The organism is Exiguobacterium sp. s193 (assembly GCF_018618755.1).
GTDB lineage: Bacteria > Bacillota > Bacilli > Exiguobacteriales > Exiguobacteriaceae > Exiguobacterium_A.
In genome coordinates this window covers 115,344-168,432 of sequence record NZ_JACSMR010000005.1, presented here as the reverse complement: position 1 = coordinate 168,432, position 53,089 = coordinate 115,344, and the positions used below count along the sequence as shown (strand labels likewise).

Annotated in this window: 59 protein-coding genes (1 of these 59 running past the window's edge); all 59 read left to right on the top strand. The window is 46.8% G+C overall.

The window, feature by feature from the left end; translation table 11 throughout:
- Positions 1–329, top strand: a 329-nt coding sequence (locus KNQ04_RS08995) for an IS30 family transposase (protein ID WP_214849744.1), incomplete at its 5' end; no start/stop codon positions are given.
- A 58-nt stretch (positions 330–387) separates the two neighbouring features.
- Entirely contained in the window at positions 388–897 is a 510-nt protein-coding gene (gene rimM / locus KNQ04_RS08990; RefSeq protein WP_214849741.1) for a ribosome maturation factor RimM, read from the top strand.
- Positions 894–1,622: a tRNA (guanosine(37)-N1)-methyltransferase TrmD gene (gene trmD, locus KNQ04_RS08985; protein ID WP_214849738.1), complete on the top strand. Its 729-nt coding sequence runs from the start codon at positions 894–896 to the stop codon at positions 1,620–1,622. Before rimM ends, trmD begins: the two co-directional genes overlap by 4 nt.
- Before the next feature lie 112 nt (positions 1,623–1,734).
- Entirely contained in the window at positions 1,735–2,088 is a 354-nt protein-coding gene (gene rplS / locus KNQ04_RS08980; RefSeq protein WP_029330849.1) for a 50S ribosomal protein L19, read from the top strand.
- A gap of 100 nt (positions 2,089–2,188) precedes the next feature.
- Positions 2,189–2,728 (top strand): signal peptidase I, encoded by a 540-nt coding sequence (gene lepB, locus KNQ04_RS08975; protein ID WP_214849736.1) that lies wholly within the window; start codon positions 2,189–2,191, stop codon positions 2,726–2,728.
- Between the two features lie 244 nt (positions 2,729–2,972).
- Entirely contained in the window at positions 2,973–3,839 is an 867-nt protein-coding gene (gene ylqF, locus KNQ04_RS08970) for a ribosome biogenesis GTPase YlqF (RefSeq protein ID WP_214849734.1), read from the top strand.
- 61 nt (positions 3,840–3,900) lie between these two features.
- Positions 3,901–4,653, top strand: coding sequence for a ribonuclease HII (locus tag KNQ04_RS08965; protein WP_214849725.1), 753 nt, complete (start codon positions 3,901–3,903; stop codon positions 4,651–4,653).
- Between the two features lie 13 nt (positions 4,654–4,666).
- Positions 4,667–5,548, top strand: coding sequence for a hypothetical protein (locus KNQ04_RS08960; protein WP_214849723.1), 882 nt, complete (start codon positions 4,667–4,669; stop codon positions 5,546–5,548).
- Positions 5,545–5,805: an EscU/YscU/HrcU family type III secretion system export apparatus switch protein gene (locus tag KNQ04_RS08955; RefSeq protein WP_088837376.1), complete on the top strand. Its 261-nt coding sequence runs from the start codon at positions 5,545–5,547 to the stop codon at positions 5,803–5,805. The genes KNQ04_RS08960 and KNQ04_RS08955 overlap by 4 nt, the downstream gene beginning before the upstream one ends.
- Before the next feature lie 88 nt (positions 5,806–5,893).
- The gene (gene sucC, locus KNQ04_RS08950) at positions 5,894–7,054 is read left to right on the top strand and encodes an ADP-forming succinate--CoA ligase subunit beta (protein WP_214849721.1); all 1,161 of its coding nucleotides are present in this window, start codon (positions 5,894–5,896) and stop codon (positions 7,052–7,054) included.
- 13 nt (positions 7,055–7,067) lie between these two features.
- Positions 7,068–7,985 (top strand): succinate--CoA ligase subunit alpha, encoded by a 918-nt coding sequence (gene sucD / locus KNQ04_RS08945; protein ID WP_214849720.1) that lies wholly within the window; start codon positions 7,068–7,070, stop codon positions 7,983–7,985.
- Positions 7,986–8,048: 63 nt separating this feature from the next.
- Positions 8,049–8,876, top strand: coding sequence for a DNA-processing protein DprA (dprA, locus tag KNQ04_RS08940; protein ID WP_214849717.1), 828 nt, complete (start codon positions 8,049–8,051; stop codon positions 8,874–8,876).
- A 47-nt stretch (positions 8,877–8,923) separates the two neighbouring features.
- The gene (gene topA / locus KNQ04_RS08935) at positions 8,924–11,020 is read left to right on the top strand and encodes a type I DNA topoisomerase (protein ID WP_214849694.1); all 2,097 of its coding nucleotides are present in this window, start codon (positions 8,924–8,926) and stop codon (positions 11,018–11,020) included.
- A 3-nt stretch (positions 11,021–11,023) separates the two neighbouring features.
- Positions 11,024–12,328, top strand: a complete 1,305-nt coding sequence (gene trmFO, locus KNQ04_RS08930) for an FADH(2)-oxidizing methylenetetrahydrofolate--tRNA-(uracil(54)-C(5))-methyltransferase TrmFO (protein WP_214849691.1) — start codon at positions 11,024–11,026, stop codon at positions 12,326–12,328.
- 171 nt (positions 12,329–12,499) lie between these two features.
- Positions 12,500–13,378, top strand: a complete 879-nt coding sequence (locus KNQ04_RS08925) for a tyrosine-type recombinase/integrase (RefSeq protein ID WP_214849683.1) — start codon at positions 12,500–12,502, stop codon at positions 13,376–13,378.
- Positions 13,379–13,391: 13 nt separating this feature from the next.
- A complete protein-coding gene (gene hslV / locus KNQ04_RS08920; RefSeq protein WP_214849680.1) occupies positions 13,392–13,943 on the top strand; it encodes an ATP-dependent protease subunit HslV in 552 nt (183 codons plus the stop codon).
- Entirely contained in the window at positions 13,936–15,309 is a 1,374-nt protein-coding gene (gene hslU / locus KNQ04_RS08915) for an ATP-dependent protease ATPase subunit HslU (RefSeq protein ID WP_214849677.1), read from the top strand. Before hslV ends, hslU begins: the two co-directional genes overlap by 8 nt.
- A gap of 16 nt (positions 15,310–15,325) precedes the next feature.
- Positions 15,326–16,105: a GTP-sensing pleiotropic transcriptional regulator CodY gene (gene codY / locus KNQ04_RS08910; protein ID WP_214849675.1), complete on the top strand. Its 780-nt coding sequence runs from the start codon at positions 15,326–15,328 to the stop codon at positions 16,103–16,105.
- Positions 16,106–16,349: 244 nt separating this feature from the next.
- The gene (flgB, locus tag KNQ04_RS08905) at positions 16,350–16,712 is read left to right on the top strand and encodes a flagellar basal body rod protein FlgB (RefSeq protein WP_214849672.1); all 363 of its coding nucleotides are present in this window, start codon (positions 16,350–16,352) and stop codon (positions 16,710–16,712) included.
- A 3-nt stretch (positions 16,713–16,715) separates the two neighbouring features.
- On the top strand, positions 16,716–17,114 hold the full coding sequence (flgC, locus tag KNQ04_RS08900; RefSeq protein WP_214849669.1) for a flagellar basal body rod protein FlgC: 399 nt from the start codon (positions 16,716–16,718) through the stop codon (positions 17,112–17,114).
- Positions 17,115–17,129: 15 nt separating this feature from the next.
- Positions 17,130–17,420, top strand: a complete 291-nt coding sequence (gene fliE / locus KNQ04_RS08895) for a flagellar hook-basal body complex protein FliE (protein ID WP_214849668.1) — start codon at positions 17,130–17,132, stop codon at positions 17,418–17,420.
- A gap of 28 nt (positions 17,421–17,448) precedes the next feature.
- Positions 17,449–19,017, top strand: a complete 1,569-nt coding sequence (gene fliF / locus KNQ04_RS08890; RefSeq protein ID WP_214849665.1) for a flagellar basal-body MS-ring/collar protein FliF — start codon at positions 17,449–17,451, stop codon at positions 19,015–19,017.
- 4 nt (positions 19,018–19,021) lie between these two features.
- Positions 19,022–20,029 (top strand): flagellar motor switch protein FliG, encoded by a 1,008-nt coding sequence (gene fliG, locus KNQ04_RS08885; RefSeq protein ID WP_214849663.1) that lies wholly within the window; start codon positions 19,022–19,024, stop codon positions 20,027–20,029.
- Positions 20,013–20,738 carry a FliH/SctL family protein gene (locus KNQ04_RS08880; protein ID WP_214849660.1) on the top strand — a complete coding sequence of 242 codons (726 nt, stop codon included), beginning with the start codon at positions 20,013–20,015 and terminating at the stop codon, positions 20,736–20,738. Before fliG ends, KNQ04_RS08880 begins: the two co-directional genes overlap by 17 nt.
- A complete protein-coding gene (gene fliI / locus KNQ04_RS08875) occupies positions 20,731–22,044 on the top strand; it encodes a flagellar protein export ATPase FliI (protein ID WP_214849658.1) in 1,314 nt (437 codons plus the stop codon). Before KNQ04_RS08880 ends, fliI begins: the two co-directional genes overlap by 8 nt.
- 12 nt (positions 22,045–22,056) lie before the next feature.
- The gene (locus tag KNQ04_RS08870; RefSeq protein ID WP_214849656.1) at positions 22,057–22,491 is read left to right on the top strand and encodes a flagellar export protein FliJ; all 435 of its coding nucleotides are present in this window, start codon (positions 22,057–22,059) and stop codon (positions 22,489–22,491) included.
- 35 nt (positions 22,492–22,526) lie between these two features.
- Positions 22,527–23,036, top strand: coding sequence for a MotE family protein (locus tag KNQ04_RS08865; RefSeq protein WP_251136960.1), 510 nt, complete (start codon positions 22,527–22,529; stop codon positions 23,034–23,036).
- 16 nt (positions 23,037–23,052) lie between these two features.
- Positions 23,053–24,249, top strand: a complete 1,197-nt coding sequence (locus KNQ04_RS08860) for a flagellar hook-length control protein FliK (RefSeq protein ID WP_214849654.1) — start codon at positions 23,053–23,055, stop codon at positions 24,247–24,249.
- Complete coding sequence (locus KNQ04_RS08855) at positions 24,233–24,700, top strand: flagellar hook capping FlgD N-terminal domain-containing protein (RefSeq protein WP_214849652.1); 468 nt, start codon at positions 24,233–24,235, stop codon at positions 24,698–24,700. The genes KNQ04_RS08860 and KNQ04_RS08855 overlap by 17 nt, the downstream gene beginning before the upstream one ends.
- Positions 24,700–25,599, top strand: coding sequence for a flagellar basal body rod protein FlgG (gene flgG, locus KNQ04_RS08850; RefSeq protein ID WP_214849649.1), 900 nt, complete (start codon positions 24,700–24,702; stop codon positions 25,597–25,599). The genes KNQ04_RS08855 and flgG overlap by 1 nt, the downstream gene beginning before the upstream one ends.
- On the top strand, positions 25,596–25,832 hold the full coding sequence (locus KNQ04_RS08845) for a flagellar FlbD family protein (RefSeq protein ID WP_214849646.1): 237 nt from the start codon (positions 25,596–25,598) through the stop codon (positions 25,830–25,832). Before flgG ends, KNQ04_RS08845 begins: the two co-directional genes overlap by 4 nt.
- Positions 25,807–26,256 (top strand): flagellar basal body-associated FliL family protein, encoded by a 450-nt coding sequence (locus KNQ04_RS08840; protein ID WP_214849643.1) that lies wholly within the window; start codon positions 25,807–25,809, stop codon positions 26,254–26,256. The genes KNQ04_RS08845 and KNQ04_RS08840 overlap by 26 nt, the downstream gene beginning before the upstream one ends.
- A 9-nt stretch (positions 26,257–26,265) precedes the next feature.
- The gene (fliM, locus tag KNQ04_RS08835) at positions 26,266–27,249 is read left to right on the top strand and encodes a flagellar motor switch protein FliM (protein WP_214849641.1); all 984 of its coding nucleotides are present in this window, start codon (positions 26,266–26,268) and stop codon (positions 27,247–27,249) included.
- Position 27,250: 1 nt separating this feature from the next.
- Positions 27,251–28,411 (top strand): flagellar motor switch phosphatase FliY, encoded by a 1,161-nt coding sequence (fliY, locus tag KNQ04_RS08830; RefSeq protein WP_214849639.1) that lies wholly within the window; start codon positions 27,251–27,253, stop codon positions 28,409–28,411.
- 12 nt (positions 28,412–28,423) lie between these two features.
- Positions 28,424–28,789: a response regulator gene (locus KNQ04_RS08825; protein WP_029330789.1), complete on the top strand. Its 366-nt coding sequence runs from the start codon at positions 28,424–28,426 to the stop codon at positions 28,787–28,789.
- Positions 28,790–28,866: 77 nt separating this feature from the next.
- Positions 28,867–29,277 (top strand): flagellar biosynthetic protein FliO, encoded by a 411-nt coding sequence (locus tag KNQ04_RS08820; RefSeq protein WP_251136959.1) that lies wholly within the window; start codon positions 28,867–28,869, stop codon positions 29,275–29,277.
- Positions 29,274–29,942 (top strand): flagellar type III secretion system pore protein FliP, encoded by a 669-nt coding sequence (fliP, locus tag KNQ04_RS08815; protein WP_214849637.1) that lies wholly within the window; start codon positions 29,274–29,276, stop codon positions 29,940–29,942. The genes KNQ04_RS08820 and fliP overlap by 4 nt, the downstream gene beginning before the upstream one ends.
- A gap of 11 nt (positions 29,943–29,953) precedes the next feature.
- Positions 29,954–30,226, top strand: a complete 273-nt coding sequence (gene fliQ, locus KNQ04_RS08810) for a flagellar biosynthesis protein FliQ (protein ID WP_012370733.1) — start codon at positions 29,954–29,956, stop codon at positions 30,224–30,226.
- The gene (gene fliR / locus KNQ04_RS08805; RefSeq protein ID WP_214849624.1) at positions 30,223–30,990 is read left to right on the top strand and encodes a flagellar biosynthetic protein FliR; all 768 of its coding nucleotides are present in this window, start codon (positions 30,223–30,225) and stop codon (positions 30,988–30,990) included. Before fliQ ends, fliR begins: the two co-directional genes overlap by 4 nt.
- Before the next feature lies 1 nt (position 30,991).
- Positions 30,992–32,083: a flagellar biosynthesis protein FlhB gene (flhB, locus tag KNQ04_RS08800; protein ID WP_214849622.1), complete on the top strand. Its 1,092-nt coding sequence runs from the start codon at positions 30,992–30,994 to the stop codon at positions 32,081–32,083.
- A gap of 14 nt (positions 32,084–32,097) precedes the next feature.
- Positions 32,098–34,122: a flagellar biosynthesis protein FlhA gene (gene flhA / locus KNQ04_RS08795; RefSeq protein WP_214849619.1), complete on the top strand. Its 2,025-nt coding sequence runs from the start codon at positions 32,098–32,100 to the stop codon at positions 34,120–34,122.
- 3 nt (positions 34,123–34,125) lie between these two features.
- Positions 34,126–35,172: a flagellar biosynthesis protein FlhF gene (locus tag KNQ04_RS08790; protein WP_214849617.1), complete on the top strand. Its 1,047-nt coding sequence runs from the start codon at positions 34,126–34,128 to the stop codon at positions 35,170–35,172.
- The gene (locus KNQ04_RS08785) at positions 35,172–36,023 is read left to right on the top strand and encodes a MinD/ParA family protein (protein WP_251136958.1); all 852 of its coding nucleotides are present in this window, start codon (positions 35,172–35,174) and stop codon (positions 36,021–36,023) included. Before KNQ04_RS08790 ends, KNQ04_RS08785 begins: the two co-directional genes overlap by 1 nt.
- Positions 36,024–36,044: 21 nt before the next feature.
- On the top strand, positions 36,045–38,042 hold the full coding sequence (locus tag KNQ04_RS08780; RefSeq protein ID WP_214849613.1) for a chemotaxis protein CheA: 1,998 nt from the start codon (positions 36,045–36,047) through the stop codon (positions 38,040–38,042).
- Positions 38,043–38,053: 11 nt separating this feature from the next.
- Positions 38,054–38,482 carry a chemotaxis protein CheW gene (locus KNQ04_RS08775; RefSeq protein ID WP_214849611.1) on the top strand — a complete coding sequence of 143 codons (429 nt, stop codon included), beginning with the start codon at positions 38,054–38,056 and terminating at the stop codon, positions 38,480–38,482.
- A complete protein-coding gene (locus KNQ04_RS08770) occupies positions 38,475–39,083 on the top strand; it encodes a chemotaxis protein CheC (RefSeq protein WP_214849609.1) in 609 nt (202 codons plus the stop codon). The genes KNQ04_RS08775 and KNQ04_RS08770 overlap by 8 nt, the downstream gene beginning before the upstream one ends.
- Positions 39,076–39,558 (top strand): chemotaxis protein CheD, encoded by a 483-nt coding sequence (locus KNQ04_RS08765; protein ID WP_214849607.1) that lies wholly within the window; start codon positions 39,076–39,078, stop codon positions 39,556–39,558. Before KNQ04_RS08770 ends, KNQ04_RS08765 begins: the two co-directional genes overlap by 8 nt.
- A gap of 13 nt (positions 39,559–39,571) precedes the next feature.
- Positions 39,572–40,345: a FliA/WhiG family RNA polymerase sigma factor gene (locus KNQ04_RS08760; protein WP_214849604.1), complete on the top strand. Its 774-nt coding sequence runs from the start codon at positions 39,572–39,574 to the stop codon at positions 40,343–40,345.
- A gap of 11 nt (positions 40,346–40,356) precedes the next feature.
- A complete protein-coding gene (locus KNQ04_RS08755; protein WP_214849602.1) occupies positions 40,357–40,812 on the top strand; it encodes a hypothetical protein in 456 nt (151 codons plus the stop codon).
- Positions 40,813–40,941: 129 nt separating this feature from the next.
- Positions 40,942–41,676: a 30S ribosomal protein S2 gene (rpsB, locus tag KNQ04_RS08750; protein WP_012370721.1), complete on the top strand. Its 735-nt coding sequence runs from the start codon at positions 40,942–40,944 to the stop codon at positions 41,674–41,676.
- A gap of 82 nt (positions 41,677–41,758) precedes the next feature.
- A complete protein-coding gene (gene tsf / locus KNQ04_RS08745) occupies positions 41,759–42,640 on the top strand; it encodes a translation elongation factor Ts (protein ID WP_214849594.1) in 882 nt (293 codons plus the stop codon).
- Positions 42,641–42,750: 110 nt separating this feature from the next.
- Entirely contained in the window at positions 42,751–43,470 is a 720-nt protein-coding gene (pyrH, locus tag KNQ04_RS08740) for a UMP kinase (RefSeq protein ID WP_214849592.1), read from the top strand.
- Position 43,471: 1 nt separating this feature from the next.
- A complete protein-coding gene (gene frr / locus KNQ04_RS08735) occupies positions 43,472–44,029 on the top strand; it encodes a ribosome recycling factor (RefSeq protein WP_214849583.1) in 558 nt (185 codons plus the stop codon).
- Between the two features lie 84 nt (positions 44,030–44,113).
- Positions 44,114–44,851 (top strand): undecaprenyl pyrophosphate synthase, encoded by a 738-nt coding sequence (locus KNQ04_RS08730; RefSeq protein WP_214849580.1) that lies wholly within the window; start codon positions 44,114–44,116, stop codon positions 44,849–44,851.
- A 19-nt stretch (positions 44,852–44,870) separates the two neighbouring features.
- Positions 44,871–45,671, top strand: a complete 801-nt coding sequence (locus KNQ04_RS08725) for a phosphatidate cytidylyltransferase (protein ID WP_214849578.1) — start codon at positions 44,871–44,873, stop codon at positions 45,669–45,671.
- A gap of 12 nt (positions 45,672–45,683) precedes the next feature.
- Complete coding sequence (locus tag KNQ04_RS08720; RefSeq protein WP_214849568.1) at positions 45,684–46,838, top strand: 1-deoxy-D-xylulose-5-phosphate reductoisomerase; 1,155 nt, start codon at positions 45,684–45,686, stop codon at positions 46,836–46,838.
- A gap of 13 nt (positions 46,839–46,851) precedes the next feature.
- On the top strand, positions 46,852–48,093 hold the full coding sequence (gene rseP, locus KNQ04_RS08715; protein ID WP_214849566.1) for an RIP metalloprotease RseP: 1,242 nt from the start codon (positions 46,852–46,854) through the stop codon (positions 48,091–48,093).
- A gap of 30 nt (positions 48,094–48,123) precedes the next feature.
- Positions 48,124–49,824: a proline--tRNA ligase gene (locus KNQ04_RS08710; RefSeq protein ID WP_214849550.1), complete on the top strand. Its 1,701-nt coding sequence runs from the start codon at positions 48,124–48,126 to the stop codon at positions 49,822–49,824.
- A 150-nt stretch (positions 49,825–49,974) separates the two neighbouring features.
- Positions 49,975–53,089, top strand: the 5' portion of a protein-coding gene (locus KNQ04_RS08705) for a PolC-type DNA polymerase III (protein ID WP_214849548.1). 1,157 nt of this gene lie beyond the right edge of the window; the window shows 3,115 of its 4,272 coding nt (coding positions 1–3,115); its start codon is at positions 49,975–49,977; its stop codon lies off the right edge, out of view.

Genomic DNA, 53,089 nt, shown 5'->3' with positions numbered 1-53,089 from the left:
TTCGAGCATTGCATCTCTATTTCCCACTGGGAACGTTCAAGACCGCGACGACAGATCGTGGAAAAGAGTTTAGCTGTCATGAACGAATTCGTGAAGCGTTAGGCTTACCGATGTACTTCGCTGATCCGTATTCTTCTTGGCAACGTGGGAGTAACGAGAACGCCAATGGTCTTCTCCGTGAATTTTTCCCGAAGGGGACGGACTTTGGAAAAGTAAGTCGCTCTGAACTCGCTCAAGCGCTCGCCTGGATAAATGGTAGACCAAGAAAATGTCTTAACTGGAAAACTGCATACGAGGTCTTCTCGGAAGAAGTGTTGCACTTAATTTGACAATCTATCTTGCAAAAAAAGATCTGATTGACGATTTTAAAGGAAGGAAGTGAAGAAAATGCAATGGTTAGAAGTCGCGAAGATCGCGAACACACATGGTTTAAAGGGCGAATTGAAGTTGCTCGCGAGTACTGATTTTCCGGAAGAACGCTTTAAAGTCGGAAATGATGTATTTCTCGAAACGGAGGGTACGTATGTTCCCCTGACGGTCAGCAGTTACCGAAAACATAAACAATTTGTCATGGTGACCTTTAAAGGGATGCATCACATTAACGACGTCGAGAAATATAAGGGGTTAAAACTCTTTGTCCAGCCGGAAGTCTTACAAGAGCTCGCAGAGAATGAATACTATTACCACGAAATCATTGGGTGCGACGTCTACGATGGTGAGACGAAGATTGGTGTCATCTCAGAAATCTTAGAGACCGGAGCAAATGATGTCTGGACGATTAAACGTCCAGGAAAAAAAGACGTCTTGATTCCGTATATCGAACAAGTCGTCGCGTCGATCGATGTGCAAGAAAAGCGGATTCAAATCACACCGTTACCTGGATTGATTGAAGGATGAACATCAAAGTCTTGACGCTTTTTCCGGATATGTTCACGGCACTGAACCATTCAATCGTCGGACGGGCACAAGAAGAGGCACGGATACATCTCGAGTACATTAACTTTCGGGACTATTCGACAAACCGGCATGGACGTGTCGATGATTCTCCTTACGGGGGTGGTGCAGGGATGTTGTTGACGCCGCAACCTGTTTTTGACGCCGTTGCAGCCTTGCCGAAAGCAAACCGGCGCATCATTGCGATGACACCGACAGGACAACGGTTTGATCAAAAAATAGCGGAAAAATGGGCGCGGGAATCAGAACTGGTTTTCTTATGCGGCCATTACGAAGGATTTGATCAACGGATTCATGATGAACTGGTGACGGACGAAGTGTCGCTCGGTGACTTCGTCTTGACGGGCGGGGAACTCGCGGCGATGACGATGATTGATGCTGTTGTCCGACTGTTACCTGACGTCCTTGGCAAATCGGCCAGTCATGAAGACGATTCCTTTTCGACCGGACTGCTCGAATACCCCCATTATACCCGTCCTGCCGACTATAACGGATTAGTGGTCCCGGACGTCTTATTATCCGGGAATCATGCAAAAATCGAGCAGTGGCGAAGACAACAGGCTTTGAAACGAACACAGGAGCGACGTCCAGATTTACTTGAGTCAGCCGATTTGTCGGCAAGTGATTTAAAGTACCTCCGGTCAATTTCAGGATTGTCAAAAGAATGAAACTGTGATAAGTTAAAACATGTGGCAAAAGCCACCTATTAACGATGTTCCGCTGTTGGATGCAATAAGCAAATGAAGATAAGAACATTGGTGAAAAAAGGAGAAATCATTCATGAACACACAACAATTGTTCCGTGAAATTACACAAGAACAAATCAAGTCAGACGTCCCTTCGTTCCGTCCTGGGGATACAGTCCGTGTACACGTTAAAGTCGTCGAGGGTACGCGTGAGCGGATCCAGCTTTTCGAAGGCGTAGTTATCAAACGTCACGGTGGCGGCATCAGTGAAACTTTCACAGTCCGTAAGATTTCTTACGGAGTTGGCGTAGAGCGTGCTTTCCCGCTCCACTCACCACGTGTTGCACAAATCGAAGTCGTTCGTTACGGTAAAGTCCGTCGTGCGAAACTTTACTACCTCCGCAACCTTCGTGGTAAAGCGGCACGTATTAAAGAAATTCGTCGTTAATCATGTGAAAAAGTGGCTTGTCTTCGGACAAGCTTCTTTTTTTTATCGTTTATGCGTATACTAAGTCTAGAGTAAAGATTTAATCAAAGGAGTGGAACGCGTGAAGGAGTTATTTAGTTGGGTAAAGGCGCTTGTCGTAGCGCTCGTGATTGCGTTCATCATCCGAACGTTTCTATTCGTCCCGGTCATCGTGGACGGCGAGTCGATGATGCCGACACTGCACAATTCAGACCGGATGGTCGTCAATAAGGTTCCCTATTACTTTAATGAACCAGAACGTGGCGATATCGTCGTCTTCCATGCGACGGAAACACGTGACTATATCAAACGTGTCATCGCTGTCCCAGGTGATACGTTGTACTACAAGGATGATATACTGTATATCAACGATAAAAAAGTGGAAGAACCCTATTTAAAAGAATTTAAAGCACAAATGAATGGTGTCCCGTTGACGGAAGACTTTACGTTAGAAGAACGGACTGGCGAAACGAAAGTTCCATCCGGTAAAGTATTCGTCATGGGAGATAACCGTCAAAACTCGAAAGATAGCCGTGACATCGGGTTCGTCGATGAAGATCAAATCGTCGGAACGACGAATTTCGTCTTTTATCCGTTCGGCGATTTACGATCAGTTGATTAAAAATCAAGACCTCGCAACAAAATGCGTCTACCAGAAACAGTTCCATCAGCCGTGCGTTTGATGGAAGAAGGTCAGGAATTGAGTAGTGTCCGTACGACACCACTTCTTTTCTTGGCTTTTTTTGCGTATACTAAGGGATGGATCGTTTCTTGAGAACGAAGTGACGGTAACTGCAGCAGGTCTTACCGCGTCACACAACATGAAGTTAGCAGTCCAGCAATATAATGGAGTTGAGGTGGAATATATGACGATACAATGGTTCCCTGGTCACATGGCGAAAGCACGCCGCGAAGTTCAGGAAAAGTTAAAATTGATTGACGTCGTCATCGAATTGGTCGATGCACGTCTCCCGATGTCGAGTCGCAATCCGATGGTTGAGCAAATTACGGCAGGAAAACCGCGGTTAATCGTTTTGAACAAAGCCGATATGGCGGACGCGCGTTTGACCGAGCGGTGGATGAAGGCGCTTCGTAAAGACGGAGTCGATGTCATCGCCGTCGATGCAAAACACAATAAGGGTCTCGGGCAAATTCATGAAGGTGCATTACGCCTGATGAAAGAAAAACATGACCGCATGCGTGACAAGGGACGAAATCCGAGTGCGATTCGTGCGTTGATCATCGGCATCCCGAACGTCGGGAAATCAACGTTAATCAATCGCCTTGCCGGACGAAACATCGCCATCACGGGTGACCGTCCAGGTGTGACGAAACGTCAGCAATGGATCAAAATGAAGACGGGTGAGATGGAGTTGCTTGATACACCTGGTATTCTCTGGCCGAAGTTCGACGATCAGTTGGTGGGATACCGCTTGGCAGCGACAGGCGCAATCAAAGATGATATCTTAAACATCGATGACATCGCGCTGTTTGCCATCCGTGAGCTCAAATCGCGTTATCCGGAACAATTGATGGAACGTTATCGCCTAGACGATGTGTCCGGTGAAGCTGTTGATGTATTAGAAGCAATCGGCAACAAACGTGGGTTCACTTCAGGTGGATACGTCGACTTTGAACGGACGAGTGAGATGTTGTTACATGAGCTGCGGACGGAAAAAGTCGGGCGTGTGACACTTGAAACAGTCGAAGAATGGGCAACTACTGCAGAATAAGACGAGCTTGGAACCTTCTCTAGAAGGTCCAAGCTTTTTTCGAAATAGGAGTGAATGTCAGATGAAGATTCAAGACTTAAAAGAACGGCTTAACGGGATTTCGCGTGAACAATTCGCAGCCATCGAACAGGAATTGGCACACGATCACCGAACAGGAATCAAGACGTTACTAAAGCAAACGAGTCGTCGATTTGTACTCGAAGAACAGCAACGTCTTAGTTTTAAGGAGCGTTCTGCATTTGAAGAAGCATACCGTGCAGAGGGATGGAGGAAAATCGCCGGTGTCGACGAAGTCGGGCGTGGCCCGCTCGCCGGTCCCGTCGTTGCGGCAGCCGTGATTTTACCAGACGGTTTTTATCACCCCGCGTTGACAGATTCAAAACAGATGTCGAAAAAACAACGGCAACTGGCCTATCAGCATATTCGCAAAGTCGCAGAGGTCGCGATTGGCATCATCGAACCAGCAGAGATTGACCGGATCAATATTTATCAAGCCTCGAAACAGGCGATGTTACAAGCGGTGAATGGCGTTTCTGCAGAGGCTTTACTCGTCGATGCGATGGAACTTGATGTCGATCTACCTCAAACGTCGCTGATTAAAGGGGACGCACGAAGTGTCTCGATTGCAGCGGCAAGTGTCATTGCGAAAGAAACGCGTGATGCATTGATGGAACATTATGCGACGCTTTATCCGGAATACGGATTTGAACAGCATGCAGGATACGGGACGGCACAACATTTACAGGCGCTGGATACATACGGCGTAACGCCGATTCACAGGAAAACATTCAAACCGGTTCTTGAGCGACTTTAGGAGGTGAATGCGTGTGCAAATCGAACATCGGGCCTTACTTCCCTTTAAAATCATTGATCAAGCCAACATGCCGTTACGTGAAGGGGCAAATGTCGTCGGGAAAGTATTGAAATTATTGCCGGACGGATTGATGGAGTTGCAAGTCGGACAACGGGTCCTGACGGCCGGAACGACGGCTGACTTGAAGGAAGGAATGGCGTACCGGTTCGTCGTGACGAGCACGGAAGGACAACCCGTACTGAAGATTTTATCGGAAGCACCACAAACTGCGGTGAAACAAGTTCTGCCTTCGATGCTTGAGAGTCTCTTGCGCCCGAGTGTAGAGGGGCTCCCTCAGACGACACGTGCGATATTACAACAACTCGGCCAACGCGCAACGATGGAAGGTTCGGGTGAGACACTGAAGCAGGCGATTGTTGAGCTCGTTCAAATGGCGCGTAATGCAGAGGAAGGTCAAGGGACGCTCGACCGGAAGACGAGTGACCAAATCCTGACCCAACAACTCATCCAAGCGACGAATGAACCGGGGCGAGGGCTCTTTATGTTGCAACTGCCACATTTCGGTCCTTTTGAAGAGGTCGACGTGACGATGGAGGCACCCTTCGACAAAAAAGAATTGAACCCGGACCATGCCCGGATCGCTTTTTATCTGAAACTGCCCAAGTTAGGTGAAATTGCGATCGACTTATTGATTACTGATCGAAAAATGGCGGTGTCCGTTTTTCATCCGGATCAACGAATTAGTGCATTCATGGCTACCTATCAACCGATGATGGAACAACGGTTAAAAGAGCAAGGGTATGAGTTGATTCGTTTTGAATTAGTCGAGCAAACAAAAGAGCGGGTTCCGATCGATTTGACGCGACGAAACGGAAGGGTGGACTACCAAGCATGAAAAAAGCAATTGCCTTATCTTATGAAGAACAGATGGCAGCCCCGAAAGTCGTTGCCAAAGGGTCAGAAATCGTCGCCGAGCGAATCTTAGAAGAAGCGATTCGACACAATATTCCGATTCGGCAAGATCAAACCTTGGTCACATTACTCGATGCGATTGAAGTATCCGAGCAAGTTCCACCCGAGTTGTATGGGGTCATCGCCGAGCTGTTTGCCTTTTTATATCAGCTCGATCATGAAGGAATCACGAAAAAATAAATGCTTTCGGTCGATAACGATAGACAGCGCTTCCAATTTTAACTACAATGAAAGAGCCGAAACTAAAGGGGTTAAGGGGGATTTTTTCATGAATGTACATGAATATCAGGCAAAAGAGTTACTTCGTTCGTATGGTGTACCCGTACCGAACGGAATCGCAGCATTTACGGTCGAAGAGGCAGTTGATGCAGCAGAACAATTGTCAGGCCCAATCAAAGTTGTCAAAGCACAGATTCACGCAGGGGGACGCGGTAAAGCTGGTGGTGTCAAACTAGCAAAATCGCAAGAAGAAGTAAAAGAATTCGCGACGGAGTTACTCGGCAAAACGCTCGTCACGCATCAAACAGGACCTGAAGGTAAAGTCGTGCAACGTCTTCTTGTCGAAGAAGGTTGTGCGATCGATAAAGAATACTATCTCGGGATTGTCCTTGATCGTGTGACTGGTCGTGTCGTCATCATGGGTTCAAGTGAAGGCGGAATGGATATTGAAGAAGTTGCAGAAGCGACTCCTGAAAAAATCATCAAGGAAGTCGTTGATCCAGCAGTCGGACTTCAAGCTTTCCAGGCACGTAAATTAGCGTTCGCGATGGGTGTACCCGTCAAACTCGTTAATAAATTCGTTGGTATGGTAACGAAACTGTATACTTTCTTCGTCGAAAAGGATTGCTCGATCGCTGAAATCAATCCACTCGTCACAACAAAAGACGGCGACGTCGTTGCGCTTGACGCGAAGCTGAACTTTGATTCAAACGCATTGTACCGTCATGCGGATATCGTCGCACTCCGTGATGAAACGGAAGAAGATCCACGTGAAGTCGAAGCATCGAAAAGCGATTTGAACTACATCGCGCTTGATGGAAATATCGGTTGCCTCGTCAATGGCGCAGGTCTCGCGATGGCAACGATGGACATCATCAAACACTTCAGTGGCGATCCGGCGAACTTCCTCGATGTAGGTGGCGGCGCGACGAAAGAGAAAGTAACGGAAGCGTTTAAATTGATTCTTTCGGACGATAACGTCAAAGGAATTTTCGTCAACATCTTCGGTGGAATCATGAAATGTGACGTCATCGCAGAAGGTATCGTTGCGGCAACAAAAGAAGTCGGCCTAGAGTTACCACTCGTCGTTCGTCTTGAAGGAACAAACGTTGACGCAGGGAAACAAATTCTCAAAGATTCAGGTCTAGCGATTACAGCAGCTACATCAATGGCAGACGGCGCAGAAAAAATCGCTGCGCTCGTGAAGTAAGGGGGAGCTAAGGATGAGTATTTGGGTAAATGAATCAACAAAAGTGATCATTCAAGGAATTACAGGTAATCAAGGGATGTTCCACGGGGAGCAAATGATTGATTACGGAACGAACCTCGTCGGTGGTGTCACTCCAGGTAAGGGCGGAACAGAAGTACTTGGTGGCGTTCCTGTATTTGATACGGTTGCACAAGCAGTCGACAAAACAGGTGCAAATGCATCGATCATCTATGTACCACCAGCATTTGCAGCTGATGCGATCATGGAAGCAGCTGATGCGAATATCGCGTTAATCATCTGTATCACAGAGGGGATTCCAGTCCTTGATATGGTAAAAGTAAAACGTTATCTTGACGGAAAACCAGTCCGTTTGATTGGTCCGAACTGTCCAGGTGTCATCACACCAGGCGTCGCGAAACTCGGAATCATGCCTGGTTACATCCACACACCAGGTCATGTCGGGATCGTCTCACGTTCTGGGACGTTGACGTATGAAGCGGTTCACCAATTGACGACGGCTGGAATCGGTCAATCGACGGCTGTCGGAATCGGTGGCGACCCGGTCAATGGAACGGACTTCATCGACACGCTCAAAGCGTTTAATGAAGATCCGGAAACAAAAGCGGTCATCATGCTTGGTGAAATCGGTGGAACAGCAGAAGAAGAAGCGGCTGAGTGGGTCAAAGCCAACATGACGAAGCCGGTCATCGGATTCATCGGTGGACAAACTGCTCCTGAAGGCAAACGTATGGGTCATGCGGGTGCCATTATTTCAGGTGGTAAAGGTACGGCATCGGAAAAAATCAAGACACTTCGTGCAAATGGAATCGAAGTCGCAGAATCTCCAGCGGTCATCGGTGAAACGTTAATTCGTGTCATTAAAGATGCTGGAATCTATGAAGAATGTTTGACAGGTTCAACGGTCAAATAAAAATGTCGAGAGCTGTCCTGAAGATTCAGGACGGCTTTCTTCTATATAAAAGGAGTGTATGTGATGGAGCGAGAATGGTATGTTCGATTTGCTGCTTGTCGTGTGCCTTATCCAATCGTTGCCTTAGTTGAACAATATGGAATTTTATCCGTCGATGATCTTCCGACAGATGCTGAAAATAAAAAACGGTACAAAAAAGCCCTTTACCTCGATCAACTCCCGTCCCAGTTACTTGTCCCATCTGATCCCGAATTTCCACAACAGTTACTCCAGATCCCGCGACCGATATATGGTCTGTATTATGCAGGTGATCCGTCACTCTTACAGCGCCCACTGATTAGTATGATCGGGAGTCGGACCCCGTCACCGTCCCACAAAGAACGTTTGTCATTTTTACGTCCATTCTTTGAATCACCCTTCGTTACCGTCTCAGGCGGAGCGTATGGGATCGATTCACTCGTTCATCGCTTATCGATCAAGTACAATCAACCGACGATTGCCGTCATGGCGACGGGTCTCGACCTGTTATATCCGAAACAACATCATGCCCTCTTCGAACGAATCACACAAACGGGACTCCTCCTTTCTGAATACCCCCCGCACACGCCAGTTCAAAAATATCAATTCCTAGAACGTAATCGAATCATCGCTGGATTATCTTCTGCTCTCGTCATCGTCGAAGCAGCGTTAAAAAGTGGGACGATGAATACAGCAGGACATGCCCTTGACCAAGGAAAAGATGTCTATTGTCTGCCGGGTTGTCCGACAGAAAAAATGTTTCAGGGAACAAATCAATTGATCGCAGAAGGGGCGATTCCGCTCTTAAATCCAGAAGAAGTTTCAAAAAGTATCTTGATGAACGTTGACAAATGGGAATCGAGACTACTATGATAAGTGAGATTAAAATACGAGTACGCCTCTAATAGGGAGCGATTGCAATGGCAAAATATTTAGTAATCGTCGAGTCACCTGCAAAGGCAAAAACCATCAAACGTTATCTCGGTTCGAACTATACCGTGAAAGCATCGATGGGGCATGTCATCGACTTGCCAAAAAGCCAGATGGGTGTCGACGTCGAACATGACTATCAACCAAAATATATTACGATTCGTGGTAAAGGTCCGGTCTTGAAAGAATTGAAAACGGCTGCTAAAAAAGCACAAAAAATCTATCTCGCGGCCGACCCCGACCGTGAAGGGGAAGCGATCGCTTGGCATTTAGCGAAAGCCCTCGGTGTCGATGAATCGACAGAGTGTCGGGTCGTCTTCAATGAAATCACAAAAGACGCCATCAAAGACTCGTTCAAGAAACCCCGCAAGATCAACTATGATCTTGTCGACGCGCAACAAGCGCGGCGTATTTTGGACCGTCTTGTTGGGTACAGCATGAGTCCGTTACTTTGGAAAAAAATCAAAAAAGGATTATCAGCGGGACGTGTTCAATCCGTTGCCGTGAAGATGATCATCGACCGGGAACAAGAAATCAATGCCTTTTTACCAGAGGAGTACTGGACGATTAAACTGGAGCTTGATGCGAACGGCGAAAAACTTGAAGCAAACTTTTATGGTGTCGACGGTAAAAAACGTGAACTGCATTCGGAAGAAGAGGTCAACGAAATTTTGGCAAAACTCTCTGAATCCTTCACAGTCGACTCCGTAACGAAAAAAGAGCGTAAACGTAACCCGGCGTTACCGTTTACGACAAGTTCGCTTCAACAAGAAGCAGCCCGTAAGTTGAACTTCCGGGCGAAGAAAACGATGATGATTGCCCAGCAACTGTATGAGGGAATCGAGTTAGGAAAAGAAGGAACGGTCGGTTTGATCACGTATATGCGTACCGACTCGACACGGACTTCTGAAACAGCGAATCTCGAAGCGCACGGCTTCATCGAAAACGCGTACGGGAAAGAATACATTGCTGTTGAAAAACGAAAAGAGAAAAAAGCAGCGAATTCACAGGATGCTCACGAAGCGGTCCGCCCGACTTCGACGATGCGTGATCCGCAACTTGTCAAATCGTATTTATCACGGGATCAGTTCCGACTCTATAAACTTATTTGGGAACGATTTGTCGCAAGTCAAATGGCACCGGCGATTCTGGATACGGTCAAAGTTGATCTTAACTCGAACGATGTCATGTTCCGGGCGAACGGTTCGACCGTCAAATTCCCAGGATTCATGAAGGTCTATATCGAGGACACAGATGATGAAGCGGTGACTGATGTCAAAGAAGGACTCTTGCCACCACTTGAAGACGGCGAAGTCTTGCAACAGGAATCGATTGATCCGAAACAACACTTTACACAACCACCGCCACGTTATACAGAGGCACGATTAGTGCGAGCGATGGAAGAACTGGGAATCGGTCGCCCTTCGACGTACGCACCGACACTCGATACGATTCAAAAACGAGGGTACGTGACGCTTGAAGAAAAGAAATTCTTACCGACGGAACTCGGAGAGCTCGTCATCGACATGATTAGTGATTATTTCCAAGAGTTCATTACCGTTCAGTTCACAGCGGACATGGAAGCTTTACTCGATGCCATTGAGAAGGGTGACATGCAGTGGACGGAAGTTGTTGATCCGATCTATAAATCATTCGCAAAACGTTTGACGCGGGCAGAGGCAGAAATCGAGAAAATTGAAATCAAAGATGAACCAGCAGGAGAAGATTGTGAAGTCTGCGGTCATGCGATGGTCATCAAGATGGGCCGGTACGGCAAGTTCATGGCATGTTCGAATTTCCCGGAATGCCGAAACACAAAACCAATCCAAGTCGAGATTGGTGTCAAGTGTCCGACATGTGGTACAGGGGATATCGTCGAACGCCGCAGTAAAAAAGGACGGTTATTCTACGGATGTTCGAATTATCCGGAGTGCGAATTCGTCTCATGGGATAAGCCGGTCGAAGAGCCGTGTCCCGTCTGTAGCAGTATGATGGTACAAAAGAAAATCAAGAACGGTGTGAAGGTTGAATGTACATCGTGTGGACATCATGAAACGCGCATCGATCAGGAGCAAGAGGAGGAATGACCGTTGAAACGAGTAACGGTAATTGGTGCCGGGCTCGCAGGTTCTGAAGCAGCATGGCAACTTGCGAAGCGTGGCGTCCAAGTAGATTTATATGAAATGCGACCAGTGAAGCAGACACCTGCTCACCATACCGATCAATTTGCAGAACTCGTCTGTTCGAACTCGCTCCGTGCGAATCAATTGACGAATGCAGTCGGTGTATTAAAAGAAGAAATGCGACAGCTTGATTCACTGATCTTGAAGGCTGCCGATTTAGCGAGTGTCCCTGCAGGGGGCGCGCTCGCTGTCGATCGGCATGACTTTGCAGGATATGTGACAGAGACTCTGAAGAATCACCCGAACATCACGGTTCATCACGAAGAACTCGAAGCGATTCCGGATGGTCCGACAATCGTTGCAACGGGTCCGCTGACAAGTGCTGCCTTATCGGAGTCACTTAAGCAGTTCACGGGAGAAGATTATTTGTACTTCTTCGATGCGGCAGCACCGATTCTCGATGGTGATACGATTGACCGTGAGAAAGTCTACCTGAAATCACGTTACGATAAAGGCGAAGCAGCTTACTTGAACTGTCCGATGACAAAAGAGGAGTTCACGCATTTCCATGATGAGCTGATTCGAGCGGAAGTCGTTCCGTTAAAAGAGTTCGAAAAAGAAATCTACTTCGAAGGGTGTATGCCGTTTGAAGTGCTAGCATCACGTGGACCCAAAACATTATTGTTCGGCCCAATGAAACCAGTCGGACTCGAAGATCCGAAAACAGGCGAACGTCCGTATGCAGTCGTCCAATTGCGCCAAGATAACTCAGCAGGGACACTCTTCAACCTCGTCGGTTTCCAAACGCACTTGAAGTGGGGCGAACAAAAGCGCATCATCCGTTTGATTCCGGGTCTTGAAAACGCGGAGATTGTCCGATATGGTGTCATGCACCGGAATACGTTCGTCAATTCACCGAACTTATTACAAGCGACGTATCAAACACGGACAAGACATGATTTATTCTTTGCCGGTCAAATGACAGGGGTCGAAGGATATGTCGAGTCAGCAGCATCCGGTTTAACGGCAGGAATCAACGCGGCACGGTTAGTGAATGAAGCAGAGCCGATCGCTTTCCCGAAAGAGACGATGATGGGGGCGATGGCGCACTACATCACGACGACGGAAGGAAAGAACTTCCAACCGATGAACGCGAACTTTGGACTTGTTCCAGGACTCGTCGGTCATCCTGTCCGAATGAAAAAGACTGAAAAGTATGCGCTCCTTGCTGAGCGAGCATTAGATGCGATCAAGGACTTTACTGAGCTATAAGAAAGGTGGGGGGGAAGCCGCAGAAACAGCGGACTTTCACCCCATTTCTTAATTTTTCATAAAAGCGTGATAACTTTGTCATTTTTTCGATTTTTGGTCTATTGTCAGACTACTTAGTGTGTGCTATGCTAAGGTCGATTCGAGTACAAATGGTCAAGAGGAGGCTCGAGAATGGGATTAGACAAAGAGTTTGAACGACTGCGGAAAGACTTTTTGCGGTACGTGCATATCGAACGTCAACTATCTCCGAATACGGGTCGCTCTTATGACCAAACCCTTCGACAATACGCCGCTTTTTGCCTCGATCATCAACTCCGATCGATTGAATTGGCAACTGCACGGCGTTATTTGTATGCACTCTATGATCAACAAGCTTCACGGTCGACGATTGCGCAGAAAGTATCTTGCTTGAAGCAGTTCGGGCGTTTCTTGACCCGAGATACGGATGCAGTCAATCCTTTTGAGGGATTGAAAACACCGAAACGTGCTCAGACATTACCGACTTTTTTAGTGCCGTCTGAGTATGAGCGTTTTTTAGAAGCCTTCCGAACAGAAGACATACTTGGAAATCGAAATGTCGCAATGATTGAATTGCTCTATGCGACCGGGATGCGTGTCAGTGAGCTAGCGGGACTGAATCTTCAAGATCTGGATCAGGATGTCGAGTACGTCCATGTATACGGGAAAGGTCGAAAAGAACGGATTACCCCAATCGGTTCGTTTGCGAGACAGGCTTTACAAGTCTACTTGCGAGAACGACGAGCAAAGGATGATCAAGAACAAGCTGTGTTCGTCTCGAAATCGGGCCGTCGGCTGACGACGGATGGGATCCGTAAGATTCTAAAAAAAGGGGATCATCTGCTATCAAAGCATGTAACCCCCCACGCACTCCGGCATAGTTTTGCGACCGACTTGCTTGAGAGAGGGGCAGACCTTCGTGCGGTCCAGGAGCTATTAGGTCATGCCTCTTTATCGACGACAGGGCAATATACACATGTGACGACGGAGCGGCTGCGCCATGTCTACCAGCAAGCGCATCCGCGTGCTTAAAGGAGGAAACAGAATGTTTCATGCAACGACGATTTTTGCGATTCAACATAACGGTCAATCCGCGATGAGCGGAGATGGTCAGGTGACATTCGGAAACCAAGTCATCATGAAGAAAAGTGCGAAAAAAGTACGCCGCCTGTATGGCGGAAAAGTCATTGCCGGGTTCGCGGGAAGCGTAGCGGATGCCTTTACACTCTTTGAGAAATTTGAAGCAAAACTTGAAATGTACAACGGGAATCTACAACGTGCTGCAGTCGAGCTAGCAAAAGAATGGCGTGGCGACAAAATGTTACGTCAGCTCGAAGCGTTACTCCTCGTCATGGACGGAACACATCTCCTGCTTGTTTCCGGAAATGGTGAAGTGATTGAGCCGGATGACGGAATTCTCGCCATCGGTTCAGGCGGGAACTACGCGCTTGCAGCAGGTCGGGCGTTAGCGCGTCATGCCGGACAGATGTCAGCTGAAGAAATCGCACGCGCTGCCCTTGAGACAGCAGGCGAACTGTGTGTGTTCACGAATGATCAAATTATCTTAGAGACGATTGGAGGAAGTGCAGATGCATGAATTGACACCGAAACAAATCGTAGCCAAATTAGATGAGCATGTCGTCGGACAAGCCGATGCCAAACGTGCTGTTGCAATCGCACTCCGGAATCGGTATCGACGGCAATTACTTGACCCGGTGTTACGGGACGAGGTCACTCCGAAAAACATCTTGATGATTGGACCGACCGGTGTCGGGAAGACTGAAATCGCAAGACGATTAGCGAAACTCGTACGCGCACCGTTCGTTAAGATCGAAGCGACTAAATTCACGGAAGTCGGATATGTCGGACGTGACGTCGAATCGATGGTACGGGATTTAGTTGAAGCCTCGCTTCGTCTCGTCAAAGATGAGAAAAAAGAAGCCTTAAAGGACCGGGCGGAAGCGGTCGCGAATGAGCGAATCGTTGATGCGTTAGTCGGGAAAAAAGCATCATCAGGCCTCGGTGGAGGAAGTAATCCGTTCGAAATGCTGTTTGGTGGAAACCAAAAACCGCCTGAACAAGAGACAGCGAATGAAACGGCAGACCGTTCTGTCATTCGTCAACAGCTGTTTAGTGGTCAACTAGAAGACCGCATGATTGAAGTGGATGTCGAAGAACGTCAAATGGATTTATTTTCGGGACAACAAGGGATGGAAGGTTTAGCAAACTTACAAGATATGCTGGGCCAAGTCATGCCGAAGAAAACGAAGAAAAGACAGTTGACCGTGAAGGAAGCACGACCAATCTTGACAGCAGAAGAAGCGGAACGGTTACTCGATTTAAATGAAGTCCATGACGAGGCCGTCCGGCGCGCTGAACAGATGGGTATCATTTTTGTTGATGAGATTGATAAAATCGCCACAAAAGGTCAAGATAGTGCCGGTGTATCGCGTGAAGGTGTCCAGCGTGATATCTTACCGATCGTTGAAGGGTCGACGGTCGTCACGAAGTATGGTCCTGTCAAGACGGACCATATGTTATTTATCGCAGCTGGTGCGTTCCATATGGCAAAGCCATCTGATTTAATCCCGGAATTACAAGGGCGGTTCCCGATTCGTGTCGAACTCGACAGTTTGACAGAAGAGGATTTCGTCAAAATTTTGACAGAACCGAATCAAGCGTTACTCAAACAATATAAAGCATTGCTTGGCGCAGAGCAGGTCCATGTCACCTTTACGGAAGACGCGATTCGTCAAATCGCCCGGATTGCTGCACAAGTGAATGATGAAACAGATAATATCGGAGCACGACGACTATATACCATCATGGAACGGGTGTTGGAGGAACTATCATTTGAAGCGGCAGATATGCCGGAGTCAGATGTTACCATCACACCACAATATGTCATGGACCGAGTCGGAAAAGTAGCGGATGATCGTGACTTAAGTCAGTTCATCTTATAAGTGGAGGAAGAAAATCATGAATTTATTGGCAAAAACACGTAAGCTAAATACGATGTTACAACAGGAAGCAAGCACACATGTAGACTTTAAGGTTATGGCAGAGCGGTTAAGTGAAGTCATGGAGTCGAATACATTCATCGTCAGCCGTCGTGGGAAATTACTCGGTATTGCCATTAAGCAACAAATTGAGAATGCGCGGATTCGTGGATTCCTTGAAGAACGTCAATTCCCGGAAGATTATACGAAACGTTTGTTTAATGTCACGGAAACGACAGCAAATATTACAATCGATAGTGAACATACAGCATTCCCGATTGATAACCGTGACACGTTCGAAACGTCAAAAACAACGATCGTGCCAATCATCGGTGGTGGTGAACGGTTAGGGACACTCGTCCTCGGACGGATGGTTGATGACTTTGATGAAGAAGATCTCGTCCTCGCAGAATATGGGGCAACGGTCGTCGGCATGGAAATTCTTCGTGAAAAAGCACATGAAGCAGAAGATAAGGCGCGTAAGAAGGCTGTTGTCCAAATGGCGATCAATTCGTTATCTTATTCAGAACTCGAAGCAATCGAACACATTTTTGAAGAACTCGATGGTAACGAAGGATTACTTGTCGCTTCGAAAATCGCGGACCGCGTCGGAATCACACGTTCTGTCATCGTCAATGCGTTACGGAAGCTCGAGAGTGCTGGGGTCATTGAATCACGTTCGCTTGGAATGAAGGGGACATATATCAAGATTTTAAATGATAATTTCCTTTATGAATTAGAACGAATCAAATCAAATTAATTAAAAATTGTATACAAGAAAAAAAGACCTAGTAAATCACTAGGTCTTTTTTTCTTGTATAGGTATTATTTATCATTTTTATAAGAAAAGGTAATAAAAAACAGAAATTTAACATCTCATTCCCCTATTTTTCAAAAAACTTCTTTTCAAACATTGACCTATTTGTTTCAATTATTTCAGAAGTATTACTAATGATGTCAAAGAAAAGAAATAATGATGATATAAACGACTTGGAGGTTGAGAGATGAATTGGCTTGGTTCAGATTATTCACTCATGACACAAGCGGTCAATCGGACGGTTGCCGCTCAAAAAGTAATTTCAACGAATATCGCGAACGTCGATACACCTGGTTATAAGGCCAAACGGCTTGTGTTCGGAGATGTTTTAAATTCAGAGATGAAGATGAGCTTGAAACGCCACACAACGATTGATACAGGAGGAAGTATCGTCGAACAAACTGGGACGATGCGTAATGACGGAAATGGGGTCGATATCGATCTTGAGATGTCTGAATTATCGCGCAACCAAATTGAATATGAAGCGTTAGTCGAACAATTAAACCGTAAATTTTCCGGTATTCAATCCGTAATCCGGGGAGGGAGATAACCGATGACGATGTTTTCAGGATTTCATACCTCGGCAACAGGATTAACGGCACAGCGTCTTCGGTTGGATACGGTTTCAGCGAATATCGCTAATGCCCAGACGACACGGGGAGAACTCGTAAATGGTGAATGGCAACCGTATGCACGAAAGCTGGCGGTCTTAAAAGAAACAGGAAATGGTGTAACGGTCAGCGAAATTAGAAAAGACAAAGAGTCGTTTAAATTAGAATATAATCCGAATCATCCAGACGCAGACGAATTAGGATACGTCAAAATGCCGAATGTTGACTTACTGAAGGAAATGGTCGACATGATGGGGGCGACCCGTTCTTATGAAGCGAACGTCACGGCGCTCAACGCAACGAAGGCAATGCTCGTCAAGGCAATGGAAATCGGTAAATAATAAGGAGATGAGATCATGGCCATTCAATCCATTCAAGGAATGCAACAAATGGTACTCCCGTCACAATCAATCGCTAAGGCGTCACCAGGCGACTTCAGCGATATCCTGAGCCAAGCTATCAACGGCCTGAATGAAACGCAACAAGCGTCGTCACAGGCACGAGTAGACCTTGCAACAGGGAAGACGACGGACTTACATAACATCATGATTAAAACAGAAGAAGCATCGCTTTCTATGCAACTCGCCATCGAAGTCCGAAACAAAGGGATTGAGGCATACCAAGAAATGATGCGTATGCAACTGTGACTGTTAAGGAAAGCGTGGGAGATGTTTGATGAACGAACGGTTAAAAGCGCGCTTTAGCGCAGTCAGCACAACATGGAATGAATGGTCGCTAGCAAAAAAAGCGACGGTGATTGGAATTATACTCATTGTTTTAGCAGCTTTGATTGTCGCAATCATTTGGTTAAGTAAACCGACGATGACGCCATTATATTCAAAATTATCTCCACAAGAAGCAGGTCAAGTAACGGAAAAATTAAATGAAGATGGTGTGAAATCGGAAGTCGTAAGCGGGGCGGACGGGGTCACGATTCTTGTCCCGGAAGCAAACGCGGAAAACTTGAAAGTCGAATTAGCGACTGCAGGCATCCCGAAATCCGGTCAAATCGATTATTCCTTCTTTAGTGAAAATGCCGGATTTGGAACAACAGATAAAGAAATGAACATCTTAGAGCGGGATACGATGCAGACAGAACTTGAAAATTTAATTACACAAGTCAATGGAATCGATGCTGCGAAGGTGATGATCACCTTACCTGAAAAAAATGTTTTTTTATCGGATGCAGAAGAAACTTCGACTGTCTCGGTTGTGTTGACGTCAAGTGCTGGAAGTGACTTGAATCAACAGACCGTCCAAGGACTTTACCATTTAATCGCAAAAAGTATTCCTAATTTAAAAGAAGAAAACATTACGATCATGGATCAGTACTTTACGTACTATGAGCCGGGTCAAGGAACGCAAACGGCTGGTGGAGCTGATCCGATGCAGTTGAAGAAAACGACTGAAAATGATTTACGTAAACAAATCCAACAAATGTTGTCAGTCGTCCTCGGACCGCAAAAAGCACTCGTATCCGTCACAGCAGATGTTGATGTAACGCAACGTCAAGAAGAACAAAAATTAGTCGAACCAGTCGACCCAGATAAAATCGAAGGCATCGTGACATCAGCAGAGAAAGTGGCTGAAGCGTATACGGGTGCAGCGAATGAAGGAACTGCCGGGACAGGTGAAAATGAAACCATCAATTTCCCTGCCGGAACAGGTACGACAGGTGATACGAGTGATAAAACACACGACATCATCAATTATGAAGTGAACCGGATCACGAAGCAGATTACAGGTGCACCATATGAAATTCGTGACTTAGGCATTCAAGTCATCGTTGAACCGCCAAAAGGTCAAGCACAAATCGATCCGCAGCTTCAAACCGATCTTCAAACGATGCTCTATTCAATTATCCGGACATCAATCACGAAAACGGATGCTAAAACAACGTTGACGGATGCGCAACTGGCGAACAAAGTTGTCGTCATGTCACGGCCATTCGCGAAAACACCGACACAAACGGCGACGACTTCCGTCACACCGATGTGGGTCTGGTTCGCACTAGGAGCGGCAGCATTGATTGTCATCGGCGTAATCGTCATGATGATGCGTCGACGTAAAGCAAATGAAATCGAAGAACTGGAAGAATGGACACCGATTGAAACAGAGATTCCAGAAATATCGACCGAAGATACGAGCGACGGGGCAGTCAAGCGAAAACAACTTGAAAAACTTGCATCCTCAAATCCAGATGAATTTGCGAAGTTATTACGCACATGGTTAGCGGAGGATTGATGAGATGAAAAAACTAGAAATGAACAGTCGGGAAAAAGCGGCGATTTTGATGATTTCGCTTGGCCCTGAAGTGGCAGCGAATGTTTACAAACATCTATCTGAAGAAGAGATGGAATGGCTGACTTTACAGATTTCGAGCATGAAACGGATCGATCCTGAAGAAAAACAGGAAGTTCTAGAAGAATTCCATGAATTAGCGACCGCACAAAGCTACATCACACAAGGCGGAATCGGCTTTGCGAAGAATGTTCTCGAAAAAGCACTCGGCGAAGAGAAAGCGATGGAGTTGATTCACCGCTTGACCTCGACGCTGCAAGTCAGACCGTTCGAGTTCGCGCGTAAAGCAGATCCGAAGCAACTGTTGAACTTCATTCAAAACGAACACCCACAGACGATTGCGCTTGTTCTAGCGCATCTTGATCCTGGAAAGTCTGGCCAAATCCTTTCCGAACTTCCGGCTGAAGCTCAGTCGGACGTCGCGCGACGGATTGCGACGATGGACCGGATGAACCCGGAAATCATCAGTGAAGTCGAACAGATTTTGGAACGTAACTTATCACAAGCCGGCATGCAGGATTATGCGCAGTCGGGTGGAATCGAGGCAGTCGTTCAAGTCTTAAATGGCGTTGACCGTACGACAGAACGGACGATTCTTGATACGCTGGAAATTCAAGATCCGGAACTTGCGGAAGAAATCAAAAAGCGGATGTTCGTTTTCGAGGATATCGTCACACTCGATGCACGTGCGATTCAACGGATCATTCGCGAAGTTTCGAACGAAGACTTATTACTGTCACTGAAAGTATCATCGGACGATGTCAAAGAAATGGTTTACCGCAACATGTCTCAACGAATGGTCGAGTCGTTCAAGGAAGATATGGAATTCATGGGACCAGTCAGACTGCGGGATGTCGAAGAAGCGCAAAGCCGGATCGTCGGCATCATTCGTCGCCTCGAAGATATGGGTGAAATCGTTGTAGCACGTGGTGGAGGAGATGATATCGTTGTCTAACGTCATCAAACGACAAATCGTCATCGAGCGAGATCAACAAACAATCTTTCACCAAGAAGAGCGCACGATGGAGCATGAAGCCGAACCGAGTATGACCTATGAGGAATTGATGGCGAATGGTCAACAGGAACTCGAACGTCAAGTTCAACGGATGCGTCAACAAGAGGAAGAACGACGACTTGCTTTCGAGCAGGAGCGCGAACGTACATTACGGGAAGCAAAAGAGCAAGGGTATCGTGAAGGACTCGAACGCGGGCAGCAAGACGGGTTGGCCCAGTATCAGCAGCAACTTGAAACGATCAATCAATTTGCTGAACGTCTCGAACAGATGCAGCAAGAGCGTTTGATGGCGATGGAAGATGAATTGTGTGCGTTATCACTTCAACTGACACATCACTTTTTAGAAAAGCTACATGATACGGATGAAGAGGCACTTTACCAAACGATCCATCAACTGATTATTCAGTTCCGCGACCGTCAAAAAATCATCGTCTATACTTCGGCACAAGATTTTGAACGGGTCATTTTACTGGATGAGCGCCTGCATACGATTCTTGGCGGAGCAGCGACAATCAGCTTACGGATTGATCCGGCACTCGCACCACGTGATTTCCGAATCGATTCAGAAAACGGTGCCATCACGGGTGGTCTTAAGTCAAGTTATGATGCCTTACTGAAACATGTGACCGAGGTGCTGCAGGATGTATAACATCAAACAGTTACAAGCTGCCATTCGAGACATCCGGACAGAAGACTTAATCCAACATTCCGGGAAAGTCGTCCAAGTCATCGGCTTGATGATTGAATCGAGAGGACCGACAGCTGTCGCAATCGGAGAACGGTGTTTAATTCAACTGCACCGCGGACAAGAAATCGAAGCGGAAGTCGTCGGGTTTCGAGAAGGGCATGTCTTATTGATGCCATATGGTGAGACAACAGCCATCGCACCCGGTTCAATCGTCATCGCGACGGGCAAACCACTGCATGTTCCGGTTGGAGAGGAACTGATTGGAAAAGTGCTCGACGGTTTAGGGCGGGCACTTGATGGAGAGTCTCTCGCGCATTTACGGACGACTTCAATCGTGCGCAAACCACCGAGTCCGCTCGAACGACCTCGCATTAGTGACGTGTTATCAACAGGAATCCGGGCGATTGATGGTCTACTTACGGTCGGTCAAGGACAACGGGTTGGTTTGTTTGCCGGATCAGGAGTCGGAAAATCGACCTTGCTCGGCATGATTGCTAAACGATCGACGGCAGACATCAACGTCATCGCATTAATCGGAGAGCGTGGTCGGGAAGTCAAGGAATTCATCGAGGCGGAGTTAGGTGAAGAAGGTATGAAACGCTCGATCATCGTCGTCGCGACGAGTGATCAGCCACCGCTCGTCCGGTTAAAAGGAGCCTATACCGCAACTGCAATCGCAGAATACTTTCGGGATCAAGGAAAGAATGTCGTCTTGATGATGGACTCCGTCACCCGGTTTGCCATGGCGCAACGTGAGATTGGTCTGGCAACGGGAGAACCACCAGCGTCAAAAGGATACACACCAAGTGTATTCGCTTTGCTCCCTCAGTTACTTGAACGAAGCGGAAAAACAACAGCAGGTTCCATCACGGCGTTTTATACCGTGCTCGTCGATGGGGATGATATGAATGAACCGATTGCAGATGCGGTCCGAGGCATTCTTGACGGTCACTTTGTACTTGACCGTAGTTTAGCGAACAAGGGACAGTATCCGGCGATTCATGTCTTACGTTCCATCAGTCGGGTCATGAATCAAATCACATCGACGGAACATAAAGATAGCGCCATCGTCTTTCGACAGTTGCTATCAACATATCTTGATGCCGAAGATTTGATCAACATTGGCGCGTATAAAAGTGGTACGAATCCCGAAATCGATCGTGCCGTCGAAAAATATCCGGAATTGATTGGTTTTCTCAAACAGCGCGTCGAAGAGGCTAGTCACTTTGAAGACGGAAAAGCGCGTTTAATCACAACGATTCGCTAAGGAGGAAAAGGTATGAAAACAATCTATGACCGCATCATCCCTTTAGCCGAGGCAGAAAAGGATCGTGTGTCGAAACAAACGGCTGAAAAAAAGAAACGGTATGAAGTGGAAGTCGAGAAATTGTATCACCTGCTCGTCCGCTACGAAACTTTTTTAAAAGCGCAAAACGAAACCGGGACGGTTGAGCTACTCGCCTCTCAATACCGCGAACGGGCACGGGATGTCGTCAAACAGCAAATCGAACGACAACAACTGTACGTGACCCAAGCTAAAAATCAGTACGAGCGTGCTCAAGTCGAACTAAAAGAAGCGATGATTGAAGAAAAGAAATTCTCACGTTTACAAGTGAACCAATTAGAAGCAGAACGGCAAGTGAATGCGTTAGTCGAACAAAATCAATTGGATGAACTGGCACTGTTACAGTTTGGAAGAGGGCGGACATCATAAGTAATTCAAAATCATCAAAACAATGGATCTTACCATTGTTGATCATCCCCTTAATCTTAATCTTAGGTACTGCGTATCTCGTCTTAAATTATGCAAACGGAAGACCGATTTTTTCAGTCCCGTTTTCGACGGAAGAAACGGCAAAAACGACGGCGCCGGTGAGTGGTACGGCAGATTTAGAAAACCGATTAAAAATTGCCAATCAAGAAATTAAAAAGTTACGCAATCAAGCATCCGAACAAACGAATACGCTCAAGGTCAAGGAACAAGAAATTACCCGTTTGATAGCAGAGCGTGATCAATTGAAACAAGTACCTGAGGAAGATACGACGCAAGGTGAAAACAAGAAAACGAAACAAGCAACGGTGACGGATGTCTATGCAGAAATGTCACCAAAAGAAGCAGCATTGATTTTGAATGAACTCAGCCCGACGGAAGTCGCGCCAATCATTCAAAAAATCGATGCCGGGCAACAAGCGGCCATCATCGCCAAGATGGATGCTAAAAAAGCCGCTGCGTTGACACAGTTGTTAGCGACAGAATAGAGGTGAAAACAGCGACATGAATGGAATCGATCTTCAAAATAGTCAAGTGGCACAGGGCGTGTCAAAAGCAGGGGGTAAAGCTCCAGCAACTGCAAATGGATTCGGAAATTTTGCTTCTTTGTTACAATATCTGACAACGACAGGACAACCGATGATGCCGCTTGAAAATCCGATTGAAACAGATGCTGAAGGTGGGTCTTTGGAGGACGGAGACGTGTTAGTCAAGCTGTTAGCAACACAACCGGATCAAGCACTCGATTTACTTGAAGCGCCACAGTTAGAAGAACTGAAACAAGATCCGAAAATAGCGATGCAACTCATTCAACTCGTCAAAGCAATCCATAGCGGACAAGCTGAGGAAGCGGTTGAACTGATGCACCAACTTCCGACGGGTGTCGAACAAGCTGTTACCACGGTCATGGCATCGATTTTAGTCCCTCAAAATGTTTCGCAAGTCAAACAAGGTGCGGTCGTCGCTACGAAAAGTGACTTAAAAACGACGACTGTTGCGTTGAGTAAGGAAAACTTACCGTTAACGCCGGGTGATGTAACGAATTCGAACACCGGTGCTTTAGCTAACGTAAAAAATAGTTTGGCTCTTCATGAATCGTCGGGACGGACACAACAAGGAGCTGCACCACAAACGAACTTTAATCTGAAGGGATTCATTGACAGCAAATCACTCGGTAATGAACCGGCAAAAGCCGTTGCGGATCCGGAAGGCAAAGCACAACCACTACCGATTCCTTCACTTCAATTATTTAAAAATAATCAAGTGCTCAACGTTCGCCCGGCACTTCTTCAAGGAAGTACCATTGATGAGCAATTAGCACAACGGATTGAAGCCGCTTTGAAACAAGCCCCATTCCTCAAAGGGGCAGACGGTTCGACACGGATGTCGATTCGACTCTATCCGGAACAACTCGGTGAAGTCGTCGTTCAACTCGACCGAAAAGAAGGCGTCTTGACGGTTAAATTGTTTGCCGGGACGGAACAGGCGAAACAACTGATGGACCAGCAACTAGGCAAGCTTCAAAGTTCACTCCAGCATCAAGCCCCACTCCTTAAAATCGAGACGGGGATGCTCGCTTCAAGTGTGAAAGAATTTGACTCTGGTGGAACCTCACAGGAACGGCAACAGACACCTCACGAGGATCAACCGACTTCACAAGAGGAAGAACTAGAGGAGGAAGAAGATGACGGATTCAATTAAAGCAACGTCACCGTACCAACTGCCGGACAAATCGACAGCTGTCCCGAACAATTCGATGGATAAAGATATGTTCATGAAAATTTTGATTGCCCAGTTGTCGAACCAAGATCCAACGGCACCGATGGAAGATAAAGAATTCATCTCTCAGATGGCCCAATTTTCTTCACTTGAACAAATGCAAACGATTGGCAAGGGAATCGACACGATGCTTTTGAATCAACATGCGAATTCGTTGTTGACGTACAGCAACCTGATTGGCAAAGCGGTCAGTTATGAAGCAGACGCAACGGTCAGTGATCCCTCAGGTGCAGAGACGACAACGACTGTCAAAGAATCAGCAAATGTCATAAGTGTTAAACGGGACGGAGTCGACGTCATCGCAGAACTCTCGAACGGAAAAAGCATTAGCGTCTACGAGTTAACGGAAATTAAAACAAAGGAGGAAAAATAATGTTACGTTCAATGTATTCAGGAATCAGTGGGTTAAAGAACTTCCAGACAAAGCTTGACGTCGTCGGGAATAACATCGCAAACGTCAATACGTTCGGGTACAAAAAAGGTCGGGTTACGTTTAAAGACCTTGTTAACCAATCGGTCGGTTCAGCTTCAGGAGCAGGCGGCGGCGTCGGGGGAACAAACCCGAAACAAGTCGGACTCGGGGCGTCGATGTCGACGGTCGATAATGTCTATAACCAGGGCGCGCTTCAAAATACAGGACGGACACTCGACGTCGGGATTTCGGGTGAAGGGTTTTATCAAGTCTTAACGGCGGACGGCGTTCGTTACTCACGTTCAGGGAACTTCTATACGGACCTACAAGGAAATATCGTTACCGGGGACGGGAACTATTTGATTGGTCTCTCAGATCCACCACCAGCAAACCCGGGACAACCACCTGCAGATCAGGCAAACTTGCCAGCAAACACATACAATCCAGCGACTGGTCAAATCACAAATAAAGTGAACAATGGCTACATGAAACTCCAAATCCCGACCGGTGCCCAAAACTTGGCAATCGGGAAAGATGGATTAGTCACATTCGTCGATGCGACAGGCGGCTTACAACGTGTCGGATATGTCTCGATGGCGAACTTCGCGAACCCCGGTGGTCTTGAAAAATCCGGTGTTAACTTATTTTCTGCTTCGCAAAACTCAGGAGTCGCTGCAACGGGGACACCAAGTACGAACGGACTCGGACAATTGACATCCGGTACGCTCGAGATGTCGAACGTTGATTTGTCGGAAGAATTCACGGAAATGATTATTGCGCAACGTGGGTTCCAGGCGAATACACGAATCATTACGACGTCCGACCAAATTTTAGAAGAACTTGTTAACCTGAAACGATGATTACTTTGACGACGTTGCGTGAAGCGTCACTCGTGCTGAATGCGATTTTAATTGAATCGGTTCGTGCGACACCGGACACGACAATTCAACTTGTTGGAGGACAAACCTACATCGTCAAAGAATCATTGGAAGAGGTAAAAGCGGCAACAATCGATTTTTACCAACAAATCGGTTTAGCGGGCTTGAACAGCATTAGGAGGCTCGAAGATGGCAGAAGAAAAGAAGAAGAGTAAGTTAAAAATTCCATTGATTATGGTCATCGTAGCCCTGATGATGATTGGTGCAGGATATATGTTGTCGAAATATCTGTTAGCAGGGGATGAGACAGAGGCGAAGGTCGAACAACCGACTGGTGCTGAACTCGAAGAACGGAGTTTTCAAACGGATGACTTGACGACGAACATCGCCGATGAGCGGTTTCTAAACGTTCAGTTCACGATTGTCACGGACGATGTGGCGACGAAAGAAGAGCTTGAACTGCGGAAGTTCCAAATCAACAACATCATTCTGGGTGATTTAGCATCGATGAAAAAACAGGATTTAGATTCAAAACAAGACATGGCAAAGCTTGAAGAAAAATTACGTGGTCAATTCAAGAAACTTCTTCAAGAGGGCGATGTTCAACGCGTCTATACGACGAAAAAAATCATCCAGTGAGGTGGCAGCATGAGCGAAGTATTATCACAACACGAAATTGACGCCTTGCTATCAGCCATTTCGAGCGGAGATATGGAAGTCGAGGAAATCCGAAGTCAAGAAGAAGAACGCCGTGTCAAAGTCTATGATTTCAAACGGGCGCTTCGCTTCTCAAAAGATCAAATGCGCAATTTGACTCGTATCCATGAGCAATTCGCACGCGTGCTGACGACACATTTTTCAGCCCAACTTCGAACGTATGTCCAGTTTACGGTCAATACGGTCGAGCAGTTACCATACGACGAATTCATTCATTCCATTCCAAACATGACACTGATTAATTTAGTAAATTTGCACCCTCTCGATGGAAAAGTCATCTTCGAAGTCAATCCGACGATCGCTTACGCAATGCTTGATCGTCTGTTAGGCGGACCGGGTGAGGGGATGAATAAGATTGAAAACCTGACTGAAATCGAAACAAAGATTTTAACACAATTATTTAAGCGGGCTTTCGTTCAATACGGTGATGCGTGGGAATCCATCACAGAGGTAGAAGCAGAATATGATGACTTAGAAATCAATCCACAATTTCTTCAACTCGTCTCACCGAACGAAACGGTCATCCTCGTGTCGATTTACGTGACGGTCGGAGAGGTCAGCGGGACGCTTAATGTATGTTTACCATTCGTGACCCTTGAACCCATCATCCCAAAACTGTCGAGTCATTTTTGGATGCAACAAGAAAAACAGAAATCAGTTGGCAACAAAGCGTCTGAACAGATGCAAAACCAGTTGATGGGGTCCATCGTCGATTTGAAAGCAGTGCTCGGCCAAACAGAACTGTCGTTTGGAGAATTGTTACACCTCGAGGTAGGCGACTGCCTGTCCCTGAAGACACGTACATCCGACGCGGTTGAGTTATATGTCGATGATCGGAAAATGTTCAAAGCGCGACCTGGTCTGAATGGGAAGCATCTCGCATTACAAGTCATACAACGAATTGAGGAGGAATAACATGAGCGATATGCTTTCGCAAGATGAAATCGACGCGTTACTACGTGGGACCCCGTCGCCTGAAGAGTCGGCTGACACGAGTTCACCCGATGAAACCGAAGAACTGGATGATATGGAAATTGACGCACTTGGTGAAGTAGGAAATATTTCACTCGGTAACTCGGCAACCGCTTTGTCTGCATTATTGAACCAAAAGGTCGAAATCACGACACCGCACGTCCGGATGATTACGATGGAAGAATTACGCAGTCGTTATCCAATCCCACACGTTGCCTTACGCGTCGGATACACAGAAGGTTTTAAAGGCGAAAATGTTTTGATTTTAACGCAACGTGATGCGTCCGTCATCGCCAACTTGATGATGGGTGGCGACGGGACGATTGATGAGGATCACGAAATGGAACCGATTGCCCTTTCAGCTGTCCAAGAAGCGATGAATCAAATGATGGGTGCCGCCGCAACATCGATGTCGACCGTCTTCTCGATGCGGATTGATATTTCACCACCGGCAGTCGAAGTATTTGACTTCTCTCAAGAGAAAAGTATCGTCGACAGCTTTTCGTTATGGGAAAGCATGGTCATCATCGAGTTTGATTTAAAGATTGGCACGTTGATTGATTCAAAAATCGTCCAACTCGCACCACTCGAATTTTCTAAACAGTTGATTCAGAAGTTATTTAGTGCAAGTACGACGACGAGTGAAGAAGCAAACAGTGCCGCAAGTGAACCGGTGCAACAGACGCAGCAACCACAACATGAAGCACCGCGGCAACAAGCACCGCAGCAACAAGCACCACAGTACGAAGAACCACGTTATGAAACACCGGTTGAGCCGAAGAAAGAACCTGTCGGTGTGAGCCCGGTTCAGTTTGGACAGTTCGGCGATGTCCAACAAGAAGGTGTACCCGGTAATATCGGCATGCTATACGATGTACCGTTAAATGTGACGGTCGAATTAGGTCGGACACGCCGTTCCGTGCGTGACATACTGGAGTTAACACAAGGTTCGATCATCGAACTTGATAAGTTGGCTGGAGAGCCGGTTGATGTATTTGTCAACAATACATTGATTGCGACAGGTGAAGTCGTAGTCATTGAAGAAAACTTTGGAGTACGGATTACAGAAATCGTAAATACAAAAGAACGTCTACGGATGTTCTAAGGAGGAAATAGGATGAGTGCAAAAGTTTTGATCGTAGATGATGCAGCTTTCATGCGAATGATGATTAAGGAAATTTTATCGAAGAATGGGTATGACGTTGTCGGTGAGGCAGAAAATGGTCGCGAAGCTGTGGCGAAATACAAAGAGTTGACACCGGATCTTGTGACACTCGATATCACGATGCCAGAAATGGATGGCATTTCAGCTCTTAAAGAAATCAAAGCGTTTAACCCGGCAGCTAAAGTCATCATGTGTTCAGCGATGGGACAACAGTCGATGGTCATCGATGCGATTCAAGCTGGTGCAAAAGACTTTATCGTCAAACCGTTCCAAGCTGACCGTGTACTCGAAGCCGTTTCGAAAACTGTTTCGTCATGAAAAGACTGACCTTCTTGACCTGTCTTCTATTGTTTTTGTTTTCAGCACAAGTTGGCGCAGAAACAGTAGAAGAGAACTTGAATCCATCTAAGAAGAATGAACCAACAACTCACCAGGTCGATGGGTCGTCGACGATTGTGACGATAATTAAAGTCATCGTAGTGCTCGTAGTATTAATCGGAGGATTTCTCCTTGCCGTCCGTCTAATCAATGATCGGACGCGAGGGGTCCGACAATCAAGTCGTCTCTCACATCTTGGTGGTGTGCCGCTTGGAAAGGATCGGTCGGTTCAACTCGTTCAAATCAACGATAAAGTCTATGTCGTCGGTGTCGGACAAAATGTTGAATTGCTTGATACGCTCGAAGCAGATACGGATTGGTCAGCTGAAGAGATGCAAGAGATGAAACAGACAACAAGCGAATCGCCCTTTCTGGAATCGTTTAAGCAACAGCTTGATCAATTCCAGAAGAAACGAGGCCGTTCATGACGACAATTGAAAATTTGATTTCGTTAGATACACCGTCTGGTACAGCGACGTCCGTCAAGTTACTTGTCTTACTGACGTTATTGTCACTCGCACCGTCGTTATTAATTTTAATGACCTGTTTCACACGTGTCGTCGTCGTCCTGTCATTTGTCCGTTCGGCACTCGGAACGCAGCAGACGCCTCCAAACCAATTATTGGTCGGACTTGCCTTATTCATTACATTATTCGTCATGTCACCTGTTCTGACAGAGTTGAACACGACAGCGCTTCAACCATACATGGATGAAAAAATCAGTCAAGATGAGGCATTCGATCGGGCAGGTGGGACGATGAAACGCTTCATGTCAAAACATACACGAACAAACGACTTGGAATTGTTTTTAAAGTACGGGAATTACGAAAAACCAAAAAAAGTCGAAGATATCCCGCTTGTCGCGCTAGTTCCGGCTTACGCGATCAGTGAATTGAAAACAGCGTTTCAAATCGGGTTCATGATTTTCATTCCGTTCCTCGTCATCGATATGGTCGTATCGAGTGTATTGATGTCGATGGGGATGATGATGTTACCGCCCGTGATGATTGCGCTACCGTTTAAACTATTACTCTTCATTCTCGTCGATGGTTGGCATTTAATTGTCGAATCATTACTTGTCAGCATGAAGTAGGGAGGAACGACATGACGCAGGAAATGATTATTCAACTGGCGAGTTCGGCTGTTTGGACGTTGTTAAAAGTTTCAGCACCGCTTTTGCTTGTCTCACTCGTCGTGGGTCTGCTCGTCAGCATTTTGCAAGCGACGACGCAAATTCAAGAGCAGACGCTTTCGTTCGTCCCGAAAATTGTTGCCGTCTTTTTAGCGCTCGTCTTTTTTGGTCCTTGGATCATGGAGGAGCTCAAGACATTTACGATTGAAATCTTTAAGCAGATTGCCGAGGTTTCGAGGAAATGACGTTATTGTCTTTTGTCAGCGTCTTCTTGCTTGTATTTGGTCGCATTGTCGGATTTCTCGTCGCAGCGCCCTTATTTTCATCCAAACAATTACCGGCCCAGCATAAGTTAGCTTTAGCTGCTGGACTTGCCTACTTTGCCAGTTATGCGGTCAAGACGTCAGTCAACGTCGAAGACTTTGATTTTTTCTTTCGGATGGGCACGGAAGTGATCGTTGGTCTAGCTCTTGGATTACTGGCGAGCTTTCTGTTGTATGCCCCGCAAATCGCGGGATCGATCATCGACTTACAGATGGGTCTCGCGATGGCATCCGCCTATGATCCAATGTTCGGCGGACAGTCACCGATTATCGGTCGCTTTTATTACATGTTGACGTTACTCGTCTTACTTGCTTCCGACATGCACTTGATTTTACTGGACGGGATTTATACGAGCTTTCAAATCTTCCCCCCAGGGAGTGCCATATCGGTTTCAGGAGAGGCGGGCATGAGTCTCGTCGTCCGTGTCGTCGGTCTTGCGATGTTGACGGCACTTCAGATGGCGATGCCGCTCATCGTGTCCTTGTTCCTCGTCGATCTTGCGCTTGGCTTTTTAGCGAAGACGGCACCGCAGTTCAACATTTTTGCAATCGGGTTTTCCGTGAAGCTACTGATGGGCTATGCGATTCTGTTTTTACTGGCCGGTTCGACGATTGCAGGGATTTCAAAGTTTGTCCCATTGTTACAAGATGTACTCGCAGACGCCATACGTTTACTAGGAGGTTGAGATGAATAGATATCCGTTACAACTCGACCTTCAGTATTTTGCCGGTGAGAAAACAGAAAAAGCTTCCCCGCGAAAACGTGATGATTCGAGGAAAAAAGGACAGGTTGCGAAGTCAGCCGATTTAACGAGCAGCTTAATGTTGTTCGCGATGTTTCTTGTCTTATTTTTCTTCGGTCCGTTTCTCGCAAAACGGTTCGTGATGGTGTTAGAGACGGGACTGAGCGCGGACTCCGTTCTCGTTGCCGTCGAAGAAGGACGTGTCCAACAAATTTTAGTTGAGATGCTTGGACAAATGGCGATTTTGGTCGCCCCGTTCTTCCTGACAGCAGTCACGATTGGTGTCTTAGGGAATTTCCTTCAAATTGGTTTCCTGCTGAGTGCTGAATCGATTCAACCGAAACTGGACCGGATTAACCCACTTCAAGGTGTGAAGCGTATCGTCAGTATGAAAGCACTCATCGAATTTTTAAAATCTGTTTTCAAACTGCTTGTCATCGGAATGACGAGCGGCACCGTATTATGGAACAACAAGGTTGAAATCTCACGTTTGACGTCAGAGCCAATCGGAGATGCCTTAGCCATTATTGGTCATTTAACCTTTTTACTTGGTCTTTCAGTCAGTATCGCGTTGATTGCACTCGCCGTCCTAGATTTTGCCTATCAAAAATTTGATTTCGAAAAATCGATCCGGATGAGTAAACAAGATTTAAAAGATGAACATAAAAACACAGAGGGTGACCCGCAAATCAAAGGAAAAATCAAGCAACAGCAGCGGGAGATGGCGATGCGGCGGATGATGCAAGAAATTCCGAACGCAGATGTCGTCATCACGAACCCAACCCATTATGCGGTCGCGATTCAATATGATGATGGAAAACATGCGGCACCGATTATTGTCGCGAAAGGTGTAGATGCTGTCGCATTCCGTATTCGGGAGAAGGCGACAGCAGCTGACATCCCGATCATCGAAAATCGTCCGCTCGCGCGGGCCTTGTTCGCAAAATCAGAGATAGGTATGGCAGTGGATGAATCATTTTATCAGGCACTCGCTGAAACACTCGCCTTTGTCTACCAAATGAAACAAGCAAAATGAAAGGATGAAGCATCATGACCATTTCAACAAGAGATCTTTCCGTGCTGCTAGGCGTCATCATGATCGTCTTCATGCTAGTCATTCCACTGCCAGGATTTTTACTCGATTTTTTAATCATCATCAATATTTTAATCGCTTTGATGGTCTTACTCGTTGCGATGAATGCCAAAGAAGCACTTGAGTTTTCAGTTTTTCCAACCTTACTTCTCATCGTTACGTTGTTTCGTTTAGCGTTAAACGTATCGACGACCCGGTCAATTTTATCGAACGGGAACGGGGGCGAGGTCATCGAAGCATTCGGCAGTTTTGTTGTCGGAGGAAATGCCCTCGTCGGTTTCGTCGTCTTCTTGATTCTCGTCTTGATCCAATTTCTCGTCATTACGAAAGGGTCAGAGCGGGTTTCGGAAGTTTCGGCCCGGTTTACACTGGACGCGATGCCCGGGAAGCAGATGGCGATTGATGCTGATTTGAACTCCGGCATGATTGATGAACTGCAGGCACGGACACGCCGACAAAAAATCCAGTCCGAAGCCGACTTTTACGGAGCGATGGATGGTGCGTCGAAGTTCGTTAAAGGAGACGCAATCGCCGGCATCATCATCGTCATCATTAACTTGATTTTCGGAATGATTATCGGTGTCGTCCAACAAGGGTTACCGATGACGGAATCAATCAACTTGTATACACTTTTGACGGTCGGGGACGGGTTGGTCAGCCAAATCCCAGCCCTGTTGATTTCTGTCGCAACCGGCATCATCGTCACGCGTTCGACATCAGACGGTAATTTAGGGGAAGACATCATCGGTCAGTTGTCGCGGACACCGTTATTGATCATGATTGGCGCCGGCGCGATTTTCTTACTCGGTCTGTTCACGGCGATTCCGGACTACGTGACGATTCCTGTTGCTGCTGCCGCTGCCTTCTTTGCTTGGCAATTGAAGCGGACACCGAAGGCGACGACAGAAGAAGTCGCCGTCGAGGAAGAAACGACGGAAAACCTGCGTTCGAGCGAATCCGTCATCTCGCTTTTAAATGTCGATACGATCGAGTTTGAGTTCGGATACGGATTGATTCCACTTGCTGATGAAGCACAGGGCGGCGATTTACTTGACCGGGTCGTCATGATTCGGCGTCAACTGGCACTAGAGCTTGGTTTCGTCCTTCCGACCGTCCGGATCCGGGATCACTTACAACTTCCACCGAACCATTATCGGATTAAAATTCGCGGGAGCGAGATGGCGACAGGCGAATTGTTACTCGATCACTACCTCGCAATGAGTCCCGGAGTCGACGACCCTGAAATTCAAGGGATTGAAACGGTTGAACCGGCATTCGGAATGCCTGCGCTTTGGATTGACGAACAAACAAGAAGTCGGGCGGAAATGTCTGGGTATACGGTCGTTGATCCGCCGTCGGTCGTCGCGACGCACTTGACGGAGCTTCTTAAAAAACATGCGTCTGATTTACTCGGCCGGGAAGAGACAAAACAATTGGTCGATCACTTAAAAGAAACCCATCCGATTTTGGTCGACGAAGTCACGCCACAATTGTTGACGATTGGGGAGCTGCAAAAAGTTTTCGTCCAACTCTTAAAAGAAAAAATTTCAATCCGCAACTTACCGTTGATTTTTGAAACGCTGGCTGACTATGCTGCCGTGACAAAAGATAGCGAGTTACTCGCTGAGTATGTCCGTCAAGCCTTATCCCGACAAATTACGGAACAGGTCCTGCAAGGCGATGTGTTACATGTCGTTACGGTCTCGAGCGAAATGGAAATCGAGATTCAGTCTGCCATTCAAAAAACAGAGTTTGGAAATTATTTAGCACTGGATCCTGAAAAAGCGACACGGTTCATCGAATCCTTTAACGAACTCACGACTGAATTCGAACGGTATGGTGTCCAACCAATCATCCTAGCCTCACCAAGCATTCGGATGTTTGTTCGTCAGTTGACGGAACGTTACTTCCCGGACGTACCGATTTTGTCTTATAACGAATTGATTCCGACAATCGAAGTCAAGAGCATTGGGGTGATTTAACAGATGATGGTCAAAAAAATTATCGCGAATTCTGTTGGGGAAGCGATGGAACTTGTCAAACGTGATCTTGGAGATGAGGCAATCATCTTAAACACACGTCACGTCAAGGTCGGAGGATGGTTTGGTTTGTTTGCACAGAAGAAAGTCGAACTCGTCGCCTCTGTCGATGAAAACCCGAGCAAAGAAAAGAAAAAAGAACGGCGTCCTGTCGTCGAGCGTCCTTCTAGGGTTAATCCCGAACGGACGCAGGCGGTCCCGAAAGTCATTTCATTTTCTTCACGGCGCTTGCCGGAAGAACTGCAAGCCTATGAAACCATTTTGGAAGAACCAGCCTTACACAACCGGGCGGAACAACTTCATGAGTTACTCTTATCGACGTTTTATAAGACGAATGATCCGACACAAGTGCAGACGGAGTTTTTGACGGCAATGGAACAAGAAATCCAGGTGACATCGGTTACCTCCCGATATGTCCTGTTAACTGGACCGACCGGCGTAGGGAAAACGACGACGATTGCGAAGCTCGCGGCGTATTACCGCTTGACGGAAGGGAAGACGGTTGGATTGATTACAACCGATACATACCGGATTTCTGCGATTGAGCAATTGCGAACATATGCAGAAATCATCGATGTGCCGTTACATATTGCCTATAACTTGTCAGAGTTTGAACAAGCGAAACAACAATTGGCAGATTGCGATATCGTTTTGATTGATACGGCGGGTCGTAATTTTCTTGATGAAGGGTATGTCACCCAACTGACGGCGCGTCATGATTTTGCTGATACAGATGTCTTTCTTGTGTTGAGTCTTACGGCGAAATACCGCGACTTAGAACAAATCAGACAACGTTTTACTCATGTTCCGCTGAACGGATTCATCTTTACGAAGGCGGATGAAACGACAGAGCTTTGGTCGATCTACGGTTTGGCTGTCGAAGCGAAGTTGCCCGTCTTGTGCATCACGACTGGCCAAGAAGTTCCGGAAGACATACTCTGGCCAAGCAAAGCGGACCTATCCCGAATGCTCATGGAAAGAGGGGAGCAATGATGCAAGACGATCAAGCACGTGCATTACGTTCGAAAGTGTCCGTCAAAGAGACGAAAACGATTGCGATCGTCAGTGGTAAAGGGGGCGTCGGGAAAACGAATGTGGCAGTCAACTTAGGTGTTGCATTATCCCTGCAAGAAAAGCGTGTCCTCATCATCGATCTCGACATCGGGATGGCGAATGTCGGTGTACTGTTAGGAAAATCATCGAAAACATCGCTCATGGATTGTGTCAAACAACGCGAGTCCCTCAAGGAGGCAGTCGTCACAGTATCCCCACACCTTGAATTCATTCACGGGGGAAGTGGCTTTACGGAGTTGACGAATTTAACAGATGCCGACGTCGCCTTCATGATGAAAGAATTTCGTTTTTTCTACGATTATGATTTCGTCATTCTCGATTTAGGCGCCGGTGCGACCCACCAAACGTTTGATTTCATCAGCAGTGCCGATGAAGCGTGGTTAGTCGTCACGCCTGAACCGACCTCCATCATGGATGGATACGCCTTCGTCAAGCTGTCGCACCATCATGCGACGGAGCTTCCGATTGGAGTCATCGTCAACCGGGCAATGAACGGGCAAGAGGCACTGGAAACATTTGACCGCCTTGAACTCGTAAGTAAACAATTTTTGAATAAACCGTTACGTTTTGCTGGATTTCTACCAGATGACACAACAGTCGTCAAAGCTGTCAAAGCACAAAAACCGTTTTATCTGTTTGATCGGACAAGTGATGTCAGTTGGCGGCTCGATCATATTACGACAGCATTAACAGGTCTTCGCGTACAGGAACGGAAATTTTTAGATCGATTGGTCAGTCGTTTAAAAAATCGAAACAATCGTGTGCGCTAATCATAAAGGAGGGTATCATCCATGGATTTAAATGAATATTTAGGGTTGTTCCTTGACGAATCGATTGAACATTTGCAAGCGATCAACTCAAGTCTACTGATTTTTGAACAGCGTCTCGATGATGAAGCCGTCATCGATCAAATTTTCCGCTCTGCCCATACGTTAAAAGGGATGGCGGGGACGATGGGGTATGACGCGATTGCAGATTTGACGCATGAAATGGAAAGTGCACTCGATTTAGTCCGCTCGAAAACGCAACCTGCGACACCGGAATTGATTGACGTCTTATTCATCGCGGCGGAACAACTCGAAACGATGGTCGAAGATATTAGTCAAGGCGGAAAAGGTAAACTCGATGTTGCAGATACCGTCGTCCGTCTCAAACGATTCATTCAAGCGGACGACACGGATGTACAAACGGAAACTGAAACAAAGGACGTGCCGACACAACGTAACTTCGAGTGTGATGTCTATTCGGAATCCGTCGTCAAACAATCGATTGCTTCCGGTTACCATGCTTATGTCATCACGGTCGAACTTTCAGCAGATGTCATCTTAAAAGCAGCTCGCGTGTACATGGTATTTGATCGTTTGCAAAGTCTTGGCGATGTCATTCTTTCGAACCCGACATCGGACGAGCTGGAGCAAGAGCAATTTGAGACAAGTTTCGATGTGTTGTTCGTGACGATGAAGTCTGAGCAAGAAGTGTCAGAAGGCATTCGGTCTGTTTCCGAAGTGGCGAACGTCTCGATTCAACCATTCGAAACGACGATTGAAGCAGAAGTCGCCACATCGACGCTCGAGGAAACACCTGTCGAAACGAAGCAACCGGCAACTGCGGCAAATGAAACGACAGATGCGAACGTACCAGTCGCCGCTAAAACAATCCGTGTGAATTTGGAACGAATCGACCGTCTGATGAATCTATTCGAAGAATTCATCATTGACCGTGGTCGCTTGGAGCGGATCGCGGCAGAAGTCGGTTCGTCCGAGCTGACGGAAACAGTTGAACGGATTAAGCGTGGAACAAACGAATTACAATCACTTGTCCTGACACTCCGGATGATGCCGATCGAACAAGTCTTCAACCGTTTCCCACGGATGGTCCGTTCGGTTTCAAAAGATGTCGGTAAAAATATTAAATTGCATATCACGGGGGCTGAGACGGAACTTGACCGGACCGTCATCGATGAAATCGGCGATCCGCTCGTTCACTTGATTCGCAATGCTGTCGATCATGGAATCGAAAGTAAAGCAGATCGGATTTTAGCCGGTAAACCGGTCGAAGGAAACCTATCACTACGGGCGTATCATTCCGGAAACCGTGTTTTCATCGAAATCGAGGATGACGGGGCAGGAATCAATCATGAACGCGTCACACGGATTGCGATCGAAAAAGAACTCTTGACGGAAGAAGAAGCAGCTGTACTGACACCAGAGGAAGCATCGATGCTCTTATTTGCGCCAGGTTTCTCGACGGCGGAGACAGTGACGGATTTATCAGGCCGGGGAGTTGGGCTTGACGTCGTCAAATCGAAGATTGAGTCCCTCGGGGGTGAAGTATTCGTCGAGACACGTCGTGGGGAAGGAACGATTTTTAGAATCAGTCTTCCGCTCACGCTTTCAATCATTTCGGCGATGCTCGTCGAACTCGGACAAGAAACATATGCGATTCCATTGACGGCCATCATCGAAACGACATCGCTCCGACAAGATGCCATCTTACAAGCGCACCGGGAAAAAGTATTCGATTTCCGCGGTCAACTCGTCCCGTTAATCTCATTGAACGAAGTCTATGGTCTCCCGCAAATTGAATCAGAAGCCTATTCTGTCGTCGTCGTTCGGAGTGGCGAGAAGTTAGCAGGATTGATTGTCTCTGAATTAATTGGTCAACAAGAAATCGTCATGAAGCCGCTCGGAAGTTACTTGGAAGGAATTCGCGCGATTTCCGGTGCGACGATTCTCGGAGACGGTCAAGTTGCCTTAATTATTGATAGCAATGCGTTGTTACGAAAGTGAGGGAATAAATAATGGAACAAAAATGGGTCGTTTTTCAATTAGAACAAAATGCGTATGGGATTGATGTACAATCCGTCCGCTCCATTGAACGTGTGATTCCGATCACACGGATTCCGAATGCAGCCGCTTACGTCAAAGGTGTCATTAACCTTCGGGGAGTCGTGACACCCGTCATCGATTTACGGACACGTCTCGGTTTTGAAGAAATCGAAGGAACTGAGGAAACACGAATCATCATCGCGACTCTCGAACACGGGGATGCTGGTTTCATCGTTGACCGTGCGAATGAAGTCGTTGAAGCGATGGACGTCCGGATTGAACCATTGACGGATCAAAAACAAGAAGAGACGACGTACCTGACAGCAATCGCAAAAGGGGAAGACCAGCTCTTCTCGCTACTTGAACCAAATCGGTTATTTGAGGGAATCGTTCATGCTTAATCGAATGGAGCAGGACGTGTTCAAGGAAATCGGAAACATTGGTGCGGCGCACGCCGCAACGGCATTATCGACACTGCTTGGACAACCCGTTGACATCGAAGTACCATCAGCAGATCTTCAACCGTTTTCAACCATCATCGATCGGGTTGGTGGCGCAGAAGCGTATACGGCAGGTGCCTTACTTCGCTTTACTGGTGACATCAAAGCATCGCTCCTTTTTTTAATGCCGTTACCAGACGCAGAGAAATTAATTTCGCAGTTAATGCATCAACCGTTCCACTTTTTCTCTGATCAACATCAAATGGGCGTTTCAGCTTGGGAGGAAATTGGGAATATCTTAATTGGGGCATACGCTCGCTCGATTTCCGACTGGCTAGATTTATCGGTTCACGTCACGGTTCCGGCATCCGCTTTTGATATGGTTGGAGCAATTTTGGAAGTAGCCTTACTTGAGTCGACAAAATTTGGTAACATGGCAGTATACATCGATACACGGTTATCGAGTCTTGGCAATGATTTGAATGGACATTTATTGTTATTACCGGAAGCGGATGCCTTCGCGACAGTGTTCAACCGACTGGGTGTGGATGTTGATGGATGAAGTCATTCGTATCGGAATCGCAGAATATGCTGTCAGTCGCAAACCCGTCGTCTTACGAACTGCCGGTTTAGGTTCGTGTGTCGGTGTCATCATTTACGATCAAGAACGTGGTCTATCAAGCATGGCACATGTCATGTTGCCAGATTCGGCAATCAGTCGCAATATCACCGTTGAAGTCGGGAAATTTGCGGATACTGCCGTGACAGAACTTGTTAGAAGGTTGCGTCAAGGTGGCGCGGTTCGGTTACGCGCGAAGATTGCCGGTGGGGCTCAGATGTTTCAATTTAAATATGAACATGAATCCATGCGAATCGGTGAACGCAACATCGCTGCTGTGAAAACAGCGTTACAACAAGCGAAAATCCCACTCGTCGCGGAAGATGTCGGTGGAACGAACGGTCGGACGATCGAATTCCATTCAGATTCTGGTCGGCTCGTCATTCGGACCGTCAACGTCGGAACGCTGGAAATTTAGAGGAGGAATGGTCATGCGTGAGGAATTACAACAACTTTGGGATAAATGGCTAGCGACACGCGATATAGCGGTAGCTGACCAATTACTTCTGAATTATGAACCTCTAGTTCAATACCACGTTCAACGACTCAGTGCGACACTTCCGAAAAGTGTCGATCGTGATGAGTTAAAAAGTCTAGGCATGATGGGACTATACGATGCGCTTCAAAAATTCGATCAAAATCATAACAATAAATTCGATACGTATGCAGCATTTCGGATCCGGGGCGCGATTTTAGACGGGTTAAGAAAGATTGACTGGTTACCCCGTTCGCTACGTGAAAAGTCAAAACGTGTTGAGGCGGCAGTCGAAATTCTTGAACAAAGCCTACAGCGGACACCGACGCTTGAAGAGGTCTCTTCGATTGTCGAAATGAGTCCGGATGAAGTCAAGACGGCGCTCGCAGAAAGTTATTTTGCGAACGTACTGTCCATCGATGAAGCTGTCACACTCCAGGACGAAGGTAAAGCGATGGCAGTGTCATACTTAGATCCGGAAGCAGCGACACCTGAAGATACGTTATTGATGCGCGAGTTGATTTCAAAACTTGCGGAAGAAGTCGAACAACTGTCGGAAAAAGAGCAGTACGTCGTTTCCCTCTTCTATTTTGAAGAATTGACATTGACAGAAATTGGGGAAGTGTTAGGGTTATCGACATCTCGTATTTCTCAAATTCACTCGAAAGCGTTACGGAAGCTGAAACATGCGCTTGGAAGTGCTTATCTGTCTGATCGTGTCGCAATGTGAAAGGAACGGTAATGACACTTTTTTATATTTTTCTTGCAGCAGTCATATGCTATGCACTCTTACTTTTATTTAAACAACAAGCCTCATTAAAAGACCGCGTGAACGTACTAGAACGTGAAAAACGAGAAACAGAAGAAATATTACTTCGTTTCATGGAGCAGGTGAACGGCTTAACGGGTGGAGAAGAACACTTAACGGGTGGAGAAGAACAGAAGACAGTCGAACAGTCTGCCTCTGCCTCTGCCGATGAATCGTATGAAATGATTGTTCCGCCTGATACAACGGAGCTTCCGCACTTCGGGGAACCGGAAGTCAATCTAGACGACCAGCCTGCTCTAACGGATGTAAAAGATCAACTTGCAACAGGGGCCGATATCGACCAACTCGCACGTTCATTAAATCGGGGGACGGGCGAGGTGGCGTTGATTGCAAAACTTTCTCAGAAAACGAAGGTTGCCCGGCGCTAAACTTTATGCTATATTAGTCTACGGTGTTAATTACGCACGCATGTATCGCCGGCTGCGGTGCCTTTAATAGGTTAGCTGGGACAACGATCATCGCGGAGGACATCCAAAACCCAAAAGGAGGAATTCATCATGGCAGTAATCTCGATGAAACAATTGTTAGAAGCTGGTGTACACTTCGGTCACCAAACACGCCGTTGGAACCCTAAAATGGCAAAATACATCTTCACAGAACGTAACGGAATCTACATCATTGACCTACAAAAAACGGTCAAAAAAGTAGACGAGGCTTACAACTTCATCCGTGAAGTAGCGTCTGAAGGCGGAAACGTTCTTTTCGTTGGTACGAAAAAACAAGCTCAAGACACTGTGAAAGAAGAAGCGATCCGTGCGGGTCAATACTTCATCAACGAACGTTGGTTGGGTGGAACACTCACGAACTTCTCTACAATCAAAAAACGGATCAACCGTTTGAAACAACTCGAAAAAATGGAAGAGAACGGTACGTTCGAAGTTCTTCCTAAAAAAGAAGTTATCATTCTTAAAAAAGAAATGACTCGTCTTGAGAAATTCCTCGGCGGTATCAAAGATATGCCAGGCGTTCCAGATGCACTCTTCATCGTTGACCCACGCAAAGAGCGTATCGCGATTGCAGAAGCACACAAACTCAACATCCCAATCGTTGCGATCGTTGATACTAACTGTGATCCAGACGAAATCGACTACGTCATCCCAGCGAACGACGATGCGATCCGTGCAGTCAAATTGCTCACTGGTAAAATGGCTGACGCAATCCTCGAAGTTAAACAAGGCGAAGATAACGTAGCACCTGAAACTACTGAAGAAGTAGTAGCAGACGCTGAGTAATTCGTGATGCCAGGTGATAAAGGGAATTGACCTTTTATCACCTTTTTTTTGAAAATAAGGACGTTATAAGGAGGAATATCGAATGGCTATTACAGCAGCAATGGTAAAAGAACTTCGTGAAAAAACAGGTGCAGGTATGCTCGACTGCAAAAAAGCACTCGTTGAAACTGATGGGGATATGAATGCAGCCGTTGATTTCTTGCGTGAAAAAGGAATCGCGAAAGCAGCAGCAAAAGGCGATCGTATCGCAGCAGAAGGTTTGACAGCAGTCGCAGTTGACGGAAACAAAGCAGCACTCGTCGAAATCAACTCAGAAACTGACTTCGTTGCGAAAAACGAACGTTTCCAATCACTCGTTCAAAACATCGCGGATGCAGTTCTCCGTAACGGTTCTGAAACGGCTGAAGCAGCACTTGCTTCTGAATACGAAGCGGGTAAAACAATCGACACATACATTTCTGAAGAAGCTTCTACAATCGGAGAGAAAATTTCACTCCGCCGTGTAGCACTCTTCACTAAAGAAGATAACGCGGCATTCGGCTCTTACCTCCACATGGGTGGACGGATCGGTTCTGTTGTCGTCATCGAAGGCACAACAGACGAAGCAGTCGCGAAAGATGTTGCGATGCACATCGCGGCAGCGCGCCCACTTTACGTGGACCGTTCTTCTGTCACAGAAGAAGAAAAAGCACGTGAAGAAAAAGTTCTTACAGAGCAAGCAATCAACGAAGGCAAACCAGCCAACATCGTTGAAAAAATGATCGCTGGACGTATGAACAAGTACTTCGAGGAAATTTGCCTCGTTGACCAAACATTCGTTAAAGATCCAGATTTCAAAGTTGGTAAATACGTAGAATCTAAAGGCGGAAAAATCGTTTCATTCGTACGCTTCGAAGTTGGAGAAGGTATGGAAAAACGTGAAGAAAACTTCGCTGAAGAAGTTATGAACCAACTTAAAAAATAAGAATCAGGATTTCCTGATGACAAGAGAAGGAACACGTATGCTTCAATCCACTTTCGTGTGGAAGTGGTTCGTGTTCCTTTTTTACGGAATTTAGCAAGGAGGACGTAGTCATGCAACCGAAATATAACCGGATTGTGTTAAAATTGAGCGGAGAAGCGCTCGCAGGTGATCAAGGGTTCGGAATCAACCCCACAATCGTCAATTCAATTTCTCAACAGATTCGTGAATTGGTGGAATTGAATGTACAAGTTGCCGTCGTAGTAGGTGCAGGTAACATTTGGCGTGGTAAGACAGGGGCAGAACTTGGAATGGACCGGGCAAATGCCGATTATATGGGGATGCTTGCGACGGTCATGAACTCGCTCGCACTACAAGATAGCTTAGAGTCGGTTGGCGTTGAAACACGCGTCCAGACTTCAATCGAAATGCGACAAGTTGCTGAACCGTACATTCGTCGTCGTGCGATGCGTCATTTAGAAAAAGGGCGTGTCGTCATCTTTGCGGCTGGAACGGGTAATCCGTACTTCTCGACAGATACGACAGCAGCGCTCCGTGCTGCTGAAATTGAAGCCGAGGTCATCTTGATGGCGAAAAACAATGTCGATGGTGTGTATTCGGCTGATCCGAACGTGGATCCGGATGCGAAGAAATTTGAGACGTTGTCTTACCTCGATGTCTTAAAAGACGGCTTGCAAGTCATGGATTCGACTGCAACGTCACTCTGCATGGATAATGATATTCCGCTCATCGTTTTCTCATTGATGGAAGAAGGAAATATTAAACGCGTCGTCGTTGGCGACGAAATCGGAACACTCGTAAGGGGGAAATAATATGTCACAGCAAATCATGAAACAAGCAGAAGAGCGGATGGAAAAAGCGCATCTTTCGCTTAAAAAAGAACTTGCGACACTACGTGCTGGTCGTGCAAACGTTGCAATCCTTGACCCTGTTCAGGTTGATTACTACGGTTCACCTACGCCACTTAATCAAGTCGCGAACGTCAATACACCGGAAGCACGCCTCATCTTAATCACACCTTGGGATAAATCGATGGTTACTGAAATCGAAAAAGCAATCCAACGTGCAGATTTAGGATTGGCACCATCTTCAGATGGTACGGTCATCCGGTTGGCGATTCCACCACTGACAGAAGATCGTCGGAAGGAACTCGTTAAGCTCGTCAAGAAGTATACAGAAGAAGGCAAAGTTGCGTTACGTAACATTCGCCGTGATACGAATGAGCAACTGAAAAAAGAAGAAAAAGATGGCGCGTTAACAGAAGATGACTTACGTGGTTACACGGAAGACGTCCAAACATTAACGGATAAATTCGTCAAAGCGCTTGATCAAACAGCGACGGATAAAGAAAAAGAAATCATGGAAGTATGACGCAAAATGTCGTCATGTTGGGGACTCTTTGTCACACGAAGAGTCCCTTTCTTCTTATAAATGAATGAGGGGAGGAAGAAGTAAATGTTTCAATGGTTAAACCAGACAAAAGAAGTGGTCGGGCAACACGTACCTGATCACGTTGCAATCATCATGGACGGAAACGGACGTTGGGCAAAAAAACGAGGACTTCCCCGCATCATGGGGCACCGAGAAGGAATGAAATCGGTCCGGGAAGTCGTTCGTGTCGCCAATGAATTAGGTGTGAAGAGCCTGACGTTGTATGCGTTCTCGACGGAAAACTGGACACGCCCTGAAGAAGAGGTCAGCTTCTTGATGAAATTACCTGCTCAATTTTTAGAGTCAGATTTAAAAGACTTGAATGCACGAAATGTAAAAGTGGAAGTCGCTGGGGAAATATCGCGTTTGCCCGTCTATACACGTGAGGCAGTCCAACAAGCAAAACAGGACACGGCTGATAACACCGGTCTCCGTTTGATTTTCGCCTTGAACTATGGCGGACGTGACGAAATCGTTCAAGTGATGCAACATGTGGCAAAAAAAGTCCAGGCGGGAGAACTTCTTCCGGACATGATCACTCAAGAGGTCATCGAACAGGAATTGATGACAGGTTCGATGACGGATGTCGATCTTGTCATTCGGACGAGTGGGGAACAACGTTTGTCGAACTTTTTATTATGGCAAGCAGCCTACGCAGAATTTTACTTTACAGATGTCTTATGGCCAGAGTTTCGACGGGAACAATTTTTAGCGGCAATCGAAGACTACAATCAACGGACACGCCGATTCGGCGGCGTCTGACTAAACGAGGATATTGCTTATGAAAACGCGTATTATTACCGCCATTTGGGCAGGTGCCATCTTTTTAGGTTTACTTTACTTAGGTGGAATTCCATTTCTTGCCTTCATGGCAATCTTAACAGTGATTGGTTATACAGAACTCGTCAAGATGAGACAACTCAGTTTTTCGTCAATTCCCGTGCTTTTGTTCGGGATTGGGACATTACTTCCCTTCGTCCCCGTGTATGAGATGACGCGTGATCAAACGATTACACTCGGTCTTTCACCACTGGCTTGGGGCATGCTGATTATTTTAGTTGGTTTGTTTTGGAACGTATTCTCTAAAAATGTCTTCACGTTTGATGACGTGGCTTTTTTGTTACTGACAAGCCTTTATGTCGGTGTTGGGTTTGCTTCGTTTGCGTTCATTCGTTTACTCGATAACGGTCTGACTTTATCACTGTTAATCATTTTATTGATTTGGTTCACGGATTCAGGTGCCTATTTCGTAGGCAAACGTTTCGGAAAAACAAAACTGTGGCCAGCGATCAGTCCGAATAAAACGATTGAAGGGGCAGCTGGAGGTATTTTACTTGCCCTACTGCTTGGTTTAGTATTTGAAGCGATCAACCCGACGCTCGGGTATGCAGAAGTCGTTTTACTCGCATTGATCGTTGCCGTCGTCGGTCAACTGGGTGATCTTGTCCAGTCTGCCTATAAGCGGCATTACGGTGTCAAAGATGCTGGGAACTTACTCCCGGGCCACGGTGGAATTCTCGATCGATTTGATAGTATGTTGATCGTCTTTACCGTATTGATTACACTCGGCATTTTTAGTTGAGGAGGAAGTTACATGAAGAAAGTCAGTATTATTGGGGGAACCGGTTCGATTGGAACGCAGACGCTTGACGTCATCGCTGCCAATCCTGAACGGTTCCAACTCGTCAGCTTTGCATTCGGAAAAAATAACACAGTCGCTGTCCCTTGGTTAAATCGTTTACGTCCGATGCTCGTTTCTGTCATCGATGAACCAACACGTGAACAGTTACAACCGTTGCTTGACTACCAGCCGACGATTGTGACAGGGGAGCAGGGCTTAATCGACGTCGCGACGATGGAAGAGGCTGATATCGTCATCACGGCGGTCGTCGGTGCAATCGGGCTACGTCCGACACTCGCGGCGATCGAAGCCGGAAAAACGATTGGCCTTGCGAACAAAGAAACTCTTGTTACTGCTGGACACCTGGTCATGGCGAAAGCACGTGAAAAAGGTGTCGCCATCTTACCTGTCGATAGTGAGCACGCAGCGATTTTTCAGTGCTTGAACGGCGAGCGACGTGAAGATGTCCGACAAATCATGTTAACGGCATCTGGCGGTAGTTTCCGTGACATGACACGTGATCAATTGGCAGAAGTCACAGTCGAGCAAGCGCTGAATCATCCGAATTGGTCGATGGGTGCAAAAATTACGATTGATTCTGCAACGATGATGAACAAAGGGTTTGAAGTCATCGAAGCACACTGGTTGTTTGACGTCGCGTACGAAGATATTGACGTCGTCATTCACCGCGAATCAATCATTCACTCGATGGTCGAATTTAAGGATGGTGCTGTTATGGCACAACTTGGAATGCCGGATATGCGCGAACCGATTCAATATGCCCTTACATATCCGTCCCGCCTTGAAATCAAGGGGGGAGAACGGTTAAACTTAAAACAAATCGGACGCTTGAACTTTGCTGAAGCATCATTTGAACGTTACCCGTTACTGCGCCTTGCTTTTGAAGCCGGGAGTGTCGGTGGCTCGATGCCTTCAGTACTTAATGCCGCGAACGAACAAGCCGTTGCCCGCTTCTTAAATGGGGAAATCAGCTTTTTAGAAATCGAAGCGAGTGTTGAGGCAGCGTTGCAGGCGCATGAATTGATCCACGATCCGTCCTTGGATCAAATTTTAGAGGCGGACCGCTGGGCACGTGCGTTTATCACGTCGCTTTCACTCACTAACTAAGGATGGGATAGCAATGACGACCTTTATTTCGATCGTATTGATGTTCGGTGTACTTGTTGCCGTACATGAATGGGGTCATCTCGTGATGGCGAAGCGCGCTGGAATCCTCTGTCGTGAATTCGCGATTGGCTTTGGACCGAAAATTTTTTCGTTCTTCAAAAATGAAACACTGTATACGGTTCGGTTGCTTCCGATTGGTGGGTACGTCAAGATGGCTGGAGAAGAACCGGAGTTCGTTGAAGTCAAACCGGGCCAATCGGTTGGGTTAGGATTAAACGATGGCGTGGTCGAGACGATTTATTTAGATGCGAGTCATCCGAAAGCAGATCAAGTCGTCACCGTCGAGCAAATTGATTTGTTACACAAATTGGAACTCGTCGGGTTACAAGATGAAGTGTCGACGCGTTATGAGATCTCAAACACAGCGTTTCTCGTCGAAGGTCAAACACGGACACAAATCGCTCCATATGACCGGACATTTGGATCGAAATCCGTCTTTAAACGAGTTCTTGCGATTGCTGCTGGACCGGCGATGAACTTTGTTCTCGCCTTCGTCATCTTGTTTGGGTTAGCCCTGTATAATGGTTCTCCGACGGGAGATAGTGTCATCGGGACGGTTCAAAAAGGTTCGCCAGCGGATCAAGCGGGACTCGTCGAAGGCGATCGGATCGTTTCCGTCAATGGAGATGAAACGACGAAATGGACGGACCTGCGTGCTGGTTTCCAAGATCAAGCCGGCAAAGAGACGACTGTCGTCTATGAACGAGATGGTAAAGAAGCGACAACACAAATCACACCGAAGATTCAGCAACAAGGCGATCAAAAAGTCGGAATCATCGGCGTGACGAACGAAACGGAAAAATCATTCGGAACGGCACTCGAAACTGGTGTGACCGAAACATGGCGGATGTCGACGTTAATCGTCGGAGCAGTCGGTGACTTAGTGACGGGTGCAGTCGGCGTCGATCAACTGTCTGGTCCAGTCGGCATCGTCAAGATGACGGATCAAGTGGCAGATAGTGGATTTTCAATGTTGTTGACATGGACGGCTTTATTGTCCGTCAACTTAGCGGTCTTTAACTTGTTGCCGCTCCCTGCTCTTGATGGTGGACGTCTTTTGTTCCTCTTCCTTGAAGCGTTACGTGGCAAGCCAGTTGATCCCCAAAAAGAGGGATTGGTCCATTTCGTTGGCTTTGCACTATTAATGCTCTTGATGCTCGTCGTCACATGGAATGACATTCAGAAATTCTTTTAAACTTTCACTCAGAAGGGGTTTACGACTCATATGAAACAATCGAAAATGTTTATGCCAACATTGCGTGAAGTACCATCAGACGCAGAGGCGATCAGTCACCAACTTTTATTACGCGCAGGATTCATGCGTCAAAATGCAGCGGGAATTTATTCTTACTTGCCGCTTGCGAAACGTGTCCTTGCGAACATTGAGACAATCGTTCGTGAAGAGATGGAAGCAGCTGGCGCGCAAGAATTATTGATGCCGGCAATCCAGCCGGCAGAACTGTGGGAAGAAACAGGACGCTGGGATATTTATGGACCTGAACTGATGCGTCTGACCGATCGTCATGACCGTCGTTTTGCACTTGGGGCGACGCACGAAGAATTGATTACGTCAATCGTTCGTGATGAATTGAACTCGTATAAAAAATTACCGGTCAACCTGTTTCAGATTCAAATGAAATACCGAGATGAGCGGCGACCGCGGTTCGGTCTCTTACGCGGACGTGAGTTCATCATGAAAGATGCGTATTCGTTCCATGCAACGCAAGAAAGTTTGGACGCTGAGTATCAAAACATGTTTGAAACGTATACGAAAATTTTTACACGCGTCGGATTGGAGTTCCGTCCCGTCGTCGCAGACTCAGGTGCAATCGGTGGAAGCGGCACACATGAATTCCATGCGCTTGCAGCCATCGGAGAAGACACGATTGTCTACTCGGATCAGTCGGATTATGCAGCGAACCTTGAGATGGCGGAAGCCGTTGATGCGTACGAAGCACAAGCGAAGACACCGGAAGCACTCGAGACCGTCCATACGGAAGAGGCAAAAACGATTGAAGCAGTCGGTGAATTTTTACAGTTACCGGCAACGGAATCGATCAAGACCGTCATCTTCAAAACGGAACAAGGTCTCGTCATGGCACTTGTCCGGGGTGACCACGAAGTGAATGACATCAAATTAAAGAACTATCTCGGTGCGCTTGATATCACGATGGCGTCTGACGAAGAAATCGAACAAGCACTGCACTCGAAACCAGGCACGCTTGGTCCGATCGGAGCGGACATGAAAGTCGTTGCGGATTATGCTGTCCGTGCCTTGACGAATGCAGTCTGTGGTGCAAATAAAGCAGAAACGCATTATATCCATGTTGATCCAAGTCGTGATTTTGAAGCAGAATATACGGACTTACGGTTCGTCGAAGAAGGTGACGCCTCACCAGACGGTGCAGGACACGTCAAGTTCGCGCGCGGCATCGAAGTCGGACAAGTCTTTAAACTTGGAACACGTTATTCGGAAGGGATGGGTGCGACCTTCCTCGACGAGGGTGGAAAAGCACAACCCCTCATCATGGGTTGTTACGGTATCGGAGTGTCGCGGACACTTTCTGCCGTCGTTGAACAACACTATGACGAGCGTGGGATCATTTGGCCAAAAGCGATTGCTCCATATGATGTCCATTTAATTGCCGTCAACGGTAAAAATGCAGATCAAATGGAAGTCGCGGAAGACTTGTATCGTCAATTGACGGCTGCTGGATTCTCTGTTTTGTTTGATGATCGTAAAGAACGTGCAGGTGTCAAATTCGCGGATGCTGATTTGATTGGTCTACCTGTCCGAATCAACGTCGGGAAAAAAGCAGCTGACGGAATCGTTGAGTTGAAAGCACGCCGCGGTGGTGAAGCAGAAGAAATTGAACAAGGAAATCTCGTTCAGGCTGTTCGTTCGCTGTACGAAGGTTTAGAATAAGTAATGGAGGACGGTCACTTAAAAGTTTAAGTGACTGTTTTCTTGTCTCACACCCATTCGCCCCTTGGGCAATCCGCAAGAGGAGGAGGAGTTGCTGTCACGGTGTGAAGCGATCAGACAGCACAATTGCGAGTGGATACACAACAACGCATGGCACTTTTAATGAGTGATTTAGATTTACCAATCGGAATCACAGAAGAATATTTTACCGGGGCGATGCTTGAGAAGCTCCGTGTTAATAAAAGCAATTCGACGTGGACATTTCAGATTCGGATTCCGAAGCTGTTGCCTCAAAACGTCTATCAGATGTTTTTCAGTCGATTGACGAGTCGGTATCAGCAATTTGCCGAGGTGAAGTTGAACCTCGTTTCGGACGACCGTCCGGATGATAAACTTTTCATCGATTACTGGCCTTATGTCGTTCAAGATTTAGCTGATGCATCGGCTGCGATGCGGACACAACTCAGTCGTGTGTTGCCGGAATTCCGGGAAAATAAACTGTTCATTCCGGTCCGTAGTGAACCAGAAGCTGGATTCTTAAAGAACGATTTATGTGGTGAGATGCAACTACTTTATGGGGCATATGGTTTTCCGAAGTTCATCTGTGAACCGATCGTCCAGATGGATCAATCGACGCAGGAAGCACTACGCAATCAAGTTAAACAAGAAGACATCGAGGAAGCAAAACGGATGCTCGAACTGCAATTTAAACGCGAACAATCGCGTGACGATGATGAGGGACCAGTTGACATTCGAATCGGGAAACCGATTCAAGATGAAATCGTTCCGATCAAGACGATTCAAGATGAAGAGCGCCGAATCGCAATTCGTGGTCTTGTCTTCTCAGCAGAGAGTCGGGAACTCCGGAGTGGAAAAACGATCTTCACATTCAAATTGACCGATTATACCGATTCACTTGTCGTCAAGATGTTCGCACGTGACGAGACCGACGTCAAAGTGTTGTCGGCAATCAAAAAAGGGATGTGGATCCAGGCAGCCGGTCGGGTCGAATTCGATACGTTCTTACGCGACTTGTGTATGATGGTCGCCCAATTGTCGGAAGTGAAAGTCGAACTCCCGGGTGACCCGTGGAGTGGCGAAAAGCGTGTCGAATTACACGCCCATTCACAAATGAGTCAAATGGACGCCGTCATGAACGTAACGAAATATGTCGAACGTGCTGCAGCTTGGGGGCACCCTGCTGTCGCCATTACCGATCACGCCGGGGCACAAAGTTTCCCGGACGCGTATTATGCCGGTAAGAAAAATGACATCAAGGTGTTATACGGAATTGAAGCGAATGTCGTCAACGATGGTGTCCAAGTGGCGTACAATCCAGTCGACCAAAATCTCGAAGAAGCGACGTTCGTTGTCTTTGACGTCGAGACGACCGGACTATCGGCGATGTACAACAAAATCATTGAACTCGCGGCAGTTAAGATTTACGACGGAGACGTCATTGATAAATTCGAGGCGTTCGCTGATCCAAAACACTTGTTATCTGCGACGACGATCGATTTGACGGGCATCACGGATGACATGGTCCGTGGGAAACCGGACCCGGAACAAGTCGTCAAGGAATTCATGGACTGGGCAGGCGATTCGATTCTTGTCGCCCACAATGCCGCGTTCGATATCGGCTTCTTGAATGCGACCCTCCGTTCTGGTGAACATGACGAATCGACGTTGCCTGTCATCGATACGCTCGAACTCGCCCGTGTGTTGATGCCGACGTTGAAAAATCACCGCTTGAATACGCTTGCGAAACGGTTTGATATTGAATTGACACAACATCACCGGGCGATTTACGATGCGGAAGCGACCGGATATTTAATGTTAAAGTTATTACAAATGGCTGATGAGATGTTCAACATGACGACCCATCTGTCGCTCAACCGCGAGATGGGGAAAGATATTTCGAGGGCGCGTCCGTATCACGCGACAGTCTATGCGAAAAATCGGACAGGCTTAAAAAATCTGTATCAGTTAATTTCCATCGCTCATACGAAACACGTCCATCGGGTCGTCCGGACACCACGTTCACAACTCGTGGCACACCGGGAAGGTTTAATCATCGGTTCTGCGTGTGACAATGGGGAAGTGTTTGATGCGGCACTCAATAAGTCGGATGAAGACTTAGCGAAAGTCATGCAATTTTATGATTTCATCGAAATTCAGTCGCCGGCGATGTATGGACATTTAATTGAACGGGAAATCGTCCAAAATGAACTGGAACTGAGAGACTTGATTAAAAAAATCATCCGTGTGGCGGAAGAAAATGACATTTTACCGGTTGCGACCGGGAATGTACATTATCTCGATCGTCATGACGCGACGTACCGTGAAGTCTTGATTCGGACGCAAGGTGGGGCGAACATGCTCAACATGCGGAAACAGTTGCCACCGGCACATTTCCGGACGACGCAGGAAATGATGGAAGACTTCCGGTTCCTTGCACCCGATCTCGCAGAACGTCTAGTCATCACGAACAGCCAAAAGGTCGCCGAGATGTTCGAAAACATCGATATCATCCCGAAAGACCTGTTTACACCGAAGATTGACGGTGCCGATGATGAAGTCCGGAGCTTATCCTATGACATGGCACACAAAATTTACGGCGAGACGTTACCGGAAATCGTCGAGGCACGGCTTGAAAAAGAGTTGAAGTCAATCATTGGCCATGGTTTTGCCGTCATCTATTTGATTTCGCATAAACTCGTAAAAAAATCGCTCGACGATGGGTATCTCGTCGGCTCGCGTGGTTCGGTCGGATCGAGCCTTGTCGCGACGATGACGGAGATTACGGAAGTCAACCCGTTACCGCCGCATTACGTCTGTCCGAACTGTCAAGAATCCGAATTCTTTGATGATGGGTCGGTTGGATCTGGATTCGATTTACCGGACAAACAATGTAAGACGTGTCAAATTCCATTGACGAAAGATGGACACGACATCCCGTTCGAAACGTTCCTTGGGTTCAAGGGGGATAAAGTACCGGATATCGATTTGAACTTTAGTGGGGAGTACCAGCCGAAAGCCCATGCCTATACGAAAGTCTTGTTCGGTGATGATTATGTGTACCGTGCAGGGACAATCGGGACGATTGCTGAGAAAACAGCTTACGGGTATGTGAAAGGGTATCAATCTGAAAATGATTTGAATTACCGTAACGCTGAAGTCGATCGACTCGTCAGCGGGGTTACAGGTGTGAAGCGGACGACAGGGCAACACCCTGGGGGAATCATCGTTGTCCCGGATTACATGG

Coding starts and splice junctions, on each gene's coding strand:
- rimM (WP_214849741.1), top strand. CDS start 388: ATGCAATGGTTAGAAGTCGCGAAGATCGCGAACACACATGGTTTAAAG.
- trmD (WP_214849738.1), top strand. CDS start 894: ATGAACATCAAAGTCTTGACGCTTTTTCCGGATATGTTCACGGCACTG.
- rplS (WP_029330849.1), top strand. CDS start 1,735: ATGAACACACAACAATTGTTCCGTGAAATTACACAAGAACAAATCAAG.
- ylqF (WP_214849734.1), top strand. CDS start 2,973: ATGACGATACAATGGTTCCCTGGTCACATGGCGAAAGCACGCCGCGAA.
- KNQ04_RS08965 (WP_214849725.1), top strand. CDS start 3,901: ATGAAGATTCAAGACTTAAAAGAACGGCTTAACGGGATTTCGCGTGAA.
- KNQ04_RS08955 (WP_088837376.1), top strand. CDS start 5,545: ATGAAAAAAGCAATTGCCTTATCTTATGAAGAACAGATGGCAGCCCCG.
- sucC (WP_214849721.1), top strand. CDS start 5,894: ATGAATGTACATGAATATCAGGCAAAAGAGTTACTTCGTTCGTATGGT.
- sucD (WP_214849720.1), top strand. CDS start 7,068: ATGAGTATTTGGGTAAATGAATCAACAAAAGTGATCATTCAAGGAATT.
- dprA (WP_214849717.1), top strand. CDS start 8,049: ATGGAGCGAGAATGGTATGTTCGATTTGCTGCTTGTCGTGTGCCTTAT.
- topA (WP_214849694.1), top strand. CDS start 8,924: ATGGCAAAATATTTAGTAATCGTCGAGTCACCTGCAAAGGCAAAAACC.
- KNQ04_RS08925 (WP_214849683.1), top strand. CDS start 12,500: ATGGGATTAGACAAAGAGTTTGAACGACTGCGGAAAGACTTTTTGCGG.
- hslV (WP_214849680.1), top strand. CDS start 13,392: ATGTTTCATGCAACGACGATTTTTGCGATTCAACATAACGGTCAATCC.
- hslU (WP_214849677.1), top strand. CDS start 13,936: ATGCATGAATTGACACCGAAACAAATCGTAGCCAAATTAGATGAGCAT.
- codY (WP_214849675.1), top strand. CDS start 15,326: ATGAATTTATTGGCAAAAACACGTAAGCTAAATACGATGTTACAACAG.
- flgB (WP_214849672.1), top strand. CDS start 16,350: ATGAATTGGCTTGGTTCAGATTATTCACTCATGACACAAGCGGTCAAT.
- flgC (WP_214849669.1), top strand. CDS start 16,716: ATGACGATGTTTTCAGGATTTCATACCTCGGCAACAGGATTAACGGCA.
- fliE (WP_214849668.1), top strand. CDS start 17,130: ATGGCCATTCAATCCATTCAAGGAATGCAACAAATGGTACTCCCGTCA.
- fliF (WP_214849665.1), top strand. CDS start 17,449: ATGAACGAACGGTTAAAAGCGCGCTTTAGCGCAGTCAGCACAACATGG.
- fliG (WP_214849663.1), top strand. CDS start 19,022: ATGAAAAAACTAGAAATGAACAGTCGGGAAAAAGCGGCGATTTTGATG.
- KNQ04_RS08880 (WP_214849660.1), top strand. CDS start 20,013: ATGATATCGTTGTCTAACGTCATCAAACGACAAATCGTCATCGAGCGA.
- fliI (WP_214849658.1), top strand. CDS start 20,731: ATGTATAACATCAAACAGTTACAAGCTGCCATTCGAGACATCCGGACA.
- KNQ04_RS08870 (WP_214849656.1), top strand. CDS start 22,057: ATGAAAACAATCTATGACCGCATCATCCCTTTAGCCGAGGCAGAAAAG.
- KNQ04_RS08860 (WP_214849654.1), top strand. CDS start 23,053: ATGAATGGAATCGATCTTCAAAATAGTCAAGTGGCACAGGGCGTGTCA.
- KNQ04_RS08855 (WP_214849652.1), top strand. CDS start 24,233: ATGACGGATTCAATTAAAGCAACGTCACCGTACCAACTGCCGGACAAA.
- flgG (WP_214849649.1), top strand. CDS start 24,700: ATGTTACGTTCAATGTATTCAGGAATCAGTGGGTTAAAGAACTTCCAG.
- KNQ04_RS08845 (WP_214849646.1), top strand. CDS start 25,596: ATGATTACTTTGACGACGTTGCGTGAAGCGTCACTCGTGCTGAATGCG.
- KNQ04_RS08840 (WP_214849643.1), top strand. CDS start 25,807: ATGGCAGAAGAAAAGAAGAAGAGTAAGTTAAAAATTCCATTGATTATG.
- fliM (WP_214849641.1), top strand. CDS start 26,266: ATGAGCGAAGTATTATCACAACACGAAATTGACGCCTTGCTATCAGCC.
- fliY (WP_214849639.1), top strand. CDS start 27,251: ATGAGCGATATGCTTTCGCAAGATGAAATCGACGCGTTACTACGTGGG.
- KNQ04_RS08825 (WP_029330789.1), top strand. CDS start 28,424: ATGAGTGCAAAAGTTTTGATCGTAGATGATGCAGCTTTCATGCGAATG.
- fliP (WP_214849637.1), top strand. CDS start 29,274: ATGACGACAATTGAAAATTTGATTTCGTTAGATACACCGTCTGGTACA.
- fliQ (WP_012370733.1), top strand. CDS start 29,954: ATGACGCAGGAAATGATTATTCAACTGGCGAGTTCGGCTGTTTGGACG.
- fliR (WP_214849624.1), top strand. CDS start 30,223: ATGACGTTATTGTCTTTTGTCAGCGTCTTCTTGCTTGTATTTGGTCGC.
- flhB (WP_214849622.1), top strand. CDS start 30,992: ATGAATAGATATCCGTTACAACTCGACCTTCAGTATTTTGCCGGTGAG.
- flhA (WP_214849619.1), top strand. CDS start 32,098: ATGACCATTTCAACAAGAGATCTTTCCGTGCTGCTAGGCGTCATCATG.
- KNQ04_RS08790 (WP_214849617.1), top strand. CDS start 34,126: ATGATGGTCAAAAAAATTATCGCGAATTCTGTTGGGGAAGCGATGGAA.
- KNQ04_RS08785 (WP_251136958.1), top strand. CDS start 35,172: ATGCAAGACGATCAAGCACGTGCATTACGTTCGAAAGTGTCCGTCAAA.
- KNQ04_RS08780 (WP_214849613.1), top strand. CDS start 36,045: ATGGATTTAAATGAATATTTAGGGTTGTTCCTTGACGAATCGATTGAA.
- KNQ04_RS08775 (WP_214849611.1), top strand. CDS start 38,054: ATGGAACAAAAATGGGTCGTTTTTCAATTAGAACAAAATGCGTATGGG.
- KNQ04_RS08770 (WP_214849609.1), top strand. CDS start 38,475: ATGCTTAATCGAATGGAGCAGGACGTGTTCAAGGAAATCGGAAACATT.
- KNQ04_RS08765 (WP_214849607.1), top strand. CDS start 39,076: ATGGATGAAGTCATTCGTATCGGAATCGCAGAATATGCTGTCAGTCGC.
- KNQ04_RS08760 (WP_214849604.1), top strand. CDS start 39,572: ATGCGTGAGGAATTACAACAACTTTGGGATAAATGGCTAGCGACACGC.
- KNQ04_RS08755 (WP_214849602.1), top strand. CDS start 40,357: ATGACACTTTTTTATATTTTTCTTGCAGCAGTCATATGCTATGCACTC.
- rpsB (WP_012370721.1), top strand. CDS start 40,942: ATGGCAGTAATCTCGATGAAACAATTGTTAGAAGCTGGTGTACACTTC.
- tsf (WP_214849594.1), top strand. CDS start 41,759: ATGGCTATTACAGCAGCAATGGTAAAAGAACTTCGTGAAAAAACAGGT.
- pyrH (WP_214849592.1), top strand. CDS start 42,751: ATGCAACCGAAATATAACCGGATTGTGTTAAAATTGAGCGGAGAAGCG.
- frr (WP_214849583.1), top strand. CDS start 43,472: ATGTCACAGCAAATCATGAAACAAGCAGAAGAGCGGATGGAAAAAGCG.
- KNQ04_RS08730 (WP_214849580.1), top strand. CDS start 44,114: ATGTTTCAATGGTTAAACCAGACAAAAGAAGTGGTCGGGCAACACGTA.
- KNQ04_RS08725 (WP_214849578.1), top strand. CDS start 44,871: ATGAAAACGCGTATTATTACCGCCATTTGGGCAGGTGCCATCTTTTTA.
- KNQ04_RS08720 (WP_214849568.1), top strand. CDS start 45,684: ATGAAGAAAGTCAGTATTATTGGGGGAACCGGTTCGATTGGAACGCAG.
- rseP (WP_214849566.1), top strand. CDS start 46,852: ATGACGACCTTTATTTCGATCGTATTGATGTTCGGTGTACTTGTTGCC.
- KNQ04_RS08710 (WP_214849550.1), top strand. CDS start 48,124: ATGAAACAATCGAAAATGTTTATGCCAACATTGCGTGAAGTACCATCA.